Genomic DNA, 57,671 nt, shown 5'->3' on the forward strand with positions numbered 1-57,671 from the left:
TGAATAATTCTTTTATAGCCCCCACCTTTACCGGGTCGTCGATGCCGGCAAAAGACTCGTCCAGCCAGCGTTCGACGGCTTGGGAATAGCCGGCGATTCCGGATGAGGCACAATCTTGGAGTTTTTCCACGATGGAAACTGTGTCGTTCTCATACCCGAGAATAAAAACATGATTTTTGTCGAGTACGAGCTGGCGATCCCTGTGCTTGTAGTAAAGCTTATTATTGTATTCGGATATCAAGGCTTCAACGTCCCCCAGTTTTTGGAGGTCAACTATCGGTGTGTAGAGTATGCCATGACGCTCCACATTATTATTGACACACCGGGCAAGTAGTTCATGACTCCGTCCATCCATGTCAAGGCTTTCGACGAGATCTCGAAACCGGGGGTTGTGTCCGGGCAGTGACGTACACAATGGCATTTGATCAAAAGGAATACATCCATATTTCAATTTCAAGTCGGAAAGACGGTGACAGCCATCCCTATAGTATTGCAATTTAAGAATCTGGTTTCGCATACACAGCATTAGATAGCGAAGTACGTTGTGCCCTGGAGAATTTGATCTCACGATACGGCGTACTTCATCAATCACGGGAAAAAGTTGTTCTTTGGCCACCCGGGCTGTGCCCGCAGCCCTTAAATCCTTGTAACTTTCCTCAGAAAGATCCAAGAGATCTACAAGGTTTCGCGCACCTAGTGTAAGCCCACGCATGAGATAACGATATTCCGCTGAATTAGTCCGAACATTTATGTCCATACCTAGAAGGCGCGCAAAATTGCTGAACTCACATGGGCGAATGGAAACCTCCCACTTCCGTATTATCGTGATCGGCATTTCCTGGTTGAGTACTTCGATTGAGTCCACCAGAAGCGTCAACATTGCAGCATACTCGGAAGTCATATCGATTTCGGTGAAGGCAATAATGCGGTCGAACTTGCTCACTTTATTGATGGCGCGATAGAGGGTTACCTCGTAGAAAATACGCCCCCTGAGGAAGAATGGGCGAGTTTTATGGATGTAGTATCTGTCCTCGGCTCCAATGTTGGCCGGATATGACCGGGCTGCCACAATCCTTGCGGCTATTTTTTCGTGATATTCGCGCAATGAAGGATCAAGATCGACTGGAAAATTCTCAAGGTTCGCCAGTATTGATATTCCATAATTGTCATGGAGAAAACTACGAATCCGATAAAGGTGCTCGTAGTACTTGAGCATTAATCGCTCGGAAGCGTCTCCGTCCATGGTGAAGTGGGATGCACTTTTTTGGATCAGTTTATGGAATTTCCCGAGAAAATTGAGCCTCCCTTTACTCTTGATAAACGCCAATCCAGGCCCTACATCCGGGTAGTTGAACTCGGAATCCATTGAACCCTTGTGGAGAAGAACGACAACTCCTTCTACCAAATTCCTTAGTTGTGACAGCAAGTTTTGCGAGAGAAGTGCCCTCTGATCAGCGAGCAACTCAATATTTTGGCAAATGGCAACATCAGCGTTTTGGATTTGCGTGCTCACCGTAATCATTATCTGATATATCCTTGTCTATGATGTGACGTTTTGTGTTGGGTAAACCTTTAACAACACCTAAAACAACGACCTAGATACGCTGCGTCCTATTTTCTATTTGTAGTCTTACAAGTTAACTTCATTACTTTCGAAGGGCTCTCAACTGCATCATTTTAGTTTCCCCAAATGGCGTCAGAGACCAATACGTGCCGCTGTCTTTGATACTTCGTTTTTTCTCGCTCTTGGTGATCAGTCCTAGTGCAACAAACTGGACTTTCATAGTCTGAAAGTCGACACTATTTACGCTTAAAACTCGTGGCCTACTATCCAATTGGAGCTTTAAATATTCTTGAAGTTCTCTCTGTAGTTTTGATTCTGAGGATTCATCTAGCATTAATGGGGCAAGTAAATAAAAACATTGGTTCCAAGTTATTTCTACTGAGGCTTCGTGCTCGCCGTTGTGGTAGTAGGAAAAGTGCAGTTCAAATTTGTCGTCTCCTTGCTGAAGACCTGAAGCGCCTTCAGGTGCGGTAGTTCTCGCCTTATCTAGCTGCGCTTTCAACTCATCGATTTCTTTTCTAAGGCGTGCAATCTCGGAATTTGCCTCATCGCTTGACGCAACATCGGCTCGAATCCATCCTGTTTGGGGCTTGCTTTTAATGAGCTTTACTAGGCTTCTAGAAACTTGAGACCCTAACTCTGCAGGCGACGCCCAAAAGCGGCACATCTTTTTTGTAACCAGCTCGCGAAAAGCGCGAAGCTTCTCGATTGACTCAGCAACGTGTTCTGATTTTCCTGCTTCTATTTTTGATATGTCTGTATGAAGAAAAGAAATAATTGGAATGTCCTTCTCCAGCGCGTATTCATACTCCATTTGCGTATAGCTTCTACCATCCGGACCAATTGACCCATATCGGCCCGCTTGAATGAGTACATAGTAGTCACAATCGTCTATTAACCCCTTAATCAAAGTCCATTGGTCGTCATCTGCTGCTGGAAAAAGCTCCATACCAACAGGAATACAATCGAGTTCAAGAAGTGCTTGCATGACTTCTTGGCGCTCATCGATAAGATCACTAAATGTGGAACTGACAAAAACCTGATACTTTTTATCCATAAAAATCAACTTTATCTACAAGACGAAATTCACATAGCGTCGTGCGCAGGTAGGGCTTAGTTTCTGAGCTGCTTGCACGAAAGTAAGAGCGTATCGAATACGCAGAACGTGTATGAAGGGGAAGAGTTCCCGCACCAACTTGTCAAGTTAGGCTACCATCGCGAATGCTGCCCGACCTCTCGTGTGTAGCCATCTAGAAGCTGTGGGTTATTCTCCAAATGATCTTTTGCCCATGGCTGAATATTATACGCCCAGCCATCTACCATATCGCCAACGTTACTTGCTCTATAGATAATGGCTTTGGCCTCCAGGCTTCCTTTTACACCATCCTCCAATAAAAAATATTGAGTGGTTTTTTGATCAAATATATAGGGCGCTAAATAGGCCTTTTCATCAGGTGTGAGGTGAGCTAGCCCTCTCTTGCGTCTCTCAAGCACTTGAGCTTTATTTTTCCGTTTCTTTCGCTTAAGGATGATCGATTTGAAAATTTGGAATACCTTGCTGGAAGCCTGCGAGGCAAGTATCGATAAAGAGAGAATAAAACAAGCACCGATATACGCTTTATTTTGCTCTCTGAAATCCATTAATCCGATTTCATCAATCAGATCCGAGGTTGAGAAAAGTACTATTCCAGTAGCGACTACAAGCCCCGAAAAAATCGTAGGACTGGTCTGTTTTACAGAGTTGAGGAATCCGTTCAATGCTTCGATCATTTATTATTCACTTAGTAGTTTATTCGACAGCATTCGCTGTATAACTGGGTCACCTTGTTGCGCGGAAAATAGATCTCCGAAAAATTAACTCAGTTCAATGGTGTCGCGCAATGCGGATTGTCGCACTAGCTTAAAACATGAGCAAATCGCAATGGGTGCATTTAAATTGTCGCGACTGATAAAATAAAAAATTGATATAAATCAATTGGTTATCGATTTTTTTCAGATTTGTAGCGGTGACTTTTGCGTAAGCGGTCATGCAAGACGCAAGTTGGATGTCGGTATGCTTTTCTAAAGGAAGTAATTGAGAGCTCAAACTCTCTCGCTAGTTTCCCTGGTCCCGAAACTGCTTTGTAGATCAGTGCTCCGTACAGTTATTGACAGAACTCCAAGGGAGGGGCATTCGCCCCTCCTATTGCTCTCGCTTCCGATCCACAATTTTTGAATTCAGTGACTGGTCGAACTGTCCACTCGTGAAAGCGAGTGATAACCCAGGATCTCGCCTGGAATAGCAGGCCGATCAATTTCTGAGCTTCTTCGCCGTATTTGTTCAGGCCTTTTTTGACGACGTGTAGCGCCCGCAGCGGCAGGCTGGCTCGTTCTGGAGTAGGCCCGCCGGACAGCTCGGTGAAGGTTTCCCAGTCTCCTTTGTCGGCAGCCTCGATAAGTCCTTTCAATAACTTGCTATCTATTGAGTCCATAGCGGCTTCTGCATGCTCACTATGTGCAAGCCTGCGGGACTCCCGCCACGCGGTAACACTGGGGCCGCCGATCTGCTGGAATTGGCGGATCTTCCAGGTAGACGCCCAGGCACGAATGCGCACCGCACTCTGGATCGCATCATGTCCGTAGAGATCCGTGCCGACGTTCTCACCGTCTATGTTCTTGGCTATGTACTTCGCGATGTAGCCCGCGGCTGTTCCTTTATTGGAATCTATGTATTTGACGGTAAAGCGGCGTTTTCGAGCACCGGGCTCATTTCCGTCAACCTCCAGGGCATAGTGGCGAAAGATGCTGAGGGTATCTTTCAATTGGTCTGGGGGGAGAAAGAGCAGCATGTGCCAGTGGGGGCAACCGTCATGATGAGGCTCGACCACACGGAATCCATATGGTTTGACCCTGATTCGGTCGAGCTTGGCCCTAATTTTGGCCCACTGACGGTTAAGGTAGGCCTGAGTTTCGGCCGGGGTTGACCCTGTGTAGGTAGGGTTAGGCTGACCATCATTAGCCCTGTGGCTATGGTATTTAGAGGGTGCTGTCAGGGTTAAGAATACCCCTGTGTGATCTAGCTTCTTGGATATCGCTTCAAAGCCCGCCATACGGGTCATTAGCTCATTGCGGCGATTGACCAGGTTGGCGACGCTTCGCTTGGCCACGTCTAGAAGATTGAACACTTCACCCAGTTCGTTCTCCGCTTCAAGGGCGGCTAGCACTGCTTCATTGCGCTTCCACTGGGCCAGCTTTCGGTTGACGCCGTGATTGCTCGCATAGATACCGGCACGCTTGTGCACCATGCCTATCTGGATATGGACGGCTTCAAGATAGGTGTCCTGGAGTGTGCGGATACCACGTCGCCACCAGTCTGGACAGAATACCCGTGCTAGTGCAGGCATGATCTCTTCATGGCTTGCCTGGAGGGGATCGGGATGGGGGAAGCTCAGCTGACAGTTCTCTACAGCTTTAATGGTCTTCTTCAAGCCGTTGCGATATCGGCCAGCTTTGTTCTCAAGGAAGAAGGCTGCTTTCAGTATCTTTGCCTTGTGCTCAGCAAACCGGCGGACGTCTTCGTCCGGGGAGGTCATGAGCAATCCCTCGAAAGATTTTCCGAGCTTTAGAGTCTCGTGGATCTTCCTGAGAGACTCGTTGGCCTTTACATGTCCATCGGTCAGGGCGATGCGCCTGTAGTGCTGTGCCAGGGCAAGGCAGATGAATTCGTGAGACCTGAAAATATGAGCCCGGAAGGCGCAGCACTCATGTGTGCCGAAACCGTCGGTAATACGTAGGGCTTCGTCTACGGCAAAGACCGTCATGGCGGATACCTACGCTTGTCCTAGGTGCTCGAGCTTTGAAAAGCTGTTCAACCAGGTATCCAGGTCCTCGCGGAGATAGCGAACGGATCTGCCGATCTTGATAAAGGGCGGGGCGGGGGTGCGGTTATCCCGTCGGCCATCCATTCGGGCTTGGGCGAGATATGAGCGGCTCATGCCAATATATTTTGCCGCCTCGATCTCGGACAGCGCTCGTGAGTTTTTCAGTGCTTCGCGGGCCATTGGTATCCACCTGTGTTTTCAGCGATGGATGAACCGTAAAAGGCCGTTGGGTTAACTGTGAATAGGGCGGAGGGTCAAAACAGGGTCACAGGGTCCAAAAAAAGTTTTTGAGTGAAAAATATTCAAATGATCGAACGTCGTCGATTGCGGTTTAGAAAGAGGGTTCAACTTCGTCGATAAGACCCAAACTTTGCTCAGAAAAAGTAGCAATGAAAATGAGTAGATTTTTGTGTTTCAGAGCAATTGGTTTGGTTGTTATTTGTACAATTTCCCGTGAGATCCGAGATAAGCAGTTTATGAAAGGCCCAAATGAGCGAAGGAAGATGGGGTCAATACTCTACTTCTTTATCTGGGAGGCAGTCGCGATACGTTTTATAGAGTCGAGTGGTGAATCCTGCAAACGACCGGTCGGAACTTATATTGGTCAACGAGTTGGCGACAAGGCAGGAAACCGCGTTGGAAAGTTTGACGATATCTTTCAACAGATCCGGAGGGAAATCCGCAGCGTGAGTCTGTAATGCCATGACGCCACCGTGAACCATGGAGCAGAGCGGTTTCCATGAGGTCTCCTTGAATTCCATCAGCCTGTCCATGACGTGTCCAGGAAGGTGATTCTTGAGTTCCTTGAGCATCGCATCGACAGAAAGCTGCTTATTGTTTAGCCGGTTGAAGTTTGATTCATTAATGAGCTCACAAAGTGCAGCAACTTGTGCTTCAGAGGCCGCGTGAGCTACCCATATTGATCTGACGAGAGCTTCATACTGCAGCCTGAACAGGCTAATGGCTGAGGTTTTATGGCCATTACCAATTAGAATTTTTGCTGATGCGGCATGCTCCAGGGCTATGCTACACATCACTTTCGACGCCCAGGTCCGATGGGAGGGCTCGGCCTGGGGGAGGTCGAATAATCGTGCTATCTCCGTTTCGAGCTGAAAGGAGCGGTTTAGTAGTGCTTCCATTGTGCTGGGACCAAATCAAATTTTTCTGTTTTACCCGATTAGCGCCACTGCGTCAGCTTTGTGATCGGGGGCCAAATGTGCATAGCGGAGAGTCGTGTCTAAACCTGAGTGCCCACATAGCTCGCGCACCGTGTTTAGTGGTACCCCCTTCATCACCAGCTTCGAGGCGAAGTCATGTCTCATGTCATGCCAGCGGAAATTGGTGATACCTGCGGCCTTTAGAAGGTTGCGCCAGGCTGTATTCACGTTATCGAGCCTGCTGCCGTCGTCTGCCGGGAATACGCGCCCAGCTTGAAGCGGAGCTTGTTGTTTCCAGGCGGTGAGGACTTTTAATGCAGTTGGCCCCAGAGGAATATGGCGAGTACGCCTGGATTTTGCGGTTTCGGCAGTGACTGTGATGACCTTGGTATCCAGGTTTACGTTCTCCCAGGTCAGATCAAATAGTTCGCCCCGGCGCATCCCAGTTTTGAGGCTCAGGGTGACCAACGGTGTCAGCCGGTCTCCGTATGTAAATTGAAAAAGGTCGCTCATCAGCTCATAGCCGCGAATAGCCCGGTGCTCATTGGCTCGTGCTCGGGCTTCCTTGAGCTTAAGGTCGCGCTCTTTCAGAGCGGTATAGAGGCGCGCTTCCTCGTCGCTATTCAGATAGCGGACTTTTGGAGCGTTATCGACATGGAGAGCTTTGAGTTTGCGGAGAGGGTGTTCTTCAATGGTTTCCCATTCTACTGCCTTGGTCAGGATGGAACGCAGCGCATTAACCAATCGGTTGAGGGTAGCCGGTTTGTTGCCATCCTTCAGCCGTTGTACCCGCCAGCGCTCGATCCAGGCGACCGAGATATCTGCCATAGGGGTATCGAGGAGATCGGGAAAACTGGCATAGACGCTCTGAATAGTGCTATCCGAACTTTTCAGGTTGGTCTGGGCCCAAGGCCTGTAGTGGTTCTCGGTGAATCGCTTGAGGGTCTTTTCCGTAGCGGCGCGGGCGGCCTTGCGGGAGGACTGCTTCTCTTCCTGGATATCTTTGCCTTCGGCCACTTGGCCCGCGTAGCGGGTAGCGAGATCTCGGGCTTGTTGGACTGTCAGTTGGGCTCCGTGGGAGCCAATCTTGATGCGCTTCTTGCTTCCACTAGTGGTGCGGTAGGCGTAGTAGTAAGTCATGCGGCCGGTGGGCTGGACCCGGAGAAGGAACCCCTTCACGTCTGTATCGACGACCTCATACGCCTTTTCGGCTGGCGCGAGATCCTTGATTGTCCTGCTGGTGAGTTTGGCCTTCATCACTACCCCCGTTTTGATGGGATAGTAAATTTAAGTCCATATTAAGTCCAATTGGAGTGAACTCGGGGGAAGGGTGGTAGGTTGCAGTGAACAATGGTGAACTTCATAACGTATTGATTTATATAGGTTTATTGGTGTTTCGGTGTTCTTTCTTGTTCACTGGGATTCATTGAAATTCACGCCAGTTTCCCCCTGGGGGTGTGGTGGTCGTCGGTTCAAATCCGGCCACTCCGACCATTTTCTTTTCCAATTCCGTACCATTCCGGTTCCAGCTGCCTGATTTTCCTCAAATCAGCTCGCGGTACCTTTCCCATCCCGTGGCACTCGAAACCATTAAAGCCTGTCACGTTTACGGTTTTTCTAGCAGCATCCATTCTGTGCTTTCGTCGGAATCCCGAGTCCCGGTAAAGGTTGGGTTGGAGGTGGCGAATCAATTCCTAGCTTCGCTGGGACACTTTGGCACTGCTGCGGCGGTTGTACGAGTGCAGAACAGCTCCGATACGGCTTGCCGGTAGAGCGTGTGGTTTTTCACAAACTGATCGACGCATGTGGAAAATTGCTCACGGTCGAAAATTTTTTCCGTGAAATTCGCTGGTACCGTTTTCTTCTTTTGCGATGACACGTTGTTTGAGATCACGCTTTTGAATTGGGCTATTCGCCTCGGACTTGCGGTCGCCTCGCGGTTCGTTGCGCTGATCTTTTCCTCCTTATGGTCAGATCTTGTACTAGGTCTGTGCGTGGGAGTGGTGGAAGCCTGTGTGCACGAGCTGAATTGAATTCTATTGAAGGAGAATCTTTCGGTGCTCCTAACATGTTGATTTATAGTAATTTTTTAGTTCCCGCTTTGTCGAAATCAAGGTGGGATAGTCCATTTTTGGCCAATGGATGAAGGTGGGACGACGGAGATTGATGTGGAGCGAGAGTATAGACTGGCGCCAGATCGAGGTATCCTGTTGCGGTCTCAAGAGGTTCCCACTCTGGCGAAAACCAATAAATAAAATGACGTGACGATGGGGGAGACAACTCCATGAAGAAAATGACCGAGTTCAAGAAGAATTCCGTTGCGGTGGCAATCGCTACCCTTGCAGGCGTAAGCGGCGGTGCCGTGGCGCAAACTGATGCTGACTCAGCACTGGAAGAGGTGGTGGTTGTCGGGATCCGCGGCAGTCTAGAGCGCGCGATGGATGTTAAGCGTGATTCTCAAGGCGTGGTCGACGCCATCTCCGCCGAAGATATCGGCAAGATGCCCGACACCAACCTGGCTGAGTCCCTGCAGCGGATCACGGGTGTGTCGATCGACCGCCAGAACGGCGAAGGCAGCCGGGTTACCGTGCGCGGCTTTGGTCCAGACTACAACGTGGTGACCCTCAACGGCCGCCAGATGCCGGCAGCCAACCTCGAGGCCACCAACGCGTCCGCCTCTCGTTCGTTCGATTTTGCCAACCTGGCTGCGGAAAGCGTAAGCGCGGTAGAAATCTACAAGACGGGTAGAGCGGACCTGTCCACTGGTGGTATCGGCTCGGTGATCAATATTCGCACCGCTCGTCCGCTGGAAATGGAAGAGCTGGTGTTGAATGTGGGTGCCAAAACCACCCACGATACCTCCAGCCAGACTGGCGACAGTTTGACTCCGGAAATGTCCGGTATCTTCAGCACCAAATTTGCCGAAGACACCATCGGTGTAGCGCTGACCGCCTCGCACTCCAAGCGTGACAGCGGCTTTGCCAAAGCGGAAACTGGCCCGGGCTGGTACACCATTCCTGGTGGCCAGGGCGACTGGGGCTCCATCGCCCCGGACAATACCAACTTTGAAAACGCACCCCAGGAAGGCGACATCTACGCCGTTCCCCGCGGTGTTGGTTACTCCTTCGGTGAGGTGCAGCGCGAGCGCACCAATGCGCAGATGACTCTGCAGTGGGCGCCACTGGATAACTTTGAAGCCACCCTCGACTACACCTATGCCGAGCAGGATGTTGAGCAGCAGTACAACGCCATGGGTGCCTGGTTTAACGGTGTACCCGTATCCGGCTCGTTTACCGAAGGCTCCGGTAACGGCAGCGTCGTCGCCCCGATTGTGTATACCGATGGCACCGGAACTGATGTCACCTTTAACGCCGGCGAGTGGGGTACGGTCAATAAAAACGACTCTGTCGGCCTCAATTTGGTGTGGAACCCACGTGAAGACCTAACCCTGGCCTTCGATTACCACAATTCCAGTGCCGAGAATGGCGCGAAGGATGATCGCGGCTCGAATAACAACATTGCCGGTGTGCAGTTCAATCGCGCCTCTACCACGGTCAACTATGGCTATGAGCTGCCGGCTACCAGCTTTGAGTTTATCGACGGCCAGGGTTTCGACCCAGCACAGATGCTGACCTCTGGTACCAGCTTCCGCAACAGCTATATGAAGCACGACATCGAACAGGCTAAGTTCGATGGTACTTTTGACGTGGATGCCGGCCCAGTGTCGAGCATTGATTTCGGCATTGGTTATACGGAGTCTTCCAACCGCTCGGCCTATGCAGTTGCGGAGCGCGGCACCTGGGGAGGTTACGGTACCCCAGCTGACTATGATGATTCTTTGTTCGTACGCAAGAGCATGGCGGAGGCTCTTGATCAGTTTGACAGTGCCACCAGCGCGGAAATGACTCCTTACTACTACGCGGCTGATTTTGATGGCATGCGTGATGCTATCTCGGCAATTGCACAGGCCAACGGGGAAACCCTGAGTCCCTGCGGTACTGTGCTGTGCGTGGATGATAATTTCACTACTGACCGTATTGCGGTTGAGACCCAGCAGGCTGCCTATACCCAGGTAAATCTGGCATGGGAAGACGTGCCAATGCCCGTGCAGCTGGCAGTGGGTGTGCGCTATGAGAAGACCGATATCGATGCCAAAGCACTGGTGCCCCAGTACGACTTCATTGCATGGAATTCCGCAAACGAATTCGATGCGAACCCAAGTGGTGTCGGTTTTAGCGAACAACAGGGTGCATACAGTAATCTGCTTCCGAACATTGATTTCAATGTTGCCCTGAACGAGGATATGGTCGCACGCGCATCAGTGAGTAAGACTATTACCCGCCCTAATTACACCGATATTCAGGGTGGTCAAACCATCAATCCGCGAGTACGCATCAATGGTGGCACCGCTTCCCGGGGTAACCCCGATCTGAAACCATTTGAGTCCACGAATTACGATCTGAGTTTCGAATGGTACTACGGTGAGGGAAGTTACCTCTCTGCCGGCTTCTACAAAAAGGACGTCGATAACTTCATTGGCCTAGATTCGTTTATCGAAACCACATTTGATCTCGCTCACCCCGCTAAGGGACCGCGTTATGAGGCGGCGGTCGCTGCACTGGGTAGTGATGCGACTTCCGCCGAGATCCTAGCCTACATGCAAGCAGAGTATGGCACTGTGATCGGATCGGCAGCGGAGGGCGATGCTCTGGCTGAATTCACGGTGCTCGCACCGGTTAATGCCAGAACAGCCAAAATCGATGGATTTGAGTTTGCCGTGCAGCATATGTTTGGTGACAGTGGTTTCGGTGGCATCGTCAACTTCACTACCGTGAATGGCGATATTGCCTATGACAATTTCAATACCAACAAGGGTGAAGGAGTTGAAAACCAGTTTGCATTGCTTGGCTTGAGTGACTCGTTCAACGTGGTAGGTTTCTATGACAAGAACGGTATTCAGGCGCGATTGGCCTACAACTGGCGCGATGACTTCCTGAATAGTACCTTTGATGGAAATGGTGAGCGCAACCCGGTATATACCGAAGCATATGGCCAACTTGATGCAAACGTCAGTTACGATATTCAGGATAACTTCTCGGTATTTGTCGAAGGTATCAACCTAACGGATGAAACCCAGCGCTTGTATGGGCGTGCTGAAAACATGGTAATCGGCGCGATTCAGTCTGGTGCCCGGTATAATCTGGGGGTACGTTACAGTTTCTGATGTGCTGTCTGGAGTGGCGGCTAGCCGCCACTCACGTCTCGCAGGATGCATTGGGCGTGAGTGATCACGCCCTTTTTTGTTTAATGTCCTTGTAGTGGGAGGGCCGTAAATGAACCAGGCTCCTTTTTCCATCGTCATCTTGGGTGGCGGTGCGGCCGGATGGTTAACCGCCGCGATACTTGCTGCGGAACACGGCCGTGCCAGTGGCGGATACTGCGAAATCACCCTGGTCGAGTCGCCAACGATTCCCACCGTCGGCGTCGGCGAGGGCACCTGGCCGTCAATGCGCGAAACCCTGCGGCGCATAGGCCTCAGTGAATACCGTCTGTTTGCCGAATGCGAGGCCTCGTTCAAGCAGGGTTCACAATTTATCTCCTGGCGATCGCACAATTTCAGCGAATGCTATTACCACCCGTTTTCCTTGCCTCACGGATACTTCGAACAGGATCTGGCGCGGCATGGTCACACCACCGAATACGCGTATCGCGTTACACCCCAGGCCGCGATCTGCGATGCCCATCTCGCCCCCAAGCAACTGGGAACGCCGGAGTATGCTGCGGTACTCAATTACGGTTATCACTTTGACGCGGCAAAGTTTGGGCTGTGTCTGCGGGATCACTGCGTCAATCAGCTTGGTGTAAAGCATGTCCAGGCAGATGTTACGCGGGTAAAAGGCGGTGACAATGGGGAAATTCTCGCACTGGTCACCGACCGAGGTGAGGAGTTGTGTGCGGACCTTTTTGTGGACTGCTCCGGCAGTGCCGCTCTGCTGATTGGTGAACACCTCGAGGTACCTTGGGTCGAGCAATCGCAGGTGCTGTTTAACGACCGTGCACTGGCAGTACAGCTTCCCTATGAGAGCGAAGGGGCACCCATCGCGTCGGTGACCCGCTCCACTGCACGGGCACACGGCTGGATTTGGGATATTGGCCTGCCCACGCGTCGTGGAATTGGCGCGGTGTATTCCAGCAGGTTTTGTGATGAGGAAACCGCCGAGGCGGATTTGAAACACTATCTGTGCGCCGAGCAGCCCGATACGGACATTGACGAACTGCAAATTCGAAAATTAACGTTTTCCCCGGGGTACCGCGCAGAAATGTGGCGGACCAACTGTGTAGCACTGGGGATGTCCGCGGGCTTTATCGAGCCGTTGGAAGCCTCTGCACTCGCGCTGATCGAGCAGGGTGCCGCGCTGATTCGTGACCTGTTACCGGCCAGTGTCGAGCAAATGCCGCTGGCGGCAAAGCGTTACAACCGCCAGATACTGTCCCACTGGGACAATATTATTGACTTTCTCAAGCTCCACTATGTGCTGTCTACTCGTACCGACTCTGAGTATTGGTTGGCCCATCGCCGTGCAGACAGTATCCCGGAATCCCTGCAGGAAAATCTCGCGTTGTGGCGCCACCGCGCCCCTGCAAAGCAGGACTTTCCGCAGACGCAGCCGCTATTTCCTCCCGCGAGTTATCGCTATGTGCTGAATGGCATGGGATTCGAGTGTGACGGGCTGCGCTCCCCGAGAAAAGATAAGGACGAGGTGCGTGCCCGTACCCTTCTTGCCGAGGTGGAGAAACAACTCGCCGCCTACCGTCACGGGCTGCCGAACAATCGCCAGTTGATTTCACAGATAATCGCGCGCAGCGTGGCAGGAGCCACTGGCTCATGAAATATCCAGAGCAAATTCCCGCAGTAGAAACCCGCGATGGCATTGCGGCCAGCGAAATAGCCGAATTAATCGAAGGTCGCGAGCAACCATTGTTGCTCAAAGGCGCGATGTCCCACTGGCCGTTGGTGAGGGCCGCGCACGAAAACCGCCTGAGTGAATACCTGCAAGAGTTTGACCAGGGTCGGCCGGTGGTTGTGTTTCGTGCCGCCGATGACACAAACGGCCGCATTTTCTACAACGAGACGATGGACGGGTTTAACTTTGAGCGAACCAGCGGAAATCTCGTTGATGTTTTGCGCGTGCTGGAGTCCGGTGCGGCAGACAGTGACTACTGCTACATAGGATCCACACCCGTCGATCATCATCTTCCCGGGATACGCGAACAGAATACTCTCGCGCTGGGGAAGCGCCAGCCTCTTGTTTCCCTCTGGCTGGGAAACCGCACGCGTATTGCGGCGCACTTCGATCTGCCCGAGAACCTGGCCTGTGTCGTCGCCGGTCGCCGGCGCTTTACCCTGTTCCCACCGGATCAGGTGGGCAACCTCTACCCTGGCCCGCTGGATTTCAACCCCGCGGGGCAGGCGATCAGTATGGTGGATTTCTATGCACCAGATTACCAGCGCTTCCCGCGGTTCCGTGAGGCGCTGGCAGCAGCGCAGGTTGCCGAGATGGCGCCGGGAGATGTGCTCTATGTGCCGAGTATGTGGTGGCATCAGGTGGAGGGACTGGATGAGGTGAATATGCTGATCAACTACTGGTGGCGATCCACCGAAGCCTGGTCAGGGTTACCACAGGACGCGCTGATGCATGCACTGTTGTCGATCGGTGGGTTGCCGGAGTCCCAACGCCGTGCCTGGGGTAGTCTATTTACGCACTTCGTTGTGCACCGCGCACAGGCCGTAGAGCATATTCCTCAGGCACGACGGGGGATTCTGGCGAATCTGGACAAAAGCACAGCCGGCAGATTGAAGAAATTATTACAAGAAAAGCTACAAAGAACTCCCTGAGTTCAAATGTAGAAGCACCAAGAGAGAGATTCATGAGTAAGCCAATAAAGAAAATTATCATTGCAGGTGGCGGCACTGCGGGCTGGATGACCGCCGCCGCATTGTCCAAGTTAATGGGCGACTCGCTGGATATCACGTTGGTGGAGTCGGAGCAGATAGGCACCGTGGGTGTCGGTGAGGCCACGATTCCCACATTGATTTTCTTCCACCGCTTGTTAGGGATAGATGAGGCCGAATTTCTGACGGCGACCCAGGCTACTTACAAGTTGGGTATTCGCTTCGAAAACTGGCGCAGAGTAGGGCATCAGTACCTGCACGGCTTCGGCGTTACCGGACGCGATTGCTGGGCTTGTGGCTTTCAGCACTTTTGGTTGCGGGCACGTCAACTGGGGATTGCCGGCGATTTTGGTGAGTATTGCTTGGAACGCCGTGCCGCGGAAGCGGGCAAGTTTTCTCACCTGCCGAATAATGGTTTGAATTATGCGTTCCACTTCGACGCCAGCCTGTATGCCAAGTTTCTTCGTCAGTTCAGCGGGCGCCATGGGGCAAAACGTGTTGAGGGGAAAATTGACCAGGTAAAAGTCAATCCGGATAACGGCCATATTTCCTCGCTGAAACTGGACAATGGCGATGAACTAGACGGAGATTTTTTCATTGATTGCACTGGAATGCGTGCGCTACTCATCGAGAAAACTCTGCACACGGGCTTTGAGTCCTGGTCGCACTGGTTGCCATGCGATGGTGCCGTCGCTGTACAGACCGAGGCGGTAGAGCCGCCGCGGCCCTATACCCGTTCCATCGCCCGGGAAAGTGCCTGGCAATGGCGCATCCCGCTGCAGCATCGGGTGGGCAATGGTCTCGTGTTTGCCAGTAGTTACCAGAGCGACGACGCTGCGTGCCATCAATTAGCTGAAAATATTGCAGGTGTGCCGCTGACCGATCCACGATTGATCAAGTTCCAGACCGGGCGGCGACGCAAGCAGTGGCATAAAAACTGCTTGGCAGTAGGTTTGTCCAGCGGATTTTTGGAGCCGCTGGAATCCACCAGTATTCATCTGATTCAGCAAAATATCGTGCGCTTCTTGCGACTCTTTCCCCACCGGGAAATCAGCCAGGTGGCAGTAGATACATTTAACCGGGAAGCAGAATTCGATATGGAGCGTATCCGGGACTTCATTATTCTGCACTATAAGGTGACCGAACGGGACGATACGGAATTCTGGCGTTACTGCCGGAATATGCGTATTCCCGATACCCTTTCCGCGAAAATCGATCTGTTCCGTGAAACGGGGCATGTAAACAGGGATGGCAATGAGCTTTTTGTGGATTCCTGGCAGCAGGTGATGTTCGGGCAGGGTCTTGTGCCTGAGCGGTACCACCCGTTGGTCGATGTGATGTCTGAAGAAGAGCTGCGCGGTTTTATTCAGCAGGTGAGTCAGCAAATAGATGGCTCTATGTCACAGCTGAAAGATCACCATGAGTACCTTATGGATACATTGCAGAAAAAAGCCGTAGCAGGCGTTGGTGCACTCTCGTAGCGCCATTGTGAGTCGACGGTTATTCGCCCCGAATTGGTGACCTTCTTAAAGTGGGACGACTCCGTCCCACTAATTTCATTAACATCGACCCCGCGATCTATTGAGATGTGGGCGGCAACGCCCAAGCCAGAATAAAAACAACGAAGAGGTGAGGTTTGAGATGCGTACGTCGAAGAATGTATTCGGCACGTCTCGCGCGCCGGTTTTTTCTCTTTTTGTCGGTAGTGCCTGATCAGGTGTGAGCGGCATATCTAATGACTTCCTCCCTGTCAGTCTGCTAGGCAAACCTCGATAGTGTGACCGCGCTCAACAAGCTCTTTGCTTGCGAATGAAAATCCAAAAATAACATTAAAGGAGGCAGCGATGTCCAGACTCCTATTTCGCTCCGCGACCACTGTATTGGCTTTAGTGGCCAGTGCCTGTGGAGGGGGTGGTTCTAGCGGTAATGAAAATACAAGCATGTCGGCGGAGCCGCCAGTCGCGGATGCTCGTCCTGATCGGTGTCTTGAGGATCCGATGAACTCGGGATACTGTCTGGTCTGGCAGGATGAATTTGCCGGCGAGGGCATCGATAGTGAGAAATGGTCCCACGAAATAAATTGCTTCGGCGGAGGCAATGACGAAGCCCAGTGCTACACGGATGCACCGGAGAACTCCTGGGTTGCCGACGACAAACTGCATATCAAGGCAGTTCGTGAAAATGCAGTTGGCCCGAGCCGGGTTGACGATGATCCAAGCTACGATCGCAACGATGTCTCCGGTAGTGGTACTTACACCTCTGCACGTTTGCGTACCAAGGGTCTAGGGGACTGGAAGTACGGCCGTTTCGAGATACGTGCAAAGCTGCCGTTTGGGCAGGGCTCTTGGCCGGCTTTCTGGATGCTGCCCACGGATTGGACTTACGGCGGCTGGCCGCTCTCCGGCGAAATCGACATTTTGGAAGCTGTGAATCTTAAGGTCGGCGGTGAAGATCAGGTGCACGGCACGCTGCACTACGGAGGTAGTTGGCCGGGCAACGTTCACACTGGCGAATCGCACCGCATTGGCGGAAATCTCAATCCTGCAGATGATTTCCACACTTACGCGGTGGAGTGGGAAGAGGGCGAGATTCGCTGGTATGTGGATGGCGACCACTACGCTACCCAGACCAGCGACGGCTGGTATACCACCGCCGCACTGGATAATCCGTTGGCACCTTTCGACCAGACGTTTCATCTGATTCTTAACCTAGCGGTGGGGGGCAACTGGCCGGCCAGTGTGAACGACACGGGTATCGACGAGGGCGCCTTCCCACAGGAGTTCCAGATCGATTATGTACGGGTGTACCAGTGCACGGAAGACTTTGATACCGGCAAGGGCTGTGCAAGTACCGATGGTGAATTTGTGTTCAATCCTGGCAAGCAGCCACCACAGGCGCCAGATACTACTGCTGATGAACTGGTGGTATTTGACGGTGAGGCGAAGGCCCCTTACCAATGGCACACCTGGACCGCTTCTGGCACAGTCGATATAGCGGTGGTGGATGTCGGTGGCGACTACGGTGACGTGGCCGAGATTACCTGGAACACCGACCAAGGTATTGGTTATTTCCAGTCTGATGCCGCCTTTGATCTGAGCGACTTCACCTTCATCGAGTTCGACCTGCAGGTGCTCGCCGAGCCCAGCGATGCGGGTTCGGCATTGCTGACGTTTCGTGCGGACTGTGTGCATCCGTGCTCTTCCGGTGACTATCCACTGGTAATGCCCGCGGTGGATCAGTGGACCCGTTTCCAGATCCCGTTGCTGGAGTTGGAGCAGGGCGGGCTGAATACCGCGAGCGTAAACACTCCTTTTGTAATTTCTCCCGCTTGGGATAATCAAATGGGCGCCGTGCTGCAGATAGACAATGTGAGTCTTACCCGCTAGCACCTCTCCATCCTTCAACTAATTGGTCCCATTTCAAGATTCTGAGGTTCTCAGGAAGGTGGTCTGCACCATTTTGTGACCGTGCCGTGAAGTGGGACGCATCTTGGGGATGGTCAGTTTAAAAATAAGGCTGACGAGGCCAGATGCGGTGGAACGCTGCCGCTGGCCGCACTACGTCCCGATCTAAATAAAAATAACGTAGATGAGATAGCGATGAAAAACCTCCACGCGAATGCTGCGCATTGGCGCAGCGCCCTCGTATTCTCGAGCTGCCTAATTTCAGCAGCGATTTCTCAAGCCGCCAATGCGGACGTCGACTACTCTGATGTCGGTCCGATATTATGGGAAGAAAACTTCAATGATTTGAATACCTCGACCTGGAATGTAGTCGAGGGAGACGGGTGCGCCTATGGGGCGAATCTCTGCGGCTGGGGCAACCAAGAGTTGCAGTGGTATGCCGCCGACAATGTAACGATCGAGGATGTCCCAGGGGAGCCGGGCAACAAGGCACTCACTCTGACTGCGCGTAGCGAGTCTGTAGCCAGCAGTGCATTCACCTCGGGCAAAGTCGACTCAAAGGGCAAAATTTCGATTCAGTACGGCATGATTGAAGCTCGTTTGCGCGTGCCTCAGGTAGAAACTGGGCTGTGGCCAGCGGCCTGGTTGTTGGGCACCAGCACGGCGACTTGGCCAGCCAATGGCGAAATCGACATGATGGAAATGGGGCATCGTGCTGAGGCCCGAATCGCTGCGGGTCATCCCAGTGCAGATATAAATAGTTATGTTGGGTCGAATGCAATCTTTTACTCAGAGGCAGCCTGCTCTGAGGGTAATCCGACCTGTGCCGCGAGCACCGCGTGGCAAACCGATAATGCCTATGTAGCTGACACCCCGCTGTCAGATCGCTTTGTGACCTACCGCACCTATTGGACCGATACCCAAATTCGTTTCACTGTGGTGGATAACGGTGTTGAGCACGACCTTTATGCTGCGCCGATTTCCATCGGCGAGGGTATGGAGGAGTTCCAGGCACCTTTTTATCTTCTCTTAAACCTCGCGGTTGGCGGCAACTTTACCGATGCGGCGACCGCTGCGGAAGTTACCGCACCATTGCCCTCCAAAATGTACATCGACTATGTGCGCGTTTATGAGCTCAGCGGTTTGGGAGAAGTGACGCTAGGCGGCGGTACTCCCCAGGCTGGGGATTTTGGTGTCTTTACTGATAATACGATGGTGGATGACGGGCTGGAGGCCGGGGTAAGCGCCGATATTTATGTTTGGAATACGGCATCGGTAGCGCAAGGTCAGGAGGAGCCCTTTGAAGGTAGCAACGTGATCGCCTGGGACTACAACACGCCTGGTATGTGGTTTGGCGGTGGTATTGATAGCCGTCGGGCGCTGGATATGGGCAATTACGAGGAAGGCGAGTTAAGTTTCCGCATAAAGATGCCCCCGGATGTCGCCTTCAAGGTGGGGGTGAAAGATGTCCATGGCAATGAAAGCTGGACGAGCTTCCCTGCGCAGTCGACGACCTACGGGCTGGTGCGAGATGGTAACTGGGGCCAAGCAAATATCCCGATTGCGGAGTTGCGCACACCTGGGCTTGACCTGACATCCATGCAAGGGATGTTCTACATCGCCAGTGAAGATGGAAACCTACCGTCGGCAGGTTTCTCCATGGCCATCGACGATATCGTGTGGGTCGGTGGTACATCATTGCCTGTCGATAGCGATGGCGACGGCGTGGATGACAGCCTCGATCAGTGCCCGGCGACACCGGCGGGCACCGCGGTGAATGGCAGCGGTTGTCCGCTACCGACCCAGTTGCGCATAGAGGCCGAGGATTACGCCCGTTTCTTTGATACCACCGCGGGAAATACCGGCGGAGCCTGTCGCAGCGACGACGTTGACCTCGAAAATACCACCGACGCCGGTGGCGGCTGCAATGTGGGTTATGTGGCTACCGGTGAGTGGCTCGAATACGACTTTGCGGTGGCACCGGGCACCTATCAAATCACCAGCCGGGTGGCTTCCCAGTACGGCGGTGCGAATTATTCCCTGGCCATCGATGGCGCCGGTGTGGCCAGCGGCAACGTTCCCGCAACGGGCGGCTGGCAGAGCTGGCAATCCCAGGACCTCGGTACCTACAGCCTCGGCGGTGACCATAGTTTGCGGGTCGCCATGGAGGGCGGTGAGTTCAATCTGAATTGGATCGAGTTCACCCAGGTCCCGGCGGATTCCGACGGCGACGGCGTTGACGATAGTGCCGACCAGTGCCCCGGCACCCCCCAGGGCGTGGCCGTGGACAGCAGCGGTTGCGCCCTGCCACCCGCCGATAGCGATGGTGACGGTGTCGCCGATACCAGTGACCTGTGCCCGAATACCCCGGCCGGTGCCAGCGTGGATGCCGACGGTTGTGAAGTGGTCGCGCAAGGCCATGGCATTACCCAGATCGACAACACGCAAGTGCGCTTCTACGTGAATAATAGCGTCTGGGCGGTGGTCCATTACAGCATCAATGGCGGTGCGGAATTGAATCTGTCCATGAACCGCGTCGGCGATGACAACATCCTGGACGTTGGCGGGCTTGCGCCCGGTGACTCGATTAGCTACTGGTACACCTACGACAGTGGCACCGGTGCCGTCGATACCTTCCCGGCAGAGCCCAAATACACATTTACCCTTGCCAGTACTGCGTCGGATACCGACGGGGACGGCGTGCTGGATGCGAATGACCAGTGTCCCATGACCCCGGCCGGTACCGCTGTGGATGCCAGCGGTTGCCCTATCGCCGCACAGGACAGTGACGGTGACGGCGTTGTGGATGGTGATGACCTCTGCCCCGCGACACCGGCAGGCACCGCGGTAGATGCGGACGGTTGCCCGATTACCGCACAAGACAGTGACGGTGACGGCGTCGAGGACGCTATCGATGCCTGCCCGAATACCCCGGCACAAACCCCGGTCGACGCGCAGGGCTGTGCGGTGGCGCAATCGGAGCAGGAAGTGAGCGTGAACGGCAACCTGCTGGTCGGCGGTCCCGATTCATCGCTGCCCGGATACACCCTGTACGTGTTCGACAACGACGCCGGCAGCAGCAGTTGCTATGACAGCTGCGCTAGTAACTGGCCGCCACTGCTCGTGACCGATGGCCTCGCCTCCGGTGCCGCGGGTCTCGGCAGCGTGCAGCGCAATGACGGCAACTGGCAGGTGACCTACGAAGGCCGGCCGCTGTACTTTTATGCCGGCGACAATGGTGCCGCCCAGACGAACGGGGATGGCCTCGGTGGTGTCTGGTGGCTGGCGGTTTACAATCCGCAAACCCTGGCGGTGGTCCCGCTGTATGACGCGACCACCGAGCTGGAACCTGCGATCAAGTTCGATCGCGGCGATGCACTGGTTACCCGTTTCTCCGACCGCGCGCGCGACCGCCACGCCAAGGAAGACCATTTCCAGGCTTACGATCACTACCTGAGTTTCTACTGGGAAGATCGCACCGCCGCGATCGAGATCATCGACGAGGTCGCCAAAGGCGGCGATACGGTGCGAATGAACGTACGCACGGAATTTCGCTTGAGCGATACCGAAGCGGAGAACCGCTGGTTCTATCGCGGCGTTGGCACTGTGGCCGAATACTGCGACAACGGCGTGATGAACGTGGTGGACCAGTACAACTACTACAAGGAGCGCAGCTTCAACTGCCGTGAAAACCGCCCGATTCAGGTGGGCGACCTACTGGAGTTCGAGATCAGCCAGTTCCTGGATGCCAGCGTGCCCAATGGTCGCGCCAACTACTACGGCACCACCTACCTGTATATCGTCGGCGAGGGTTTGGTCCCCTGGGATGTTGGCGGCTCGACACCATTCGGTGGGATCAAGGATTCATTCAAAATTCCGGAAAGCGCCTGGCTGGGTGGTGAAACCACCATTCACGCATTGACCTCTGGTGAAACCGACAACCACTTTATGCAGATGGCGACCAACCTGGGCTACGACAATGCGCAGCCGTTTATGCTTGGACGCCGTGTATTGCACACATCTGCGATCGATGGTGTGCATGACGAGAAGCCACTGGAAAACCCACCTCTACAGGACATGGTGGGGCTTGCCGGCCCGCACTATGTCAACGACAGCTGCGCCAGCTGCCACGAGCGCAACGGCCGTGCGGCACCCGCTCCCGTAGGTGAACCGTTGGACAAGTGGGCGTTTAAAGTGGCCGATGCCAATGGCAACCCGCACCCCTTCCTCGGCAGTGCACTGCAGTCGAAAGCGCGCGATGGCGCCGCGAGCGAAGGCGATGTCTCCATCGCGTTCTGGACGGAGCAAAACGGTTTGCGCTCGCCCAATTACGCCTTTACCGGCGTTACCCCGGAGCGTTTTTCCGCGCGTATCGCACCGGGCCTGGTCGGTATGGGATTGCTGGAGGCCATCTCTGAGACCTCCGTACTGGCCAACGAAGATCCGGACGATAGCAACGGCGATGGTATCTCCGGTCGCGCCAATCGCGTGGTCGATCCCGAGACCGGCGACACCCGGCTTGGGCGTTTCGGCTGGAAAGCGGGCGCGGCGAGTATTCGCCATCAGCTGGCTCGCGCGCTGAATACCGACATGGGCGTAATGACCTCGGTGCTGCCGCAACCGGATTGTGGCAACAGCCAGACCGATTGCGGTGCAAGTGGCGCGGAGCTGGCCGATGAACACCTAGTTGACCTGACCAAGTACATTGCCCTGCTGGGTGTGCGTCCGCAGCGTGACTATGACAACCCGGTGGTGCAAAACGGCGAGCAACTGTTTGCCAGCATCGGCTGTGCCGACTGCCACACGCCAACCCAGCAAACCAGTGCATACCACCCCCTGGCGGAATTGCGCAACCAGACCATTCACCCCTATACCGATCTGTTACTGCACGATATGGGGCCGGGCCTGGCGGACAACCTGGGTGAAGGCGAGGCCAGCGGTGCGGAATGGCGTACTGCACCCTTGTGGGGTTTGGGCCTGTCTGCCTGTGTCACCGGTGGTGTAGAGAACCCCATCGGCGGCCAGGGCAACGAGGTCTGCACTCCCGTGCACAGCTATCTGCACGATGGTCGCGCGCGCTCCATTGAAGAGGCCATTCTGTGGCATGGCGGTGAAGCACAAAGCGCAAACGATGCCTTCCAGAACCTGTCGAGTCAGGACCGCAGTGCGGTACTGGAATTCCTAAACTCACTCTAATACCCAGGCAATGAAACCTATTCTCCGGCTCCCGCATCGCGAGGGCCGGAGAATATCGCCGCGGGTTTTCACCTGAGTTACCACATGATTTCTTTCCTTATTGGTTCACTTGTTACTGCAAGTGTGGGGCCGCTGGTGCCTGCTGCGGATCCCTTGCCCATTGGCGATGGGGCTGCGCCTTATGCCCTTGAGCATCCGGTCGAGTACCCAGGCGAGAATCTGTTCGAAGAGCTGGTCGAATACCTGGGCGCAAGCGGCGAATACCAGGAGGTTCACAGCTTGCTGGTGTTTCGCGGTGGCGAGGTGTTGGCCGAGCGCTACTTTGCGGGAAACGCGGATTACATCGATTTTCTCGGCGGTGTAAAGCGCGTAGCAGTCCCCAATCAAAAACAGTGGCGGGCGTCTGATCTGCACTACGTTGCTTCGGTCAATAAAAGTGTGACTGCACTGCTTACGGGAATATGGCTACACGAACAGGGCCGAACTGCCACACAGACCATGGCGCCGCTGTTGCCCCGCTACCGGTCGTATTTTTCAGATCCCGCAAAGGCCGCATTAACCGTGCACGATATCCTGTCGATGCAGTCGGGTTTTCGCTGGGACGAGTGGAATGACGATGATCTGGTGCGGCTGTGGCAAACCGATAACTTTGCGGACTTTCTACTGGCGAGGGCAAATCATGGCCCAGGGAAAAAGTGGCGTTACAACAGCGCGGCGCCAAATCTTCTGTATGAGGCCATTCAGGAAACGCTCTCGGTACCGCTCCAACTGTGGGCGGAGCAACGCCTCTATCGCCCGTTGGGGATAACAGAGTTTCATTGGGGGCGGCAGCCGAATGGTATCGCGGAAGCCTCGGCCCGGTTGTCGTTGTTGCCTCGGGATATGCTGAATCTTGGCGTGCTAATTTTGCAGCGTGGACGCTGGAAGGGACAGCAAGTCGTACCGCCTCGGTGGATTCAGCAGATGTGCTCGGTGCAGGCAGAAGGACCTTCCGGTGCCTATGGGTACGGCATTTGGCCGCGCAACTTTAATGGTCTTTCAGTGTGCACGGCGGAAGGGGATGGAGGGCAATACATCCATGTCATCGAAGAGAAAGAAATGGTTGTGGTAATGACCCAGGGCAATTACTTGCAGTGGCCGCTATATCGCAATCAGTCAGACGAGATCTTACAAAGACTATTGGAAGCGTTAGATTAGGGCTTAACTTATTTGAATCTGATCATAAGGTAAGTAAGGATCCTGAATTTGAGACAGATTCAGATCAATCTGATGATGCTTGGCAGCCGTTTAGAGTGATGAATTTAATGATTCGTTAATTAAGTAGTCTTAGCGATATTTACAATAATAATCTAACTTGGGTTGGTTTTATGAATATCTGCAACCTTTTCAAATATGTTTTTGTTCTTCTAATGCTTTTTCTAAGTGCCAAGGCTCTATCGGTTGGCACTTTTACCCAAATAGTATCACCTTCCAATGGCAGCAAGTTTGATGCCGGGTCTACGATCGAAGTGCTTGTCGAGGCTGAGGATCCAGATGGCATCGATGTTGCGCGATTATGGGTGGATGGCAATTATTATGACTTAGATGATCAGGCACCCTATAAATTTTATCTTTCGTCCCTTACAGAAGGGGAACACACTCTAATGGTGCGCGCGAAAGATGGAAAGGGCAATGCTATCGACAGCCAAACCATTACTGTTTCGATCGAAGCGCCCAAGCCATATGCCAGAATTATTTCACCGAAAGATGGCTCAGTGTTTTCAGCGGGCGATACATTGACAGTTGCCGTTGATGTCTTTGATCCAATTGATATTGAGGTTGCGCGCTTGTGGCTGAATGGCCAGTACTGGGATATCGATCAAAGTGCACCATTTGCATTCAATATTAGTGATCTATCATCAGGTACTTATTCCCTGGAGGTTCGCACCAAGAACCAACTAGGAGAGTTGCTTAACAGTGAAGTTGTATCAGTCGATATCGTAGATCCAGAGATTTCAGCCCCTCCAGAAGATGTAGCCATACCTATACCTGAGTCAATATCAATAGCGTGCGCAGAAGAAACATTATGCGCATGTCGGTTAGATGGCGGAGCGGTAAAGATTGTATTTGACCTTGGGGAAGCGAATGCATCACCAAAGTTTTTTGTTGGGCGAGGGGCTGCTCCCGATATTGGGCTCTTCAAAGCCAATCAAGATGCAACGGATTCTGAATCTGGTACTTACTGGTTTGAGGATTTGGAGAACGATTACTCGGGAGATAGCGTACATTTTAACGTTTTTTCGACATCATGGTTTCCTGGTGCGGGAGGCCTCGATTTTCTATATCTGGAGTATGATAGTTTAGCCGCGTGCAACTCAGGAAATGCACCTGCACCAGAATCAGAGCCAGAGTCAGACCCAGAACCAGAACCCATTGCATCCCCTGAGGATATCCCTTATGCAAAGGTTACATTTCCCCTCAATGGAGCCACCGTTAACCTAGGAGATCAGCTAATTGTGCGAGCGGATGCATTTGCCCAAGGTGGCATTAGCGTTGCTCGACTTTGGATTGATGATGTTTACCATAGTCTGGACAACACACAACCTTATGAGTTCGCCGTGGATGGGCTTGGTGCGGGTGTTCATTCACTGAGTATCAGGGCAAAAGACAACTCTGGAAATATACATGAGAGTGATGTCGTAACTATTACAGTGTCGCCAGACGAAATTTCAGAAGAAGCTATTCTGTTGCCAATTGAAGTCTTCGGCCCAGGCGGTACGACGAAGAGTGTCCGCTTCGACCTTGAGGATCCTTCAAGCATTACACATTTATATCTACGCTGTAACGCTTGTGGTTATCATGATATTCGGTTGGACAAAGAAAGTGATAAAGTTAAAGCCAGTGTCCGGCTAAATGGCGGAGCCGCAATCCCATTAAAACACTTTATCGAAAATGATCGGGTATATGGAAACCCCGATATTCGTATTATAGGTGGCGAAGCTGACTACGGCGGTATCGGTGGCGGGTTTCGTACAGTGAGAATGACTGTGCCAATTAGTGGCTTGGTTGCCGGTGAAAACATCCTCACGTTTGAGCATGAGAACGCCGAGGCCCCGAGTATCGGGTTCCGCATCATCGAGCTCAATTTGTTAGAAAATGGATCCTTGTCAAACATGATCTTGGATGCTTCGAACATTGCTTATGAAGATCCAGGCTCATGGGCCCCGCCTCGTGATACACCTCAAGAAATTGCTGAAGGTAAGGCGCTATGGGAAGCGCGCAACACTCTCTATGATCCATGGCTTGATAACATTGATGGACAAGGAAATGGTCGAGGTGAATTTGATGGGGCGATGCAAGCTTCCTGTGCAGATTGTCACGCTGCAGACGGGCGGGATTTGAAATACTTTAATTTTTCAAATTATTCGATTATTGAACGCTCCAAGTTCCATGGTTTGAGCCATGCAGATGGGGAGAAAATTGCGTCATACATTCGCAATCTGTATGTCCCCCTGGTAAGCCAGGCCAGGCCTTGGAACCCGACCTATCAGCCTGGGGCAGGCCTTGATTCCCGTCCTGTACACGAATGGGCGGCAGGTGCTGGTATCGATGCCATACTTGATCAAGACCAAGATCTTGCACCCTATCTTTTCCCAAATGGCACATCTCTGGATGCTGTACGTAAAGTAGTGGATCGATTTGGCAAGCTGAACTTAAGGGAATTACCCATCAACATTCCCATGCCGGAGTGGAACCAGTGGCTGCCAATTATCCATCCCGACGATGCTTTTGATACTTTGGATCCTGCGATAAATTCCGATGCAAGAGGGCGCTATGTGGCAATACCGTTTTACAAGCTGTTATATAACGATGCTTACACGAGCCCCAATCGCGAAACCTTGGGTTATGCCCGTGATATTAAAGACTGGTTACGGCAAGGTAATAGCTGTGGACAAGGGGAGCCAATGCGAGCCATCAATGGTGATATTGTTGAAGCAATCGCATTGCCCATGCCCACTGTGGACTGGAATAGTTGCGGCAACATTAGTGCTTCTCGCGAAGCGTTGGAGATGATCGAAATTGCCAAGCGCGGGTTGACGGCCTGGTCCTCGGTAAAAATGTGGGAAATTATTCACAGTAACAACTTAGAGCAAGAGTCCATGCAACAAGGCCGGAGCGTCTGCTCTGACGGGCGTTGCGTTGATGCCAGCGAGCCGCGAGGCTGGGTTGTAGATGGTCGCAACGTGTTTGACCGTCCGCCACACTTTACTGCTACTGGCGGCGTTCGGCAGTACTTCACGCAAAATCAAATGCTCGGTATCTTCGAGTCAAACGCTTGGTACCACTTGAATATGGTTCTTAATACTGGATACAGAGAAACCATGCCGTCCCATTTTGCTTATACATATAGCCATGTAGAGCTTCTGCAGCAGTTTTCAAAAATTGATCAAGGTTTCCGTTTTTGGGCGACGATGATCAAGCAGCGTCAACTGCAAACCAATGGCAAGTATGGTATTGAAGCGGGGTTGGATTTACGTACAGCACAGCCGTATATCTACTACGGTACTGCACGAGGTACCACGAAAACAGATACGCAATCAAGTATAGGGCAGCCATTGTGGGGCCGGTTGGCGCAAGCAATGGTTGAGGATTTTGTGGATGATGCAAACAATGCGACTGCGCAGGACTGGGCTAATGCGACGCAAAATAGAAAAGTACAAGATAGAAACAGTGCAAATTTTTCGCCGTGCAGCGAAAAATGTACATTTGATCTTGGTGAATATCAGGGAAGAAATACCTATCGAGTAATTCCCAAATTACGAGAGATTGGTGTCCAGGATTATGCTATTCAAGACTTAATTGATTGGGCGGAAAAAACATGGCCTCACGGCCCGTGGGATGATTTGCGATAGTTTCTGGTAGCGGGTTGATTAGTCTACTCAGAGGCCCCACAGACCCCTACTACCCCAATAATCGAAAGTAGCTTGATGGCATTGTGGCAGAAGGTGATCTGTGGGTGGTACAGCCGTGGGAATCATCGGTAGGTGGCGGGAACAATTCAACTCGCATACTCCGCCACGTTTTTCGCGTTTTTCTCGGCCGCTAAGCGTTGGCTGCTCCTCTTTTTATGCCGCCGGAAAGGGCATTTTTTCGAAATTCTGTCGGCGACATGCCAACCAGGCGGCTGAAAAAGCGATGGAAGGCTGACTTGCTGTTAAAGCCGGATTCAAGCAAAACATCGAGAACGGTCATTTCGGACTTGTCCGGATTGGAGAGCAGTGCCTTGGCGGTTTCCACTCGATAACTGTTTACATATTCGAAGAAATTGGTGCCGAAGTGCTTGTTGATTACCGCAGAAACTTCTTTTACAGGCAGATCTGCTCGTTCGGAAAACTGTTCCAGATTCAAGTTTTTTTTGAGGTAAAGCTTGTCGACTTCCATTGCGTTGCGCACTTTTTCGATATTCCATTCCGACGGTTCTCCATCTTCGGGGACGCTCTTGCGGATCTCTGTCTCTGGACTAGTTGCGAGCAATCTTTGTGCGTAGGTGAGGTTATACGCAAAAAACGCGTTGATCAGTACGAAGGAAAAGTAGTTGTCGATGATACCCATGTAATCTGCAACGTAGTCACTAGAGAACTTGGCCACAATGTGTACGGTAGCGGTCCAGGCCCAGGTAATGCATACGCCTAATACCGGCATCGTCAACCAGTTTAATTCCATCTCGGAATAGTCAGAGTACTCATCATTCAGCTCGTGGCGATATCGGCGAATCTGGTGGAGTGCTGCCGCCGCATATAGAAAGGGCATCACTGACACCAAATCCCAGACAAGTGTGACGGCCTTCGCAGGGAGTGTTTGCCCCGGGTCTGGGGTATAGCGTAGGTCGCTGCTAGAGATATCGAAAGCGGTAATCCACAAAATGGCAAACATCGCAGGGACAATGTGCAGTGCCATGCGGGGAGTGAAAGAGAAATCCCGTCGGGTAAGAGAGCAGACATAGAGGTAGATTGCAGGTCCCTTGAGTAACAATGCAGTCACCAGCAAAGCCGGCATCAAGTTTTGCTCTACCCAAGAGTTGAATGTTATTTGATCACTCCACAATGCGAGTGTACATGCGGACGCAAAGGCTATGATGATCAAAAAAGCAGCTAATAAATGGCCATCGTGGCGGGAGCGTGTTGGCAAAATAGATCGAAATACAGCCAGCAACAGACACTCGGCTGCTGTCATGATCAGAACCACATCGTGAATATTGAAAAGATAGTGTTTCATACGCGTACCGCCGGAGAGTTTATCGTTTTATAGGTTTCTCATTCGTCCCATTTCACACTGGCCTCGCCTGGGAAAGTGACGCGGCTCATTTTGTGCTCGGGGGTAAAAGTGGGACGAACCCCGATTGGGTATACCGTACAACAGAGACTGCTGAACTGTGGGGGCCAAGCAAAGTGGTTGCCCTAAAGATACGAAGTCTAACGAAAAAAGAACAGATGCGGGAGTTCTACGGTGATGAAGAAGCGAATTCTGCTGGGGGTCCTCTACGGAGCGATAGTTGGCATTGGACTTTCCGGTTGTGCTGAGCAGAAATTGGAGGGAGTAGTGGATGCTGAGGGTATTGATGCCGACAATGCAGCGGTCTACTGGCCGCAGTTGACCTCTCCCATCGCCAAGGACCCGGTGATCGAATCGCGGATTGATGCACTACTGGCAAGAATGACGGTCGAAGAAAAAGTCGGCCAGATGGTACAGGTGGAGATCCGCACCGCAACGCCCGAAGATGTGAAGCAGTACCACATCGGTGCCATCTTGAATGGTGGCGGTAGCTTCCCATATGACAACAAGCACGCTAGCGTGGACAGCTGGGTCGCGCTCGCCGATGAATACTATAAAGCCTCCGTCGACACGACTGACGGTGGAGTCGGAATCCCCATGATTTGGGGAACCGATGCGGTTCACGGTCACAACAATGTAATTGGTGCGACCCTATTCCCTCATAATATTGCCCTCGGTGCCACGCAGAACCCGGAATTGATGCGTCAGATTGGTGTTGCCACTGCTGCCGAAGTCCGCGCGACGGGCATCGATTGGATCTTTGCGCCCACACTCGCGGTCGTGCGTGACGACCGTTGGGGGCGCACCTACGAATCCTACGCCGAAAACCCGCAAGTTGTGCATAGCTACGCAGGTAAGCTGGTTGAGGGCCTGCAAGGCAGAGCCGACAGTGAAGAACGGCTGCAAGGTAAACACGTCATCGGCACGGCCAAGCACTGGCTGGCCGACGGCGGCACCGAGAACGGTATTGACCGCGGTGATGCGGTGATGAGTGAAGAGGAACTGGTCAATATTCACGCCCAGGGTTACTTCTCTGCAATCGAAGCCGGTGTCCAGTCGGTGATGGCATCGTTCAGCAGCTGGAACGGTGAGAAGATGCATGGTCATCAATATCTGATGACTGATGTACTGAAAGAGCGACTGGGTTTTGACGGTTTTGTAGTCGGCGACTGGGCAGGACACCAGTTTGTGAATGGCTGCAGCATTGACAGCTGCCCACAGGCGATCAACGCCGGTTTGGATATGTTTATGGCTCCGGACCCTAGCTGGAAATCACTCTTTGCAAATACCGTAGCCCAGGCAAAGAGCGGTGAGATTTCTTCCGAGCGACTCGACGATGCGGTGCGCCGCATTCTGCGAGTCAAAATGCGCTCCGGCCTGTTCGAAGCGGGTCTGCCCTCCGAGCGAGCCAATGCCGGTGATGAGTCCCTGATCGGTGCCGCGGCGCACCGCTCCATCGCTCGTCAGGCGGTGCGTGAATCCTTGGTGTTGTTGAAAAACAACGACAGCCTTTTACCACTGGCGCGTGATCAGCGCGTGCTGGTGGCCGGTGACGGCGCCGACAATATCGGCAAGCAGTCCGGTGGCTGGAGTATCACCTGGCAGGGAACCGGCAACCAGAATAGCGATTTCCCCGGTGCAACTTCCTTGTTTGGCGGCATCGCCGCAGTGGTTGAATCTGCGGGCGGTATCGCCGAACTTTCGGTAGATGGTAGCTTCGAGCAAAAGCCGGATGTGGCCATCGTGGTGTTTGGTGAAGATCCCTATGCGGAAATGCAGGGTGATATTTCTAACCTGGACTACAGCGGCGATAAAGATTTAGCGCTACTGCAACGTTTGAAGGAGCAGGGTATTCCGGTCGTTTCTCTGTTCATTACCGGCCGTCCTCTTTGGACCAACCCGGAAATTAATGCCTCCGATGCATTTGTGGTGATCTGGCAACCGGGTACTGAAGGTAGTGGTGTAGCGGACGTACTCTTCCGCAAGATTAGTGGCGAGGTAAACCACGATTTTACCGGCAAGTTGACTTTTTCCTGGCCTAATGATGCGCAGCCCACTCGACGCAATCCCGGTGAAAATGAATCGCTGGCGCAGTTTCACTACGGCTATGGTCTAGGTTATGAGGATCGGATACAGATCGCCGTACTGTCTGAGGAGAGTGGCCTAAAAATGGGCGATGGCAAGGGAGAGCTGGCGGTATTCGATGGCCGGGCTCTGGATCCGTGGCGCCTCCAGGTGACTGATGCTGGAAATAACCAGACCATAATTTCAAGTAGTGTCGCCAAGTTACACGGCATCAGTGTGCAGTCCGTCGATCGCAAGGTTCAGGAAGACAGTCGTCGCCTTCGCTGGACTGGCGAAGGCAGTGCGATGGCAGGCTTCTTCGCGAACAGCCGCACCGATCTTTCTGCGTATCTGGGCAACCACGGCGCACTGATTTTTGATGTAAAGGTCGACGGCGCACCTAGCGATCCCGTTAGTCTGGGAATGTACTGCGGTCAGGACTGCGGTGCCGAGAAGTCCATTACCGAAGTGCTGCAGAGTGCAGTTCCCGGCGAGTGGAAAACCGTCACCGTAGATCTGCAGTGTTTGGCTGCTGATGGTGCAAGAATGGATATGGTGCTGTCGCCCTTTTACATGCGTACAGAGGGAAAGTTGGACTTGACGATTCATGATGTGCGTGTCGCGTCTCAAGCAGAAGCAGAAATTCACTGCAGCTGAACGGCAACCCCGCCCCCCAGTGCGCATCCGTGCTGGGGATTGCCATGCCTCTGAAATTACACAGTAACTTCTAATTGAGAACATGGAAATTGTGCTCATTAGCCGTGCCACCAATGCCGCGACAAACGTGGGCGAAATAAAAGTCAGAGCCGACAAACGGCGTTTAGTAAGTGAGAGAATAAAAAATGAATACAACCATCAGCAGCAGTGGTAGGGCGATCGACGCAAGTGCAAGCGTTGCGTCAGGAGTCGGATCTCCTGAGAACCTCGTCGAAAATACTACTACCGAAACCAATCATGGGTTGATTATTGCAATCAGTGGTATTGCCACCATTGGCGGCTTCCTGTTCGGATTCGATAGTGGTGTGATCAATGGTACCGTGGAGGGCCTGCAGACCGCATTTAACTCTAATACTGCTGGTACCGGCTTTAACGTGGCTTCCATGTTGTTGGGTTGTGCCATTGGTGCATTCTTTGCTGGTACCCTGGCCGACCACTATGGCCGTAAGGCACTATTAGTCACCTCGGCTGTCATGTTTATTGTATCTGCCTGGGGTTCTGGCGCAGCAACGGGGTCACTGGAATTTGTTTTTTATCGCATTCTTGGCGGCCTTGCCGTCGGCGCTGCAAGTGTCATGACACCAGCATATATTAGTGAGGTGGCGCCCGCCGCTTACCGGGGGAGGCTAGCCACCGTCCAACAGGTCGCAATTATTTGCGGCCTTACGGCGGCCTTCCTAAGTAACTACGCCATTGCCAAGTTTGCGGGTGCCTCTACCACTGAGTTCTGGATGGGCTTCGAAGCCTGGCGCTGGATGTTTTGGATCGAGCTGGTTCCTGCGGCAATTTTTCTGGCGGGCCTTTACTTTATTCCCGAAAGTCCACGCTTTTTGGTCGCCCGTGGGTTTAGTGACAGGGCGCACTCGGTACTGACCCGTCTGTTCGGGGAGCGTGCAGCGACAGAAAAAACGCAGGATATTCGCGCATCTCTCGCCGATGATCATCGCCCCCGCCTCTCCGATCTGAAGGACACAAGCACCGGTAAACTGCGCAGAATCGTTTGGGTCGGTATCGGCCTGGCTGTTTTTCAACAGCTGGTGGGGATCAATGTCGTGTTCTATTATGGCGCGATATTGTGGCAATCAGTCGGGTTTACTGAGAGCGATGCGCTGCTTATTAATGTGGTTTCGGGTGCTGTGAGTATTGCCGCAGTGATTAGCGCTCTGATGTTGGTGGATAAGATTGGCCGCAAGCCTCTACTTTGGTTCGGGTCCGGCGGTATGGCGCTGACGCTGGCGATAATGGCCATTTCCTTTTCGCAAGCGACCCTTGATGCATCTGGCTCTCTGAGTCTTTCGGACTCTGTAGGTACTATCGCATTGATTGCCGCCAATGCCTATGTGGTTTTTTTCAATGCATCTTGGGGGCCGGTGATGTGGGTAATGCTAGGGGAGATGTTTCCGAATCAAATTCGTGGTTCCGGTCTAGCGGTATCCGGCCTTGCTCAGTGGCTTGCCAATTTCGGTATTACCCTTTCATTTCCGATACTCCTGGTCAGCATTCAGCTTTCCGGAAGTTACGGTATCTATGCGGTTTGCGCTTTATTTTCTTGCTTTTTTGTCAGCAAATATGTGCGCGAGACAAAGGGGCGTGAACTAGAACAAATGCAGGGCTGATTTTCTAGCGTCAGTTAACCCAGGCGCGCTTTCTCGTTTCCCGGAGGAATCCACCCTGACTGGTTCAGGGTGACCCCGGGCTTTTTTGTCTTTTCTGAGTGCTATCGTCACTTCACCGCATAAAATACCTATATTTCCAGTTTCCCGTCATGCGTCAATAGGCGCTGCTTCACTCATTGGCGTTTTGCACCCAACCGAAAGCAATGTGTCTCTCTGATTCATGAGAAGATCTGAGTCTAAAGGTGGTATTCTTGGTTGTTTTTCACCCGTAGAGTGCTTTCCGTATTGCCCTGCAAGACCACCCAATGTGGCGTAAGCCGCAGCACCACCTAGATTTCGATGATGTGCACGACCATGTTCACTGGGCTGAGCTCTTCTACGACTTGATACACGTTGTCGCTATTTTTCTGCTGGGAAACTATCTCACCCAACATCTGAATCTCGATGGGTTCTTGGTATTCTGTGGCGTGTTCATCGTGCTTTGGTATGCATGGGGTGAGCTCAGTATATTCAACTCGATCTATGTCAGTACCGACCTGTGGCATCGCATCATCATGTGCATCATGACGTGCACAGTGATGTTTATGGCGGCTGCAATACCCTCAATCGATGGGTGCGGGTGGGCTTATTTCGCCCTGGGGTTTGCCGTCAACAGGGCAATGCTTGCCTTACTCTATTTTAGGGCGCGGCGTAATACTGCTTCTGCGCAGTCGATGTGTAATGAGCAGATTAGAAACTTCTCGTTGTTCGCGATGGTATTTGCGGTCACAGCTTTTCTGCCAAGGCCCTATGCGTATTGGGTATTCGCCATCGCTATGGTCTCAACGCAAATTCTGTATATGGTTCCTCGGGTGTCGGTACTACGTTACAAGCGGTTTGCTCCAAGGCTTGGGCATATGGCGGAGCGATTTGGATTATTGACGCTGATTGTTTTGGGAGAAGGTTTTTTCAAGATGGTTGTTTCCCTGTCTCAGAAGGGTATAGACAAGGTTGCTCCGGATATTTTAGTGAATTTCGTCATTGGCGGAATCTCGATGTTCGTTATGTGTTGGGTTTACTTTGATTTTGTTGGAAATGGAAAAACCAGAGATACCAAGTTGGCTACGTTGGTGAAATGGTGGCTTTCGCATCTGGGGCTGATGATTTGCGGAGTGATGGTTGGTGTAGCGCTTGCCGCCGAAGTAAAAGTAGATTTTTGGGAGCCGTATCCGACCAAATACGCCGCGATAGGCTGCTTCGGTCTTGCCGGTTACATTGCCATGCTCTGGGCGTTGCAGCACATTATTGAGCATCGTGTGGCTACTGACTTTGGCCGGGCGGATGTACGTGTATTCGGTATCGTTGTGGCAATAGGTTGCTTTTTTGTGGTTCCGCATGTGCCGTCTATTGTAGGTAACCTTATTTGGGCTACTGCATTGTTGTCGCAGATCGTTATTCCATTGCTGCGCGGATGGAAGAAATTTCGCTATGAGTAATCCCCGATGCTCTTATACAGGGTTACCGATAAGTATGTGTTCAATCTGACATCAGTTAGTTTTGGGTTACTTGCGGGCTAGTTGGCTAATGTAAGGGCGGTTGGCTTTTTCTAGTGCGCGATACATCTCAAACGCGTCCTGTTCGTCGCATAGGAAGCCTTGCAAGAAATTGCAGATTACATAGCCTAGAGACTCTCGCGCATGATGAGAGATTGTTGGGGTGTCGATGTAACCCCGGCCGCAGGTTTCATCTGCTGGTGTGCAAATGGCAAAGTGATTGGCCTCGTTGAACAGTAGCAGTGTGTTGTTGCCGTTATTCTGCGGTACGGCTTTCTCAAAGGTTTGCTCGATACGTGCGGTTGCGCCGGGAGTCGCATCACCGTAGTGGCGGGCGCTGTGGGCGATACAGCCGTCCTGTTCACCCCCCATTAGCAGGAGCGGCAAGTCTGGTGGGAAAGGTAGCAGGGTTTCCTCCGGCCAGCCGAGCGCCGTGGATACACCGGTGTGGGCGCCATAGGTAAACACAGCGCGGAGCGATGGAAACCACTCCTGGTTGGCGTTGAGCAGTGCCAGGGTGCCGCCAGCACTGTGGCCGCCAAATGCCAGTCGTGTCAGGTCAAGTTTTCCTGCCAGCAAGCTATCGCTATTCAGCCGCTCCAGCATTTCCAGAATAGGTTGAGCCGCCTGGGCCGAAGGGGCTGTGCCGAACTTCTCTGGCGTGAGCGCTTCCAGGTCGATGCCTGGCGTTACCGCTCTTGAGCCGTAGGTGGCCTCGGATACCAGTTGGTAGGTTACGGTCGCGATCCCCAGAGGTGCCAGTGCTTCTGCCAGCCAGCGGTACCCGGCGGAATCCGTATTCATACCGTGGAACAGGATGAGTACCGGATAAGGCGCGAGGCTTTCGTCTGCCGGGATCAGGCCGGTATCCTGTTCGTTTGTCGAGCCGCTGTATTGAGCCGGGTAGTAAATTCGGGCGATACCCGTATCGTAAGGGGGCTGAAAAGACTCGATTTTGAACGCATCGAAAATGCAGCGAGTCATATACATGGAAGGCAGCCTCAAAAAATCTAGATTCGAGATTAGCTGGCCACTTTGTTGTGGGGATTGATTTTTGTCAATTCGCGGGAACCTGAGTTGGGGTATCCATGATCTGAACTTGCCGCGGGTACGTACTCTGCGAGCAATCCTGACCTAAACTTTTATTGAAGGTAAACAGCGTGAAAGCACCTCTTTTTCTGATGTTTGTTGGCCTCGTTTATGGAGCCTCTATCGATGCGTATGCGAAAGAGGGCAGCACTTATCCCCTGGTGACAGATGACGCTTTCTGTGCGCGGGTGCAGCAGTTTATCGCCGGCACAGATCTGGCCGTAGAGAACGTCCTGTATGGAGAGGGTAGTTACTGGACCACCTTCAAAAAATCCAAGCCACTGGCGCAGCCGCTGACAACGCATCAGTACGCGGGCTATCAGCTCGCCAACGGTGAATCCGCAGACTTCCCGGTATCGATTGCCTGCAAAATGAAAACGGCCGAGCGCATTCTCACGGCACAGCCGGCTAGTGAAAACTTCACGATTGCGGAAGAAGATCGCGCGTGTCACGACTGGCAGGCGCAAATGCTGGACGATGTTTATCAGGTGCTAGCAGAGCGGGGTGAGGAGATTGCCGTGCCGCGGGAGCGTATTACGGCGGATGATGAGGAGAGTGTGTCGATCGGCCCGTTTTGGCTGCGTCCTGAAATTTATCAGGTGGCCTATAGTGAGGGGGATACCTTAAAGCTGCGCATCAAGGGTTTGCACGTGGAGTACCGACGTTTTATGCCAGTTCCCGACAGCTTTATGGGTACACATTATTGCACCATGATCGCGCCGGAATATCTGGTCAAGCTGGTTCAGGGAGAAGTGGAAGCACCGGCGCTGCAGGAGTAGCGCCGGTTCAACGTCGCGGTGGGGCACGTTAGCGTGGAGGTGCTCAGGCTGGGGTTTCCACTGCGGGTTTGCTGGCTTCGGTTTTGCCGTCCTGCGCCGCGAAGTAGTCGAGCTCGGCAAGCTCGTAATGGGTCTGCATATAACCGCCCACCTCTGCACGTAGCAGAATATAGTCGTCGTCTGCCGTGACCCAAACGTTGTACGGCGGGTGCTCTTCGGGCAGGTCAGCTGCGGTATCAGTCACCTGAAAATGCCGCGCGTGAAAAGTGCCTGCCTCGACAGTGATTTCTGTTTCCCCCACATACAGCAACGAAAACCCCATCTTGAACAGCATTGGGCCGGTTGCGCCGCGATGATCGGGTGATGACAGCATCATGTTTGGGAAGTGTTGCTTACCGGGCCCCTGGGAGAGGTCGTAAAGGCGCATCAGCAGGCCGTCGCCGGCAATCGGGTGGCACTGCATCCACTGTACGGGTGCCTCTAGCTCCATGCGCTGGGTGATGCGTCCATCGCGCTGGTTAAAGGTTTCGCACTCAGCCAGTTTGTCGGTGAAGCGGAACCATCCGGTGCCCTCAAATTTGTCGCCAACGGTCAGTCGCACCGAGCAATCGAGCGGCGCAGAGTCGCTGTGGCGGAGTGCCTGCACGATATCGCGGGTAACGCTGGGCGCGTCGTCAATTTCACAGTGCGCTTGCAGCACATCCGTGCCATCGGCTTGCTGGGTGATGCTGAAGTACTCGCGGCCGCGTTCTTCACCAAAGCGCTCGGGTTTGTGGCTGGTGTAGCGAATACGTCCTCGGATGCTGCGGTAGGGCATGAGCTTCTCTTGTTACTTATTTTTGATGTTGTGTTTTAGTGCTGGTGGATCAGCGTTCTATCAACTCAATTCTTTCGCCGTCATATCCATACAAAGTACAGCTGCGGCGCCCATTGTACGGCGCCTGCTGGTGCTGGTATGTGGTGAACTGTTGCGGAATTTGGTCGATGTAAAAAGTCACCATTGCGATACCGCCACCCAGCGTCTGCGAGCTTTTGGTGGGAGCGGCGAGCTGTTCCAGCTGATCGATTTCGATCAGGCTACTGTCCGCTAGTTGCAAGGTGGCAAGTGGGTGTTGGCTCTCCATGGGCAGCCCGCGTAGCTGGTTGATGACCGTTACGCGCGTAGCGAATGAGAGGCCACTGTGCTCGGCAAGAGATTCGTAGCCGGCCAGTGATTCGGACCGGTTGCTGCTGGCCAGTACCGGAATGAATAGATGGTCGACGGCGCAGCTGGCGGTTGGCAGTTGGAAGGGCGGCACCTCACCGGAGATTTGCGTGAGATACAGCAGTTCCCCGTTCGCTCCCTGGACCTGTACCGCGCGGATCTTATCGCTCAGTTCCAGGTTCGCGACCGGACGCAACTGCGCAAAGGAAGAGCCTTCGAGGGTTTCTGCCAGGCCGTCCACATCCTCTACCAGTATTTCCATCGCCATCCAGCCGGCGCGTTGCAGGGGCTTGGCTGGCTCTGCGCCTGCATCGTCGACGATACGCAGCCACGCACGGCCGTTGGCATTTCCAAGTACCCAGTAGGTTGCTCCCGCGAGTCCCGCGCACTGCCACTGCTCGGCCATGGGCTCGGTGAGCGTATCGCTCGCCAGCACATGGCAGTGCAGGTGGCTGCAATAGTCGTCGACCAGGCGCGCCGCGTCACTGCTCGCGAGGGTGGCCAGGCTGCATGGGCCCAATGCAGGCGTGGAGGTGGTGTCAGTCATTACCGTAAATCACTATTCTCAAAGTCCTAATGTTATAATAATATATCAAATACGCAGAGAAAAGATCTTATCTGACCCGAGGGTACAGGAGGGCAGGGGCAATGACGACACCGGGGGCGATTTCGGAGGCGACCACGCTATTTGACAAGTTGTGGTGGGAGCACGCCGTATGCGAGCTCGACAATGGGGAAACGTTGCTCTATCTGGATCGGGTTTTCCTGCACGAGCGCACCGGCTCCATTGCGTTGCAAAGCCTGCACGCGGCCGGTTATGGCGTGCGTGATGCGCGCAAAGTGTTTTGCACCATGGACCATATCGTCGATACCTTTCCCGGGCGCGGCGATGCAACGCTGATGCCCTCGGGGACAGACTTTATTACCGCGACTCGCAACGAGACGCGTGCCGCGAACATTCGTTTATTTGATGTCGATGATCCCAATCAGGGAATTGTGCATGTCATTTCCCCAGAGCAGGGGCTGGTTCTACCGGGGCTGACACTGGTTTGCCCAGACAGCCACACCTGTACCCAGGGCGCGATTGGTGCTTTGGCCTGGGGGATAGGGTCCAGCGAAGCGGAGCATGCGATGGCGACGGGCACCTTGCGTGTGCGCAAGCCAAAAAATATGCGTGTTGTCATTGATGGCGCACTGCAGCCTGGTGTGACCGCGAAGGACTTGGTCCTGAACCTGATTGCACGTTTCGGCGCAAATGGTGGGGCGGGTTACGCCGTGGAGTTCGCCGGTTCTACCGTGCGGGATTTGGAAGTGGAGGCCCGCTTCACCCTGTGCAACATGGCGGTGGAATTCTCTGCGTTTACTGCGGTGATCGCGCCTGACGAAAAAGTTGAGGCGTATTTCCACGGGCGTGATTTCGCTCCCAAGGGCGAACACTGGCGGGATGCCGTCGAACACTGGCGCTCCCTGCGCAGTGATGAAGCCGCGCGCTTCGACCGTGAACTGCATGTGGACGCGTCCACCATTCAGCCGGCAGTGACCTGGGGCACCAGCCCCGAACAGGTTGTGAGCATCGGCGAATCGATTCCCTATCCGGATACCTTTGCGGAAGATCACCGTCGTGAATCGGCGGTGCGGGCGCTCGCGTACCAGAATTTGGCACCAGGCAAACATCTTGTCGACATCTCGATTGATGCCGCCTTTATCGGTTCCTGTACCAATAGTCGTCTGAGTGATCTGCAGGCTGCGGCCGCGGTGGTTAAGGGGCGAAGAATTGCGCCCGGTGTGCGCGGCGTTGTTGTGCCCGGTTCTCGGCGGGTCAAAAAAGCCGCCGAGCGAGAAGGATTGGATCAGATTTTCACCGCTGCGGGATTTGAGTGGCGGGACTCCGGTTGCTCCATGTGCTTTTACGCCGGTGGAGAGACGTTTGGCGCAAACCAGCGTGTGATTTCTACAACCAACCGAAATTTTGAAGGGCGTCAGGGGCCGAATACCCGCACACATCTCGCAAGCCCTGCCACTGTCGCTGCATCGGCCATTGCGGGGTCTTTTATCTCAGCAGAAATGCTGGCGGAGAGCGAGTTATTGGCGTCATGAAAGCATTTACGGTTCACACGGGTGTCGCCGCGCCATTGTTGCGTCGGAATATCGACACCGACGCCATTATCCCATCGCGGGAAATGAAACGCGTATCCAAGCAGGGGCTGGGAGAAGGTCTGTTCGCCGGCTGGCGCTACACCTTGCCCGGCGGCCGCGAGCAAAATCCATCATTCGTTCTTAATCGACCGGAGTACCGCAATACATCGATCTTGCTGAGCGGTGAAAATTTTGGTTGCGGGTCCTCGCGCGAACATGCGGTTTGGGCACTGGCGGAGTATGGCATTCGCGCGGTGATCGCCAGTGGATTCGGGGCTATCTTTCACACCAACTGCATCCGCAACGGCATATTGCCGGTGTGCCTCGATGAACAGGCCATCAGCGATCTCGCCGAGCGGGTGCAGAAAGATCCGCAAATTAATCTGGTGGAAATCGACCTTAATCGTTGCCGCATCGTGTGTGGTGACCGCGAACTTGAATTCGCGCTGGAAGAGGGCGCGCGTCACATGCTGTTGAATGGCCTCGACCCCATCGCGCTCACCCTGCAGCAGCGGAAGCTGATCGATCAGTTTGAAAATACGCGTCGCAAAAAGCACGCCTGGGCGTTTGCCCCTTTTGAAGATTGTGTGGAAGGAGTATTGCCGTGAATCAACCCATGACTCTGCTAGAGCAGCTGGTATCGCTGCTGGATCGGGAAATTGACGATGCGACCTTGGAACGGGCACAGCTGCATTTACTGGACTGGCTTGGTTGCAGTGTGTACGGCGCGCGCAGTGAACTGGCAGAAAAGCTTCAGGGCTATCTCGCAGAGTGGGGCGCTTCCGGCAAAAACTGGAATTTGAACGGCAGCGACAGTTGCTGGCAGGACGCGTTGCAGTTTCACGGTGCCCTTGGCAGTGTGTCCGAGATGGATGACCTGCACCGTACATCCACCCTGCACCCCGGGCCGGTAATTATTCCTGCCGCATTGGCGGTTGCCGAAATGGTGGGGGCGAACCCTCGTAAGCTGCTGTCATCCATTGTGGTGGGCTATGAAGTGATGATCCGCATTGGCCGCGCGCTCGGCCGCGATCATTACGCGCTTTATCACAGCACCTCTACCTGTGGCAGCTTCGGTGCGGCGGCAGCTGCCGCACATCTGTTGGATCTTAATCACGAGCAAACCGTGTGGGCCCTTGCGAATGCAGGTAGCCGTACCGGTGGCTTTTGGCAAATGCGCCATGAGGCGGTAGAGACCAAGCATCTGCACAACGCCGGCGCGGCACATGCCGGTGTACAGGCTGCGCTACTCGCTTCCAGCGAGCTGCGTGGGCCGGCCAGTCTGCTCGAGGGGACTCAGGGATTCTTTGCGGCAACCTCCTCACAGGCCATGCCACTGGCAGTTATTGATCAGGCGTCAGAAGGATGGCTGCTGTTTCAGTGCAGCTTCAAACCGTGGCCGGCTTGCCGTCACACCCACCCGACGATCGATGCCGTCAGAGCTCTGGGCGAAGTGTCAGCTGAAGACGTGCGCGAGTTGCATATCAGTACCTTCGGCGATGCATTGATGTTCTGCGACCGCAAACATCCAGAGTCACCGGCGCAGGCGCGCTTCAGTCTCCAGCACTGCGCTGCAGTGGCAATTCTGTTTGGCGCGCCGGCGATTGAGCACTTTGGCGAAGAAACTATTGCCCGCTCTGATGTGGCAGAGCTACGCGGCAAAGTCACCCTGCACGTGAGCGAGGCACATCAGCGCGCGTATCCCGCGCATTTTGGTGCGACGGTACGAGTGGTTCTGCAGGATGGCAGTGAATGGGAAATGGCGGCACCCGATGCCTGGGGAGACCCGGAATGGCCGCTCACAAGTGAAGATATTATCGATAAGGCGCGCACGCTGTTCTCAGCTGCGGGCATTGGTCCGGCAACCACGGAAGATGTGTTGGAAGTAACGTTGAACCTGAGTGGACAGGGCGACCTGAATTCTCTGTTTACGGCCCTGCGTGGATTGGGAGAGCCCCGGTGACCAGCTACGAGCAGCGGCTGGTGGAGCATGTTGCCGAGAGCCAGTTTGCAGATCTGGATGCTGCGGCAATAGAAGCCTGCAAAACATTTTTGCTGGACTCCATTGGCGTTGGCATTAGCGGCTCAAGAATTCCCTATGCGGCACAGTTGCTTGAAACCGCTCAGGGATGGGGCTGCGCGGACGAGGGCAAGTCTGCAACGGTCTGGGGTACACGGGTTCACCTGCCTGTCATGCATGCGGCGATGGTCAACGCCTATCAAATCCACTGTCAGGAATTCGACTGTGTCCATGAAGAGGCGGTAGTGCATCCCATGGCGGTGATTCTCTCCGCGCTGATGGCAGAGGCAGAAGCGCGCAATGCCGATGGGCGGGCGCTGTTGTTATCGCTGGCGTTGGCGGTCGACGTGGCCACGGTACTCGGAATGAGTGCCGATAAACCCATGCGATTCTTCCGTCCGGGTACCGCCGGGTGCATTGGCGCAGCGGGGGGGATCGCGCGCTTGCGTGGCTACGATCGCGCGCAGATTCAGCAGGCGATGTCCATTGCCTACAGTCAGACCGGTGGCACCATGCAGGCGCATACCGAGGGTGTGGCTGTGTTGCCAATGCAAGTTGCGTTCAACGCACGCAATGCGATTACTGCGGCGGACATGGCCGGTTTCGGCTTGGTCGGACCGGCGAATTTTCTCAGTGGTGATTACGGTTACTTCTCCATTATGGAATCCGACGGAAACGCCCAGAGCGCCTTTGCAAAGTTAGGGCGTGAATGGCAAATCGGCCGGGTGAGCCACAAACCGTTTCCCACCGGTCGCGCTGCACACGGAACGCTCGATGCGCTAATGCAACTGCGTGGTGAGCATGGCTTTGCCGCAAATGATATTGAGTCTGTCCAGATAGAAGCACCGCCGCTGGTGCGACGCCTGGTGGATCGCCCGGCGCAGCCCGACATGAGCGTGAATTACGCCCGCTTGTGTATTGGTTATGTAGCCGCAACCTTGTTGCTGACCGGCGATGTCGGCGTGCAGGCATTTGATCGCGATGCGCTGGCAGATCCAGTGCGCCTGGCACTGGCACAGCGTGTACGCATGTGCCCCTCTGCGAGCGAGGATCCAAATGCACTGGCGCCGCAGACAGTAATCGTTTGCTTGAAAGATGGCAGTGAATACCGGCGTGAGATGGCCAGCATCCTCGGCCACCCCGACAGTCCCTTGAGCCGCAAACGACAGCAGGAAAAGTTTGTTAACTGCCTGGCATCTGCGCGCAATCCCGTGGATTCAGAACAGGCTGAACAAATCCTTGCCAAGATAGCGCAGCTGGATCAGCTGCAATCTATTACCCAATTGACCGCGCTGCTGACGCCCCAACAGCGGCCTGTTTCTGTAACCAGTTAAAGCCAGTAACTAGTAAAAGCCAGTAATTAGTAAAAGAGAGTGCAAACCAGTTATGCCTTACCCAAGCTATTTTGAAAGCTTTGATGTCCAGCAGGCGCTTGCGGATTACCCACTGGGGGATGCCTTTCTAGAGCGTTATCAGGGAATGACGCGCGAACAACTACGCGAGCTGCAGAACCAGCGCTTCCTAAAGTTGATGGCACGTGGCTGGGAAATTCCGTTTTACCAGCGCCTGTGGGGCGATGCGGGTATAAAACGAGAGGATATTCAGAGCCTCGACGATATTGAAAAACTGCCGGTCTTTTCCAAGTCCGACATTATGCAAAGTGTCGAGAAGTTTCCGCCGATCGGCGATTTCAGCGGGCTAGAAGGGCTGGCCCCGGAGGAGCGTCCGCCAGTGGTTTTCCATACCACCAGCGGCACCACCGGCAGACCCCAGCCAATTATTTTCGGGCCGCGCGGGCGCGAGATCCAGGCCATGTTGGTGGCGCGCTCCTACCGCTTTATGGGACTAAAGCCCGGCGCTACTGTGCAGTCCACCTATGGGCACGGGATGATTAACGGCGGCCACTATATCCGTGAAGCGGTAACCCGTTATACCAATGCACTGTTTCTCTCTTCCGGCACCGGCCTGGAAACCCGCTCTGCCCAGCAGGTGCAGTTGATGCAGGACTTTGGCGTCAACGTGCTGGTTGGGTTTGCCGATTACATCAAAAAGCTCGCCAGCGTGGCGGAAGAGCAGGGGATTCAGCCGGGCAAAGATATACCGGTGGATATGATTATCGGGCACCTCGGGCAGGAGACGCGCGCAGCGCTGAGCGAAGCTTGGGGTGGTGCGAAACTGTACGACTGGTACGGCGTTGCCGATACCGGCTGTGTTGCCGCCGAGGGACCGGACCAGAATGGCCTATACGTTTGGGAAGATGCTCAGTACCTGGAGCTGCTGGACGTGGATAGCGATCAGCCGGTAACACCGGGTGACACGGGCAACATGGTAGTGACCTGCCTGTACAAGGACGATATCTATCCGGTGATTCGCTTTAATACCTGTGATATCACCTCGGAAATCGTCGGTGAAAACCCGTTCCAGCTGCCGTTCCGCCGTATCCGTGGATTCCTCGGGCGCTCCGACAACATGGTCAAGCTGCGCGGCATCAACGTTTATCCGCACGGTATCGGTGGCATGCTGGCAGAGCTGTCGAGCTTTACCGGTGAATACGTCTGCATTGCCGAGCGCGATGATAGCGGGCGGGAAACGTTGACGGTGATGGTGGAAGTCTCCGACACGGTCGCAGGGCACCCGGCAATTGCCGAACAGTGTGCTGCCTTGTTGAAGCTCAAGCTCGGCCTGGAAGTGGGCGTTGAGATAGTGTCCGCAGGAGAAACCGCGCGTTGGACCGAGATTGACCGCCGGCAGAAGCCCCTGCGTTTACTTGATCGCCGGTTTGGGTAACTCTGTGCGTATTCTTTTCTGGAAAAAAGCCATGTCCCGTAAGCAACATCGTGCAATCAGTGATGAAATTCTTGCCAAGGATGCAACCGCACTGGCGGCGTGTCTGCAGCGCGGAGACCTGAGTAGCCAGGCGCTCACCGCGCGCACGCTCGCGGCCATTGCCGACAGCCAGCAGGGCATCAATGCCTTCCTGCATATTGATCGCGAGGGTGCCATGAATGCCGCGCGCGAGGCGGATGTGCGTAGGCGTATGGGCAAGCCCTTATCGATCTTTGACGGGCTGACCTGTGCGGTGAAAGACAATATCGATGTTGCGGGTATGCCCACCTCCAATGGCCTCGGTTATGGCGATACGGCACCGCTGGCACGGGAAGATGCCCCGGTAGTGGCGCGACTGCGTGCGGCCGGCGTGATTATTCTCGGCAAACTGAATATGCATGAGGTTGCGCTGGGTGCGACCAACGACAACCCGCACTGGGGCCGCTGTGAAAACCCGTTGCGGGCCGGCTATACCCCGGGTGGCTCCAGTGGCGGCTCGGGCGCTGCAGTAGCGGCAGGCCTGTGTGCTTTCGCCCTCGGTACCGACACCATGGGGTCGGTGCGCATCCCGGCAAGCTACTGCGGCGTCGCCGGCCTTAAACCCGGCCGCGAGAGCCTGACAACGGCAGGGGTTACCCGTTTGTGCCGGCAACTGGATACCGTGGGCCCGCTGGCGAGGTCGGCACGGGATCTGCGCGAACTGTGGCCGATCCTGAATGGCACCGCGAATAATCAGGTACCGCCAGCGCGCAGAACCGATTTAGGCAGTGTGCGCTGGGCGGTGCTGGAAGACTGCGCAGGGGTTGGCGTAGAGGAGGGGATCAGCGAAGCTTTTCGCGATCTGGCCAAACGCCTGCCGGGCGCCGGGCATGTGCCGTTAAACTTTTCCGCCATCGATTTTTCCGCGATTCGCCGTGCAGGGCTTTTGTTGTGCGAGGCGGAAGCGAACGTCACCTTTTCTGCCGAACGCCAGCGGCAGCCGCAATTGTTTTCTGAGCAGCTGCGCGGGCTCATGCAGTGGGGTGCAGAACGCTCTGCGCCGGAACTGGTGCAGGCCTCGGACAAGGTGCAAGCGGCCGGAGACTGGCTGCGACAGCAATTACAGAATGTCGATTTTCTGTTGACCCCCACCGCGCCGCAAACGGCGTTTCCGTTTGAGCAGGCCGTACCGGTCAACCAGGCGAACCTGACCAGTGTGGCAAATATGGCGGGGTTACCGGCAATCAGCATCCCGCTCGGGGACTCCGCAGAAGGCTTGCCGTTTGGCCTGCAGGTAATTGGCGCTGCTGGATCGGAAGTTGCGCTGCTGGCAATCTCCGTGGCGTTGCAGGAGTGGCTGGCGGAACACGATCTGGCGGTTACCGCATGAATCTGCTGAGAAGCAAGAGAGAAAGTATGACAAGTGAAGTAACTGCGCAACAAAGCGAAGGAAATACCACCGGCACGCCGCGCGTTGAAATGCGGTTGGATGACGGACTGGCCCGCATCACGCTGGTAAACCCAGACCAGCGCAATGCCATGACGGTGGCGATGTGGCAGCAGCTCGCCAGTGTGCTTGATCAAGTTGAGCAGAATAACCAGGTTCGCGCGGTATTGATCAGCGGGGCGGGCTCCCGGGCTTTTTGTGCGGGTGCCAATATCGCCGAGCTGTCGCAGGCGATGTCAGATCCAGCGGTGATGCGCCAGCAGAATGCCCTGATCCAGGAAGTACAGCTGAAATTGCAGCGTCTGAGCCGGCCGACAATCGCGCTGGTTCGCGGTGCCTGTTATGGCGGTGGCTGTGGCCTGGCCTTGGCCTGTGACCTGCGTATTGGCGATACTGCGGCAACCTTTGCCATTACTCCGGCCAAGCTCGGCATCCTGTATAGCATTGAAGATACCCGCCGCTTGGTACGTGCGGTGGGTGACGGCAATGCGCGCGAGATGCTGCTTACCGGGTTGCCCGTAGACGCGGCCCGTGCGCTGCAGATAGGTCTGGTACAGCATGTAGCAGAAGGGGATGCGCTGGAGGAAAAGGCGCGAGGGCTAGCGCGGGCGCTAATCGAGAATTCCCAGTATTCCGTGCGCTGGACCAAGGCCACGCTGGGTTATCTTGCTGGAGGCTCTGGTGGTGAGCCGGAGGAAGGCACAGAGGGTGCCGATGCGCTTAAGCGTGCATTCGACGACGCTTTTTCCGGAAACGACTTTGCGGAAGGTTGCGCCGCATTTTTGGCTCGACGCAAAGCCGATTTTCGCTGGCCTCAGAAGTGATAAGGGGAGTAATAAGAGGAACAATAAAAGGAGTATTAAATACTCAGCTGTTAGCCAGTTCCTCGATAAGCTCATCCAGTTCGGTGGTCGCGCTGACCGCTTCTTCTCTCGCCTGCTGACGCGCACTTTTATCTTCGTCGAACTGTTCCATTTCCTGCTGGATCACACGCAGAATTCTGGCGATAAAATCCTGATGCCACAGGCCGCGAGCCTGCGCGGCATCGGAGTCCGGCGTGTAACCCTCAATGGACTCGCGACTAAGCAGGCCGCGCTCTTCGAGCAGGCGCTCCAGGGTGTCCATACGCTCGCGCGTCACCGCCAGCTCTCCGGCAACCGCCATCAGAATAGACAGCAGGCGATCGGTATCCGAATCCTTGAAATATGTCGGGCGCTTGCCGCGGGCTTTGTTGCCCGCCATGGTGATCGGATCTAGCGTCATGCCCTTACTCCGGATTTCCGTTGATATACATTTCGACTACTTGCTCGCGATGTACGCGTGCCAGGCTGGTTTGCGGCCATAGTCTTCGGTATCACTTTCTGCTTTTGCCGCACTCGGGAACAGCTCTTCATCAACCACCGCGTACAGCCCCAGCGTGGCAATATTTTCCCGCGCGAATCCCGCCTGTTCGATAGCCTCGAACAGGTCCATATCATGCAGGGTGCCCCAGAAGGGCTCGTTGTTATTGCGGGTATCCCAGTCGCGCATGAACTGCTCGTAGGGAGGCATGTCCGGAGTGAACTGTGGTTGCTCGATGTGCACCACTTTGCCGCCATTGGCCAGCAATCGGTGGGTCTCCGCCAGAATGCGCGGTAGCGCGCGGCTCGAGGTCTCATGCAGGAACATGCAGGTAATGATCAGATCAAAGCTACCGTCTTCCGCTTCGATCGCTTCAGCGTTTTCCTGACGGAACAAGATGTTGTTTACGCCGAGGGATTTGGCTCGTGCATTGGCATAGCGTAGCATCGGCGCGGCCACATCAATGGCGACGATTTCGGTATCCGGGAATGCCTGCGCCAGCGGCACAATGTTGTGTCCAACGGTACAGCCGATATCGAGAATACGCCGTGGGCGGAAACCTTTTTCTGCCTGTTCCCGCAGCCATTCCACCAGTGCCTGGCCGCCGCCATCGCTGTAGCGACCCAGCATGCCAGCAGTGGTCACGAAAATACCGCTGTCGTAGTTGGCTCCGGCTGCGATGTCATCTTCGCAATACTCGGTGTGGTAGCCGCCCGGCATACAGTGAATATCCACGGCGCTGATGTAGCGGGGTACTTTGACCTCAGGATTTAATTGCAGCGATTGGCTGTCTTTATTCAGCGTGCGGGCCTGATCAATTAAGGCCGGCAGCTGGCGGAACACCATAGCGCGGCTGTTTTGCTGGCGCATTTCCATGGTGTTGCGGCGCAACGAACTCCAGAATTGATACAGCGGTTCGCGCTTGAGTAGTTCACCCACTTCACGTCGCGTGGTCGGTACCGCACCTTGCTCTACCCGATGATCATAGGCTTTGCGTACACCTGGCAGTACCTGCGAGGCGAGGTGAATATTGAGGTTCGTAAGAAAATTGAACCGGGCTACTTCATCGTGGTTTGCTTTCGGAAACACACCATGGCGCCCGACTGCGTTCCACGCCGGCGGTGCCTGTCGAGCTGCGTCGGCCATTGGGAACTCCGCAATTTGCGAGGATTTCCGATAGTCTAGCGGCGCCCGAGGCATTGCCCATGACAATTATCAACTTGTGTAGGTTGCACAGCGAACGCCTCGAAGGCGCCCGCTTTTTGCATCGATCGGTAGGCGGGAATTAGTGAACGCTGGCGAGTTCTTCCAGGATGGCGTGATCTAGAATGCGAATGCGGTGGGCGCTCACGATTTCGATGAGCTTCATGGACTTGAGGCGGGCAAAGGCGCGGCTAACAGTTTCGATGGTCAAGCCGAGATAGTCGGCGATATCCTGACGGCTCATAATCAATTCGATATCAGCGTTTTGCGTGCCGCACTGGCGTCGCCGGATCTGCGCCAGCAAAAAGCACAGGCGCTCGTGGGCCTTTTTTTGTCCTAGCGCGAACAGCTGATCGAGGGTTTGTGCCAATACGTTGCCGCCGATCTGACGGGCATTGGCCTTCAGCGTGGAGGATTGGTCCACCAGTGCGAGAAACTCGCGGCGGACAAAGGACTGCAATTCCGTTTCGCGCAGGGAGACCACGCTGTACTCGTATTCTTCCGTATTGGTAAAGCCGATATAGTCCCCGGAGTAGGCAAAGGCGATGACCTGCCTGCGACCCGAGCGGGAAAGACGCTCAATCATGAGGGTGCCGGAGACCACCACGTATACATTTTGCGCAGTGCTGTGCTGCTTGATCAGCTGCTCGCCGGCAGAGAGACGCCGGCGCTGACATATGGCGGTGAGGTCCGCGAGTTCCTCGTTACCAAGGCCGCGGAATAGTCTGGAATGGAAAAACGTTTCCGGCGGTTTCAATGCGGGACTAGGCACCGTGATCCTTCCTGATAATTCTTATTCCAGCAGCCTAAACCCAACAAGCGTGCCTGTCTACGTCCGCAGGGGTCAGTTTGCCGCTTCGGTGCGTTGACTACCCAGTAGCAGGCCCTGTTCGATCAATGCGTCGATTTGCTCATCGGTCAGCCCCAGGGAGCGCGCCACCTCCACACTGTGTTCGCCGATTTCCGGCAAATCCCGGCGCAGGCCTAGGCGCAGGCCCCCAAACTCCACCGGCAGCGCCGGCAGCTGGGTCTCTGTGCCGTTTTCCAGGGTGACCGGGATCAGGCCTCCGGCGCTGTTGAGCTGGGGGTCGTCAAACAGGTCTGCAGGCTTGTTGATGGGAGCGAAGGGGATGCCCGCGCGGTCGAGGCGTGTCATCAGCTCGCTCTTCGACAGGCTGGCAAACAGGGTGCTGATTTGGGGAATCAAACGGTCCCGGGCGGCCACGCGCCCGGCATTGCTGCTGAGTGCTGGGTCATTCGCCAGCTCGTCCAAGTCAAACTCTTCGCAGAACGCCCGCCACAGGGTGTCGCTCACCACGCCGACGAATACGCGTTCGTTCTCCTTGCTCAGGAAAATGTCGTACACAGACCAGGCGCTGCGGCGTACCGACATGGGCGGCGGCTCTTCACCGGTGACCGCTTGCTGAGCCATGTGCTGGCCTACCAGATATGCGGTTGTTTCGAACAGAGAGCTGGTTACCTGCTGGCCGCGCCCGCTGGTCTGGCGCTGCTGCAGTGCGGACAGAATAGCGATGACACCGAACATGCCCCCGGTGATGTCCACTACCGAGGTGCCGGCGCGTAGTGGGCGGTCGGGCAGGCCGGTCATGTAGGCGAGGCCGCCCATCATTTGCGTCACTTCGTCCAGTGCGGTGCGGTGTTCGTAGGGCCCGCTAAGGAAGCCTTTCAGGGAGCAGTAGACCAGGCGCGGGTTACGTGCGCTCAGGTCGGCGTAGCCAAGGCCCAGGCGATCCATGGCACCGTGACGGAAGTTCTCAATGACCACATCGGCTTCATCCACCAGGCGCAGGGCGATGTCTTTGCCTTCTTTGGACTTGAGGTCCAACGCGAGGCTGCGCTTGTTGCGGTTGTACATGGCGAAGTAGCCGGCTCCGGAGCCACGCAGGCGACGGGTGTTATCGCCCTGGCAAGGCTCGACCTTGGTTACCTCTGCGCCGAGATCCGCGAGGATGCCTCCCGCGGCCGGTCCCATCACCATGTGCGTGAACTCGACAACCTTGATGCCGGCGAGGGGTAACTGTTCCTGTTGCGCCATGAGGGCTTCTCCACTGAATGCGTCGGTTTATATCGCCAATGGGGTATATGTTATAATAATATATCATTAGGTCAAGATGGCGTGCGCCCGCAGGGGACGCGCCGCGTAGCAATTCGAAAGAAAAGATGAGTAACCAGAGAGGGGCGGGCGTGAGCGGCAAACAGATCGAAATTAGCGAAGTAGGGCCGCGTGACGGCTTGCAAAGTATCAGTGCCATCATGGCAACCGAAGACAAGAAGCGCTGGATTGCTGCGCTCGCCAATGCCGGGTTGCGGGAGATCGAGGTTGGGTCCTTTGTGCCGGCAAAGTTGTTGCCGCAGTTGGCGGATACCGCAGAAATAGTGCGCTACGCCAGAACCCTGCCGGGCCTGACGGTGGCGGTGCTGGTGCCCAATGCGCGCGGCGCGAAGGATGCGATCGCAGCGGGCGCACACAAGTTAACGATCCCGCTATCCGTCAGTGAAACCCATAGCCTGAAGAATCTGCGCAAAACACACGAGCAGGTGTTGGAGGAAGTGCGTCAAATTCGCGCGCAGTTGGACCAGTTGCCTGCGGAGCAGCGCCCGAGTTTTGAGGGCAGTCTTTCCACTTGCTTTGGCTGTACGCTGGAAGGGCCGGTAGCGGAAGAGGCGGTGCTGCGTCTGGGAGAGGGATTGATGAAGGCCGGATGTGATGAGGTGGGCCTGTCCGATACCACCGGTTACGGAAATCCGGTGCAGGTGCGCCGATTGATCCAGCTTGTCTGGTCTCACCTCGGCCGGGATGCGTTGAATGGAGTCCATTTGCACAATACCCGTGGTCAGGGGTTAGCCAATGTACTGGCGGCTGTGGAAGCAGGCATTACCACCGTGGATGCCTCCATGGGCGGCATTGGTGGTTGTCCGTTTGCCCCGGGTGCCAGTGGCAATATTGTTACCGAGGACCTGGTGTTCTTGCTGGAAGCGATGGGGTACTCGACAGGGGTGGATGTCGACCGATTGATGGCGGCGCGGGAAGTACTTGCGCGAGGCCTGCCGGATGAGCCGCTGTTTGGGTTTGTACCGGACGCGGGTTTGCCCAAAGGTTTTCAGTACGCAGAGCCTGAGCCTGAAGTGGTCGCCTGATCGGGCACTTTATTGCGCGCATAAAAAAGCCGGCAGGTAAACTGCCGGCAAGGATCTACAAGTTTGAGAACGTAAATCAAGCGATGAAGAATTCGTTAGGCGATCCGGGCGTAGGCGCCGCGATGAAATAGCAGCGGCTCGCGATCTTGGGTGTGCATGGCGTCTACCCGGCCCACCATAATCAGGTGATCACCACCTTCGTGGCGCGCAGTCAGCGTGCATTGCAGTCGCGCGCAGTATTCATGCAGCAACGGCACACCTTGGGCGCTCATGTGGTAATCCAGCTCGGAAAACTTGTCCACGCCGCGGCGAGCGAACAGGCTCGATAGGTTGTCTTGCTGGTCGCTCAGCACATGAATGGCAAAGTGCTCACACTGGTTGAACGCATCGAAGCAGCCGGTTTTCTTGTCGATGCACCACAATATCAGGGGCGGATCGAGGGATACGGTGTTGAAGCTGCTTACCGTCATACCCACGGCTTCACCGGATTCGCAACCGGTGGTGACGATGGTTACGCCGGTGGCAAACTGGCCGAATACCTGACGCAGGTTCAGCGGTTCAATTTTGTGGTGCCGTTCCGCGATATCGGCATTGGCCGGGGCCAACAGTTCTGCTTCAGTCGACATAATTCGCTCCCAGTTTCAGGTCACCTTCTTCCCAGCGCAGTACGCCGAAGGTGGTGTATTTTTCTTTCTGAGACTGCATAAACTGCCAGGCACAAACGAAGGTGTAATCTTCGTCGATCTGTGTTTCCCGCGACCACAACTTGAACGCTTCACCGTAGACGTGGCGCACGGAGTAGAGGTAGCGTCCATAAGACATACCGTTACCGTACATGTCTGGGCCGTGATACTGGTGGTGGTTGCCGTTGCGCGTGCGCATGGTTTTCCAGCTGGCATTGACTACGCCGCTAATTTCGATCGTCTGCTCGGAGTGCAGAAGATTGAGGGGGTTGTGGTGAATGACAACGTCGTTGTGGCCCACCAGCTCCTGCTTATCGTTGTACACCTCAAAGCGGCCGGTAAATTTGCCCGCATGTTTTACGGGCAAGTTAAACGGACGCTTGCCGTTCACTTTTTCCTGCTCCAGGAAGGCAGTGACACGTTTCTGGGTGGTGGGGTTGGTGTCGTGATCATGGGTTACCACGTACAGCCCGTTAAATACCCCAACCAGCGTGTCGCCCTCGAACAGCTGCGAGGAGTAAACCTGCATGCCAAGTTCTGGAACCACGTGGTTCATGGTGCGCAGGTTGACGTTCCAGCCCGGGGAAAAATAATTGGAATCGACCAGAAGCCCGTAGGGGCGGCCACTGCCAAAAAAGTCCGGGCCGGTATAGATCCGGTCCATATCGGAATCGATTACCCCAAAGCGAAACGGTGAGCCGATTTCAAACCGATCGTTCAGCGGACCGGTTGCATCGAACTTAGTGTTCATCCAATAGGTGGTACGGCCATTTTCGTGCTCACTGGCTCGGCTTACCTTGTTGTAACCCACATGGGTGCCGTCCGCTTCAAACAGCGAGGGTAGGCCGTGCCATTCACCTTCAATCGCTTGCTGCCAGTTACTGGGCTTCTTTTCGTTACTCATAGTCGGTTACCGGTTGTGTGCGCCTTTACTAGCCATTTGGGGCTCGTTTTGGCGGATATTCATGCCATCCTAATCTACGGGTGTGTGCCCGCCTTGGCAAAAATCAATTCTGCATGATTGGTGGCGCCTGTTCACTGAATTCGGTGACTTGCTGGCAGGCGTCCCCGGCCAGTGCAAAACCCATCAGCTCCCCGTTGGGGCTGGTAAAGCGGGCTGCGACGCCCCGGTTGTCCGCGCGTGTGTAATGCCAGTCGCCCTGTGTCCCACGCGGTGGGGGTGAGGTAATCACCGGGCAGAGTGTGGTTTTGACGTTGATCGGCATGCTGTCGTAGAAAACCGGCGTTGGCGTGCCGGCCAGGGTTCGCGCCAGCGCCTGCGCGGAAGCGAGGAGCGGTGCCACATAGCAGAGGTTGTGGCCATCTACCTCGGCGCAGTCACCCAGCGCGTAGACATCCTCGATTTGCGTGGCCAGCAAGCGGTCTGTCAGTACGCCGCGGTTGCAGGGAATACCGCACTGTTTCGCCAGTTCAACCCTGGGACGCACGCCAATCGCGCTGATCACCCGATCAACTTGAATTTGGGTGCCATTCTCAAGCTCCGCCTGTACACCGGAACCGCGATAATTGAGTGACTTGACCGTGGTGCCAAGGTGGAGGTTGACTCCCGCCTGACTCAGTGTTGACTGTACCAGTGAACTGGCATTGGGCGGCAGCAAATTACCGAGCACTTGCGATTGCGGCTCCACCACATGCACTCCGAAGCCGGACTGAACGAGATCGTTCGCGTATTCGCAGCCAATCAGGCCTCCGCCGATCACCAGCACTGATCTTGCACCGCTGGCCGCGGTATAAAAGCGCTGAAAATCTTGCAGGTCATTGATATGGAATGCGCAACCGGCGGCGTTGCCTGCTACCTGGGCATGAATTGGCTCTGAGCCCAGTGCCAGCACGAGTTTGTCGTAGGTCAGGTGAGACTGCTGTCGCCCGGTGTCTATTGTTACCGTGTGGGCATCGGTGTCGATCGCGCTTACCTTCGAGAAGGTCAGGATGTTGGCCTGAAGCGTCTCTGCCATTTCACGGGCAGCGGAGCTGACCAGCTGCTCCGGTGAGCGACGTTTTTGGAATGCGGTACTTAACTGCGGTTTTGAATAGCTGTTTCCATCGTCCGCAGTAATCATAATGAGTGGCGTACTGGCGTCATGCTTGCGCAGTTCTTTCGCCAGTTGATAGCCCGCGAGTCCGGTGCCAATAACGATGATGGGTTTGCGTGCGTAATCGATGTTGGCGAAAGCCGCCAATTCTGCGTTGGACTCGGCGGCTTCTCGAGCTTCCGGGCTATCGTTCTGGGTTGCGGTACTGGAAGGCTGCACGTGGACTTCAATCATTTCAAAGTCGCACTTGCCTACACCACACTCCGGACACAGCCAGTCATCGGGGATATCTTCCCAGCGGGTTTTTGGTGCTATGCCATCCTCGGGTGCGCCCTTTAATTCGTCGTAAACCCAGCCACATACCAGGCATTCCCAAATCCGATACCCCTGCATTCAGTGCTCCAAAATCACTTTTATTTTGATGGTCTGCCGCAGTGAAAAACTGTGGCAACTCTATGCAGGATAAAAAGGCGATGAAGTTTTAGGGATGATATTTATCAACCGGTGCACGAATTATTCGTACTACCGGCGATGTCGCTGAATCAGGCGAGGTGTTTCCAGATGGATGCGCTGAAGGGTTGTTCGTGCACCGGTCCGGTCTTGCCTCTTGGGTCGAGTTCGTGACGTTGATCGCAGGTTGGCGAAAGGCGTACACCACGCGCAGTAAGCGTGCGGGTGGCAACACCTTCACGGTACAGAACGGTATGGCGAATCCGTTGGCCTGGGGCGGTCAGCATAATGAAATCGGGTTCCATATAGACCTCGCAGGCGGGGTTCAGTCTGAGCGCATTGAAGGTCAGGATGCCGACACCTCCGGAGACGCCGACATTTTCGTAGGCGCCGGGACCGAGCGGATCAAACACTAGCAGGTTGTCGCGTAGTTGGCCGGTAAAGGTTTTGGCGGTGGGCTCGCGTCCGCGGAAGTGCACATTGGTTAGTTGCAGGCGGTGCCCGTCAAAGTCGAGGTAGACCAGGTTATCAAACGGGCTTGGTCCCGGCGTGCCACTGCCGGCTGCGGTGTCGTCTTCCAGTGGGCGGCCGTCTAGATGAAACAGCTCGACCTGGTCGTGCCAGGTGCCGCGCATCATCATCAGGTTGTAGCCCACGGAGCCTATGGGAAAAGTGGGGTAGCTCGTCGTCGTGGAGTTGCTTTTTTCGGGGAATCGTTCGGCCATTCCGGATCTATCTCAGTAAAAGTTTGCTCTGCTTACGCCACGCTACTTACATCAAAAGTTGCGTTAAACGTGATAATGATATAACAATAACTCAAAATAACGGCGGCGGCCAACTCTGTCGGCCAACACTGTCACCGACGCATCAGCGTTTCTCTGACAACGAAAACAGGAGTGACTCGATGAAGACTGTGGTCATAACCGGTAGTACCCGAGGAATAGGGCGAGGGCTCGCGGAAAACTTTTTGGCAAGCGGGTGCCGCGTATTTATCAGTGCGCGCGGCCAGAGCAAGGTGGATAGCGTGGTTGCTGAGTTGCAAAGGCAGCATGGCAAGGACGCGGTAGCGGGAATCGCCTGTGATATTACTTCGGAGGCTGATCTGGCCAAGCTCTGGGATTTCGCCAATAGCAAGGGTGCTGTAGATATCTGGATTAACAATGCCGGTATGAGCATTGTGCGGAAGCCGCTGCATGAACAGTCTGCGCAAGATTTACGTGCGATTGTCGATACCAATCTGACTGGCCTGCTACTGGCCTGTAAGATTGCGCTGGCAGGGATGCTGAAGCAAGGCTACGGACAAATCTGGAATATGGAAGGTTTCGGTAGTACCGGCCAAACCAATACCGGTATGGCGGCCTACGGGGCGACCAAGCGCGCGCTCAATTACCTGACCACTTCACTGCAGAAAGAGGTCAAGGGCACCGACGTGCAGGTAAATACTTTGAGCCCTGGTATTGTGGTGACGGATTTGCTTGTAGGGGATTACGACCTCGCTTCGCCTGAGTGGCAGAAGACCCGCAAGATCCTGAACATCCTCGGGGATACAGTGGAGACGGTTACCCCGTATTTGGTGCGTGGTGTATTGAATGCACAAAAATCCGGTAGCCGGGTGGCGTGGCTAACCGGGCGCAAGGCATTCTGGCGTTTTCTCACCGCCGGCCTCAATAAGCGCGACCTCTTTGCGGAGTATGATTCGCGTCCCGCATGAAATCACAAAGCAGCCTCTGCAGTATTGCTTGCAATGTTTTCTGGAGAGGCGGGCCTTCCCTATTTTTATTCTCCTTTTCATGTTCAGCGTATGTTCAGCGCGCTGGCATTGGCGCTTCTGTCCGACTTCGGGGATTACTTCACACAATCCCTAGGTAATGAAGATTTATGTGCCATTTTTCCGGGTGTGCCTGATGGGTTATTGCCCGAAGCTC

General features: G+C 54.5%; 40 protein-coding genes. 21 read left to right on the forward strand and 19 right to left on the reverse strand.

From position 1 onward, the window contains the following. From AS89_RS0102090 to AS89_RS0102125, 7 genes are all read right to left on the reverse strand, one after another. Nucleotides 1-1,522: hypothetical protein (locus tag AS89_RS0102090; RefSeq protein WP_010130626.1), on the reverse strand; the 1,522-nt coding region annotated here is incomplete at its 3' end. Nucleotides 1,523-1,646: 124 nt separating this feature from the next. After that, a complete protein-coding gene (locus AS89_RS0102095) occupies nt 1,647-2,621 on the reverse strand; it encodes a DUF4062 domain-containing protein (protein ID WP_010130627.1) in 975 nt (324 codons plus the stop codon). Between the two features lie 152 nt (nt 2,622-2,773). Further along, the gene (locus AS89_RS16660; protein WP_010130628.1) at nt 2,774-3,334 is read right to left on the reverse strand and encodes a superinfection exclusion B family protein; all 561 of its coding nucleotides are present in this window, start codon (nt 3,332-3,334) and stop codon (nt 2,774-2,776) included. A gap of 374 nt (nt 3,335-3,708) precedes the next feature. Beyond that, the gene (locus AS89_RS18075) at nt 3,709-5,364 is read right to left on the reverse strand and encodes a replication endonuclease (protein WP_010130629.1); all 1,656 of its coding nucleotides are present in this window, start codon (nt 5,362-5,364) and stop codon (nt 3,709-3,711) included. Nucleotides 5,365-5,373: 9 nt separating this feature from the next. After that, complete coding sequence (locus tag AS89_RS0102115; RefSeq protein WP_010130630.1) at nt 5,374-5,604, reverse strand: helix-turn-helix transcriptional regulator; 231 nt, start codon at nt 5,602-5,604, stop codon at nt 5,374-5,376. Nucleotides 5,605-5,933: 329 nt separating this feature from the next. Beyond that, nucleotides 5,934-6,563: a DUF6988 family protein gene (locus tag AS89_RS16670; RefSeq protein WP_010130631.1), complete on the reverse strand. Its 630-nt coding sequence runs from the start codon at nt 6,561-6,563 to the stop codon at nt 5,934-5,936. A 30-nt stretch (nt 6,564-6,593) separates the two neighbouring features. Beyond that, nucleotides 6,594-7,838 (reverse strand): site-specific integrase, encoded by a 1,245-nt coding sequence (locus AS89_RS0102125; protein WP_010130632.1) that lies wholly within the window; start codon nt 7,836-7,838, stop codon nt 6,594-6,596. A 1,027-nt stretch (nt 7,839-8,865) separates the two neighbouring features. On the opposite strand from AS89_RS0102125, the gene AS89_RS0102135 reads away from it, so the two are divergent. The 8 genes from AS89_RS0102135 to AS89_RS0102170 all read left to right on the forward strand — a co-directional run bounded on the left by AS89_RS0102135 (nt 8,866) and on the right by AS89_RS0102170 (nt 28,027). Beyond that, nucleotides 8,866-11,805 (forward strand): TonB-dependent receptor, encoded by a 2,940-nt coding sequence (locus AS89_RS0102135; protein ID WP_010130634.1) that lies wholly within the window; start codon nt 8,866-8,868, stop codon nt 11,803-11,805. Nucleotides 11,806-11,914: 109 nt separating this feature from the next. Continuing rightward, complete coding sequence (locus AS89_RS0102140; RefSeq protein WP_010130635.1) at nt 11,915-13,471, forward strand: tryptophan halogenase family protein; 1,557 nt, start codon at nt 11,915-11,917, stop codon at nt 13,469-13,471. Next, the gene (locus AS89_RS0102145; RefSeq protein WP_010130636.1) at nt 13,468-14,478 is read left to right on the forward strand and encodes a cupin-like domain-containing protein; all 1,011 of its coding nucleotides are present in this window, start codon (nt 13,468-13,470) and stop codon (nt 14,476-14,478) included. Before AS89_RS0102140 ends, AS89_RS0102145 begins: the two co-directional genes overlap by 4 nt. Nucleotides 14,479-14,510: 32 nt before the next feature. Further along, nucleotides 14,511-16,016, forward strand: a complete 1,506-nt coding sequence (locus tag AS89_RS0102150) for a tryptophan halogenase family protein (protein WP_010130637.1) — start codon at nt 14,511-14,513, stop codon at nt 16,014-16,016. Between the two features lie 516 nt (nt 16,017-16,532). Next, nucleotides 16,533-17,921 (forward strand): glycoside hydrolase family 16 protein, encoded by a 1,389-nt coding sequence (locus AS89_RS16675; RefSeq protein WP_010130639.1) that lies wholly within the window; start codon nt 16,533-16,535, stop codon nt 17,919-17,921. 213 nt (nt 17,922-18,134) lie between these two features. Beyond that, complete coding sequence (locus AS89_RS0102160) at nt 18,135-23,135, forward strand: di-heme oxidoredictase family protein (RefSeq protein WP_010130640.1); 5,001 nt, start codon at nt 18,135-18,137, stop codon at nt 23,133-23,135. Between the two features lie 84 nt (nt 23,136-23,219). Beyond that, on the forward strand, nt 23,220-24,332 hold the full coding sequence (locus tag AS89_RS0102165) for a serine hydrolase domain-containing protein (protein ID WP_010130641.1): 1,113 nt from the start codon (nt 23,220-23,222) through the stop codon (nt 24,330-24,332). Between the two features lie 170 nt (nt 24,333-24,502). Then, nucleotides 24,503-28,027 (forward strand): Ig-like domain-containing protein, encoded by a 3,525-nt coding sequence (locus tag AS89_RS0102170; RefSeq protein WP_010130642.1) that lies wholly within the window; start codon nt 24,503-24,505, stop codon nt 28,025-28,027. A 190-nt stretch (nt 28,028-28,217) separates the two neighbouring features. Here AS89_RS0102170 and AS89_RS0102175 read toward each other — a convergent pair whose 3' ends face one another. Beyond that, on the reverse strand, nt 28,218-29,390 hold the full coding sequence (locus AS89_RS0102175) for a helix-turn-helix domain-containing protein (RefSeq protein WP_029249718.1): 1,173 nt from the start codon (nt 29,388-29,390) through the stop codon (nt 28,218-28,220). 234 nt (nt 29,391-29,624) lie between these two features. On the opposite strand from AS89_RS0102175, the gene AS89_RS0102180 reads away from it, so the two are divergent. The 3 genes from AS89_RS0102180 to AS89_RS0102190 all read left to right on the forward strand — a co-directional run bounded on the left by AS89_RS0102180 (nt 29,625) and on the right by AS89_RS0102190 (nt 35,319). Then, nucleotides 29,625-32,168: a glycoside hydrolase family 3 protein gene (locus tag AS89_RS0102180; protein ID WP_010130644.1), complete on the forward strand. Its 2,544-nt coding sequence runs from the start codon at nt 29,625-29,627 to the stop codon at nt 32,166-32,168. Between the two features lie 185 nt (nt 32,169-32,353). After that, nucleotides 32,354-33,844, forward strand: coding sequence for a sugar porter family MFS transporter (locus AS89_RS0102185; RefSeq protein WP_010130645.1), 1,491 nt, complete (start codon nt 32,354-32,356; stop codon nt 33,842-33,844). A gap of 305 nt (nt 33,845-34,149) precedes the next feature. Then, nucleotides 34,150-35,319: a low temperature requirement protein A gene (locus AS89_RS0102190; RefSeq protein ID WP_010130647.1), complete on the forward strand. Its 1,170-nt coding sequence runs from the start codon at nt 34,150-34,152 to the stop codon at nt 35,317-35,319. A gap of 66 nt (nt 35,320-35,385) precedes the next feature. Here the strand turns inward: AS89_RS0102190 and AS89_RS0102195 are convergent, their stop codons facing one another. Beyond that, nucleotides 35,386-36,366 carry an alpha/beta hydrolase gene (locus AS89_RS0102195; RefSeq protein WP_010130648.1) on the reverse strand — a complete coding sequence of 327 codons (981 nt, stop codon included), beginning with the start codon at nt 36,364-36,366 and terminating at the stop codon, nt 35,386-35,388. 170 nt (nt 36,367-36,536) lie between these two features. On the opposite strand from AS89_RS0102195, the gene AS89_RS0102200 reads away from it, so the two are divergent. Then, nucleotides 36,537-37,244 carry a hypothetical protein gene (locus AS89_RS0102200; protein WP_138976351.1) on the forward strand — a complete coding sequence of 236 codons (708 nt, stop codon included), beginning with the start codon at nt 36,537-36,539 and terminating at the stop codon, nt 37,242-37,244. Between the two features lie 43 nt (nt 37,245-37,287). Here AS89_RS0102200 and AS89_RS0102205 read toward each other — a convergent pair whose 3' ends face one another. Further along, on the reverse strand, nt 37,288-38,061 hold the full coding sequence (locus AS89_RS0102205; protein ID WP_010130651.1) for a hypothetical protein: 774 nt from the start codon (nt 38,059-38,061) through the stop codon (nt 37,288-37,290). A gap of 49 nt (nt 38,062-38,110) precedes the next feature. Further along, a complete protein-coding gene (locus AS89_RS16680; RefSeq protein ID WP_010130652.1) occupies nt 38,111-38,995 on the reverse strand; it encodes a hypothetical protein in 885 nt (294 codons plus the stop codon). Nucleotides 38,996-39,096: 101 nt separating this feature from the next. Between AS89_RS16680 and leuC the strand changes: the two genes are divergently transcribed. Genes leuC through AS89_RS0102245 form a run of 7 tightly spaced genes read left to right on the forward strand, consistent with a single transcriptional unit; the run spans nt 39,097 to nt 47,680 of the window. Continuing rightward, nucleotides 39,097-40,545, forward strand: a complete 1,449-nt coding sequence (gene leuC, locus AS89_RS0102215) for a 3-isopropylmalate dehydratase large subunit (RefSeq protein WP_010130653.1) — start codon at nt 39,097-39,099, stop codon at nt 40,543-40,545. After that, nucleotides 40,542-41,192, forward strand: coding sequence for a 3-isopropylmalate dehydratase small subunit (gene leuD / locus AS89_RS16685; protein ID WP_010130654.1), 651 nt, complete (start codon nt 40,542-40,544; stop codon nt 41,190-41,192). Before leuC ends, leuD begins: the two co-directional genes overlap by 4 nt. Continuing rightward, nucleotides 41,189-42,547: an MmgE/PrpD family protein gene (locus tag AS89_RS16690; protein WP_138976352.1), complete on the forward strand. Its 1,359-nt coding sequence runs from the start codon at nt 41,189-41,191 to the stop codon at nt 42,545-42,547. Before leuD ends, AS89_RS16690 begins: the two co-directional genes overlap by 4 nt. Continuing rightward, nucleotides 42,544-43,938 carry an MmgE/PrpD family protein gene (locus AS89_RS0102230; RefSeq protein ID WP_010130656.1) on the forward strand — a complete coding sequence of 465 codons (1,395 nt, stop codon included), beginning with the start codon at nt 42,544-42,546 and terminating at the stop codon, nt 43,936-43,938. Before AS89_RS16690 ends, AS89_RS0102230 begins: the two co-directional genes overlap by 4 nt. A 52-nt stretch (nt 43,939-43,990) precedes the next feature. After that, nucleotides 43,991-45,391 carry a phenylacetate--CoA ligase family protein gene (locus AS89_RS0102235; protein WP_010130657.1) on the forward strand — a complete coding sequence of 467 codons (1,401 nt, stop codon included), beginning with the start codon at nt 43,991-43,993 and terminating at the stop codon, nt 45,389-45,391. Between the two features lie 31 nt (nt 45,392-45,422). Then, nucleotides 45,423-46,799 carry an amidase gene (locus AS89_RS16695; RefSeq protein ID WP_138976353.1) on the forward strand — a complete coding sequence of 459 codons (1,377 nt, stop codon included), beginning with the start codon at nt 45,423-45,425 and terminating at the stop codon, nt 46,797-46,799. 26 nt (nt 46,800-46,825) lie between these two features. Then, nucleotides 46,826-47,680 carry an enoyl-CoA hydratase/isomerase family protein gene (locus tag AS89_RS0102245; protein WP_010130659.1) on the forward strand — a complete coding sequence of 285 codons (855 nt, stop codon included), beginning with the start codon at nt 46,826-46,828 and terminating at the stop codon, nt 47,678-47,680. Between the two features lie 43 nt (nt 47,681-47,723). Here AS89_RS0102245 and AS89_RS0102250 read toward each other — a convergent pair whose 3' ends face one another. The 4 genes from AS89_RS0102250 to AS89_RS0102265 all read right to left on the reverse strand — a co-directional run bounded on the left by AS89_RS0102250 (nt 47,724) and on the right by AS89_RS0102265 (nt 51,456). Beyond that, on the reverse strand, nt 47,724-48,119 hold the full coding sequence (locus AS89_RS0102250; RefSeq protein ID WP_010130660.1) for a hypothetical protein: 396 nt from the start codon (nt 48,117-48,119) through the stop codon (nt 47,724-47,726). A gap of 36 nt (nt 48,120-48,155) precedes the next feature. Beyond that, nucleotides 48,156-49,343, reverse strand: coding sequence for a class I SAM-dependent methyltransferase (locus AS89_RS0102255; protein WP_010130662.1), 1,188 nt, complete (start codon nt 49,341-49,343; stop codon nt 48,156-48,158). Nucleotides 49,344-49,482: 139 nt separating this feature from the next. Next, nucleotides 49,483-50,172: a Crp/Fnr family transcriptional regulator gene (locus tag AS89_RS16700; RefSeq protein WP_081475647.1), complete on the reverse strand. Its 690-nt coding sequence runs from the start codon at nt 50,170-50,172 to the stop codon at nt 49,483-49,485. A 72-nt stretch (nt 50,173-50,244) separates the two neighbouring features. Next, a complete protein-coding gene (locus AS89_RS0102265) occupies nt 50,245-51,456 on the reverse strand; it encodes a CaiB/BaiF CoA transferase family protein (RefSeq protein WP_010130664.1) in 1,212 nt (403 codons plus the stop codon). 125 nt (nt 51,457-51,581) lie between these two features. Between AS89_RS0102265 and AS89_RS0102270 the strand changes: the two genes are divergently transcribed. After that, nucleotides 51,582-52,559, forward strand: coding sequence for a hydroxymethylglutaryl-CoA lyase (locus AS89_RS0102270; protein WP_202798367.1), 978 nt, complete (start codon nt 51,582-51,584; stop codon nt 52,557-52,559). Nucleotides 52,560-52,654: 95 nt separating this feature from the next. Here the strand turns inward: AS89_RS0102270 and AS89_RS0102275 are convergent, their stop codons facing one another. The 4 genes from AS89_RS0102275 to AS89_RS0102290 all read right to left on the reverse strand — a co-directional run bounded on the left by AS89_RS0102275 (nt 52,655) and on the right by AS89_RS0102290 (nt 56,471). Then, complete coding sequence (locus AS89_RS0102275) at nt 52,655-53,185, reverse strand: flavin reductase family protein (protein WP_010130668.1); 531 nt, start codon at nt 53,183-53,185, stop codon at nt 52,655-52,657. After that, entirely contained in the window at nt 53,175-54,146 is a 972-nt protein-coding gene (locus tag AS89_RS0102280; protein ID WP_010130670.1) for a hypothetical protein, read from the reverse strand. Before AS89_RS0102280 ends, AS89_RS0102275 begins: the two co-directional genes overlap by 11 nt. Before the next feature lie 103 nt (nt 54,147-54,249). After that, nucleotides 54,250-55,689: an FAD-dependent oxidoreductase gene (locus tag AS89_RS0102285; RefSeq protein ID WP_010130672.1), complete on the reverse strand. Its 1,440-nt coding sequence runs from the start codon at nt 55,687-55,689 to the stop codon at nt 54,250-54,252. Between the two features lie 149 nt (nt 55,690-55,838). Continuing rightward, complete coding sequence (locus AS89_RS0102290; RefSeq protein WP_010130674.1) at nt 55,839-56,471, reverse strand: hypothetical protein; 633 nt, start codon at nt 56,469-56,471, stop codon at nt 55,839-55,841. Between the two features lie 179 nt (nt 56,472-56,650). Between AS89_RS0102290 and AS89_RS16705 the strand changes: the two genes are divergently transcribed. Then, entirely contained in the window at nt 56,651-57,457 is an 807-nt protein-coding gene (locus tag AS89_RS16705) for an SDR family NAD(P)-dependent oxidoreductase (RefSeq protein ID WP_033229799.1), read from the forward strand. Nucleotides 57,458-57,671 lie beyond the last annotated feature (214 nt).

The organism is Microbulbifer agarilyticus S89, assembly GCF_000220505.1.
Lineage (GTDB): Bacteria > Pseudomonadota > Gammaproteobacteria > Pseudomonadales > Cellvibrionaceae > Microbulbifer > Microbulbifer agarilyticus_B.

Excerpts from the sequence above, each read along its gene's own strand:
- AS89_RS0102270 (WP_202798367.1), top strand. The coding sequence starts at position 51,582 with ATGAGTAACCAGAGAGGGGCGGGCGTGAGCGGCAAACAGATCGAAATT.
- AS89_RS0102235 (WP_010130657.1), top strand. The coding sequence starts at position 43,991 with ATGCCTTACCCAAGCTATTTTGAAAGCTTTGATGTCCAGCAGGCGCTT.
- AS89_RS0102195 (WP_010130648.1), bottom strand. The coding sequence starts at position 36,366 with ATGTATATGACTCGCTGCATTTTCGATGCGTTCAAAATCGAGTCTTTT.
- AS89_RS18075 (WP_010130629.1), bottom strand. The coding sequence starts at position 5,364 with ATGACGGTCTTTGCCGTAGACGAAGCCCTACGTATTACCGACGGTTTC.
- AS89_RS0102290 (WP_010130674.1), bottom strand. The coding sequence starts at position 56,471 with ATGGCCGAACGATTCCCCGAAAAAAGCAACTCCACGACGACGAGCTAC.
- AS89_RS16705 (WP_033229799.1), top strand. The coding sequence starts at position 56,651 with ATGAAGACTGTGGTCATAACCGGTAGTACCCGAGGAATAGGGCGAGGG.
- AS89_RS16680 (WP_010130652.1), bottom strand. The coding sequence starts at position 38,995 with ATGACTGACACCACCTCCACGCCTGCATTGGGCCCATGCAGCCTGGCC.
- AS89_RS16675 (WP_010130639.1), top strand. The coding sequence starts at position 16,533 with ATGAACTCGGGATACTGTCTGGTCTGGCAGGATGAATTTGCCGGCGAG.
- AS89_RS16670 (WP_010130631.1), bottom strand. The coding sequence starts at position 6,563 with ATGGAAGCACTACTAAACCGCTCCTTTCAGCTCGAAACGGAGATAGCA.
- leuD (WP_010130654.1), top strand. The coding sequence starts at position 40,542 with ATGAAAGCATTTACGGTTCACACGGGTGTCGCCGCGCCATTGTTGCGT.
- AS89_RS16660 (WP_010130628.1), bottom strand. The coding sequence starts at position 3,334 with ATGATCGAAGCATTGAACGGATTCCTCAACTCTGTAAAACAGACCAGT.
- AS89_RS0102150 (WP_010130637.1), top strand. The coding sequence starts at position 14,511 with ATGAGTAAGCCAATAAAGAAAATTATCATTGCAGGTGGCGGCACTGCG.
- AS89_RS0102115 (WP_010130630.1), bottom strand. The coding sequence starts at position 5,604 with ATGGCCCGCGAAGCACTGAAAAACTCACGAGCGCTGTCCGAGATCGAG.
- AS89_RS0102265 (WP_010130664.1), bottom strand. The coding sequence starts at position 51,456 with ATGGCGCAACAGGAACAGTTACCCCTCGCCGGCATCAAGGTTGTCGAG.
- AS89_RS0102165 (WP_010130641.1), top strand. The coding sequence starts at position 23,220 with ATGATTTCTTTCCTTATTGGTTCACTTGTTACTGCAAGTGTGGGGCCG.
- leuC (WP_010130653.1), top strand. The coding sequence starts at position 39,097 with ATGACGACACCGGGGGCGATTTCGGAGGCGACCACGCTATTTGACAAG.
- AS89_RS0102255 (WP_010130662.1), bottom strand. The coding sequence starts at position 49,343 with ATGGCCGACGCAGCTCGACAGGCACCGCCGGCGTGGAACGCAGTCGGG.
- AS89_RS0102175 (WP_029249718.1), bottom strand. The coding sequence starts at position 29,390 with ATGAAACACTATCTTTTCAATATTCACGATGTGGTTCTGATCATGACA.
- AS89_RS0102190 (WP_010130647.1), top strand. The coding sequence starts at position 34,150 with ATGTGGCGTAAGCCGCAGCACCACCTAGATTTCGATGATGTGCACGAC.
- AS89_RS0102170 (WP_010130642.1), top strand. The coding sequence starts at position 24,503 with ATGAATATCTGCAACCTTTTCAAATATGTTTTTGTTCTTCTAATGCTT.
- AS89_RS0102145 (WP_010130636.1), top strand. The coding sequence starts at position 13,468 with ATGAAATATCCAGAGCAAATTCCCGCAGTAGAAACCCGCGATGGCATT.
- AS89_RS0102160 (WP_010130640.1), top strand. The coding sequence starts at position 18,135 with ATGAAAAACCTCCACGCGAATGCTGCGCATTGGCGCAGCGCCCTCGTA.
- AS89_RS0102185 (WP_010130645.1), top strand. The coding sequence starts at position 32,354 with ATGAATACAACCATCAGCAGCAGTGGTAGGGCGATCGACGCAAGTGCA.
- AS89_RS0102180 (WP_010130644.1), top strand. The coding sequence starts at position 29,625 with ATGAAGAAGCGAATTCTGCTGGGGGTCCTCTACGGAGCGATAGTTGGC.
- AS89_RS0102095 (WP_010130627.1), bottom strand. The coding sequence starts at position 2,621 with ATGGATAAAAAGTATCAGGTTTTTGTCAGTTCCACATTTAGTGATCTT.
- AS89_RS0102250 (WP_010130660.1), bottom strand. The coding sequence starts at position 48,119 with ATGACGCTAGATCCGATCACCATGGCGGGCAACAAAGCCCGCGGCAAG.
- AS89_RS0102285 (WP_010130672.1), bottom strand. The coding sequence starts at position 55,689 with ATGCAGGGGTATCGGATTTGGGAATGCCTGGTATGTGGCTGGGTTTAC.
- AS89_RS0102275 (WP_010130668.1), bottom strand. The coding sequence starts at position 53,185 with ATGTCGACTGAAGCAGAACTGTTGGCCCCGGCCAATGCCGATATCGCG.
- AS89_RS0102245 (WP_010130659.1), top strand. The coding sequence starts at position 46,826 with ATGACAAGTGAAGTAACTGCGCAACAAAGCGAAGGAAATACCACCGGC.
- AS89_RS0102140 (WP_010130635.1), top strand. The coding sequence starts at position 11,915 with ATGAACCAGGCTCCTTTTTCCATCGTCATCTTGGGTGGCGGTGCGGCC.
- AS89_RS0102280 (WP_010130670.1), bottom strand. The coding sequence starts at position 54,146 with ATGAGTAACGAAAAGAAGCCCAGTAACTGGCAGCAAGCGATTGAAGGT.
- AS89_RS0102205 (WP_010130651.1), bottom strand. The coding sequence starts at position 38,061 with ATGCCCTACCGCAGCATCCGAGGACGTATTCGCTACACCAGCCACAAA.
- AS89_RS0102135 (WP_010130634.1), top strand. The coding sequence starts at position 8,866 with ATGAAGAAAATGACCGAGTTCAAGAAGAATTCCGTTGCGGTGGCAATC.
- AS89_RS0102125 (WP_010130632.1), bottom strand. The coding sequence starts at position 7,838 with ATGAAGGCCAAACTCACCAGCAGGACAATCAAGGATCTCGCGCCAGCC.
- AS89_RS16695 (WP_138976353.1), top strand. The coding sequence starts at position 45,423 with ATGTCCCGTAAGCAACATCGTGCAATCAGTGATGAAATTCTTGCCAAG.